This window comes from Pantoea sp. B623 (assembly GCF_024814475.1).
GTDB lineage: Bacteria > Pseudomonadota > Gammaproteobacteria > Enterobacterales > Enterobacteriaceae > Pantoea > Pantoea ananatis.
Map to the genome: position 1 here is coordinate 801,362 of NZ_JANUXM010000004.1, position 56,881 is coordinate 858,242.

55 protein-coding genes, 5 tRNA genes and 4 pseudogenes (2 of these 64 cut by a window edge) are annotated in these 56,881 nt (G+C 44.3%); 19 read left to right on the forward strand and 45 right to left on the reverse strand.

Annotated features, from left to right (window positions below):
• From NXS97_RS05635 to NXS97_RS05695, 13 genes are all read right to left on the reverse strand, one after another.
• Positions 1–1,343 carry the 5' portion of an AMP-binding protein gene (locus tag NXS97_RS05635; RefSeq protein ID WP_181901409.1) on the reverse strand. 226 nt of this gene lie to the left of the window's left edge, so the window shows 1,343 of its 1,569 coding nt (coding positions 1–1,343); it begins with the start codon at positions 1,341–1,343; its stop codon lies beyond the left edge, outside the window.
• The gene (locus NXS97_RS05640; protein ID WP_116219612.1) at positions 1,336–1,599 is read right to left on the reverse strand and encodes a hypothetical protein; all 264 of its coding nucleotides are present in this window, start codon (positions 1,597–1,599) and stop codon (positions 1,336–1,338) included. The genes NXS97_RS05635 and NXS97_RS05640 overlap by 8 nt, the downstream gene beginning before the upstream one ends.
• A 99-nt stretch (positions 1,600–1,698) precedes the next feature.
• Positions 1,699–3,324 (reverse strand): phenylalanine aminomutase (D-beta-phenylalanine forming), encoded by a 1,626-nt coding sequence (locus NXS97_RS05645; RefSeq protein WP_116219611.1) that lies wholly within the window; start codon positions 3,322–3,324, stop codon positions 1,699–1,701.
• A 277-nt stretch (positions 3,325–3,601) separates the two neighbouring features.
• Complete coding sequence (locus NXS97_RS05650; RefSeq protein WP_116219610.1) at positions 3,602–3,997, reverse strand: hypothetical protein; 396 nt, start codon at positions 3,995–3,997, stop codon at positions 3,602–3,604.
• Positions 3,982–4,824 (reverse strand): transglutaminase domain-containing protein, encoded by an 843-nt coding sequence (locus NXS97_RS05655; RefSeq protein WP_158151120.1) that lies wholly within the window; start codon positions 4,822–4,824, stop codon positions 3,982–3,984. Before NXS97_RS05655 ends, NXS97_RS05650 begins: the two co-directional genes overlap by 16 nt.
• Position 4,825: 1 nt before the next feature.
• A complete protein-coding gene (locus NXS97_RS05660; RefSeq protein WP_116219608.1) occupies positions 4,826–5,158 on the reverse strand; it encodes a hypothetical protein in 333 nt (110 codons plus the stop codon).
• 129 nt (positions 5,159–5,287) lie between these two features.
• The gene (locus tag NXS97_RS05665) at positions 5,288–7,492 is read right to left on the reverse strand and encodes a beta-ketoacyl-[acyl-carrier-protein] synthase family protein (RefSeq protein WP_158151118.1); all 2,205 of its coding nucleotides are present in this window, start codon (positions 7,490–7,492) and stop codon (positions 5,288–5,290) included.
• 18 nt (positions 7,493–7,510) lie between these two features.
• Complete coding sequence (locus NXS97_RS05670; protein WP_181901408.1) at positions 7,511–8,260, reverse strand: SDR family oxidoreductase; 750 nt, start codon at positions 8,258–8,260, stop codon at positions 7,511–7,513.
• Entirely contained in the window at positions 8,253–8,921 is a 669-nt protein-coding gene (locus NXS97_RS05675; RefSeq protein WP_116219605.1) for a hypothetical protein, read from the reverse strand. The genes NXS97_RS05670 and NXS97_RS05675 overlap by 8 nt, the downstream gene beginning before the upstream one ends.
• Before the next feature lie 106 nt (positions 8,922–9,027).
• Entirely contained in the window at positions 9,028–9,312 is a 285-nt protein-coding gene (locus tag NXS97_RS05680) for an acyl carrier protein (protein ID WP_116219604.1), read from the reverse strand.
• 1,221 nt (positions 9,313–10,533) lie between these two features.
• The gene (locus NXS97_RS05685) at positions 10,534–10,752 is read right to left on the reverse strand and encodes a hypothetical protein (protein WP_116219603.1); all 219 of its coding nucleotides are present in this window, start codon (positions 10,750–10,752) and stop codon (positions 10,534–10,536) included.
• A gap of 51 nt (positions 10,753–10,803) precedes the next feature.
• Complete coding sequence (locus NXS97_RS05690) at positions 10,804–10,941, reverse strand: hypothetical protein (protein WP_158151111.1); 138 nt, start codon at positions 10,939–10,941, stop codon at positions 10,804–10,806.
• A gap of 58 nt (positions 10,942–10,999) precedes the next feature.
• Positions 11,000–11,905, reverse strand: a complete 906-nt coding sequence (locus NXS97_RS05695) for a LysR family transcriptional regulator (RefSeq protein ID WP_116219602.1) — start codon at positions 11,903–11,905, stop codon at positions 11,000–11,002.
• A 159-nt stretch (positions 11,906–12,064) separates the two neighbouring features.
• Between NXS97_RS05695 and NXS97_RS05700 the strand changes: the two are divergent.
• Positions 12,065–12,792, forward strand: a pseudogene (locus tag NXS97_RS05700) (transposase); the annotation flags it as partial.
• Positions 12,793–13,341: 549 nt separating this feature from the next.
• Here NXS97_RS05700 and NXS97_RS05705 read toward each other — a convergent pair.
• Both NXS97_RS05705 and NXS97_RS05710 read right to left on the reverse strand, forming a co-directional pair.
• On the reverse strand, positions 13,342–13,605 hold the full coding sequence (locus NXS97_RS05705; RefSeq protein WP_116219601.1) for a hypothetical protein: 264 nt from the start codon (positions 13,603–13,605) through the stop codon (positions 13,342–13,344).
• Between the two features lie 86 nt (positions 13,606–13,691).
• Complete coding sequence (locus NXS97_RS05710; protein ID WP_259231782.1) at positions 13,692–14,507, reverse strand: serine protease; 816 nt, start codon at positions 14,505–14,507, stop codon at positions 13,692–13,694.
• An 88-nt stretch (positions 14,508–14,595) separates the two neighbouring features.
• Here NXS97_RS05710 and NXS97_RS05715 point away from each other — a divergent pair, with 88 nt between their 5' ends.
• On the forward strand, positions 14,596–14,910 hold the full coding sequence (locus tag NXS97_RS05715; protein ID WP_116219599.1) for a hypothetical protein: 315 nt from the start codon (positions 14,596–14,598) through the stop codon (positions 14,908–14,910).
• Between the two features lies 1 nt (position 14,911).
• Here the strand turns inward: NXS97_RS05715 and NXS97_RS05720 are convergent, their stop codons facing one another.
• A complete protein-coding gene (locus tag NXS97_RS05720; protein WP_116219598.1) occupies positions 14,912–15,700 on the reverse strand; it encodes a DUF4225 domain-containing protein in 789 nt (262 codons plus the stop codon).
• An 82-nt stretch (positions 15,701–15,782) separates the two neighbouring features.
• Between NXS97_RS05720 and NXS97_RS05725 the strand changes: the two genes are divergently transcribed.
• The 5 genes from NXS97_RS05725 to NXS97_RS05745 are packed head-to-tail and all read left to right on the forward strand — an operon-like array spanning position 15,783 to position 22,379.
• Complete coding sequence (locus NXS97_RS05725) at positions 15,783–16,265, forward strand: type VI secretion system tube protein Hcp (protein ID WP_116219597.1); 483 nt, start codon at positions 15,783–15,785, stop codon at positions 16,263–16,265.
• Positions 16,266–16,323: 58 nt separating this feature from the next.
• Positions 16,324–17,385 (forward strand): ComEC/Rec2 family competence protein, encoded by a 1,062-nt coding sequence (locus tag NXS97_RS05730; protein WP_116219596.1) that lies wholly within the window; start codon positions 16,324–16,326, stop codon positions 17,383–17,385.
• Positions 17,386–18,750, forward strand: coding sequence for an ABC-three component system protein (locus NXS97_RS05735; RefSeq protein WP_116219595.1), 1,365 nt, complete (start codon positions 17,386–17,388; stop codon positions 18,748–18,750).
• Entirely contained in the window at positions 18,728–19,276 is a 549-nt protein-coding gene (locus NXS97_RS05740; protein ID WP_181901407.1) for an ABC-three component system middle component 1, read from the forward strand. Before NXS97_RS05735 ends, NXS97_RS05740 begins: the two co-directional genes overlap by 23 nt.
• On the forward strand, positions 19,257–22,379 hold the full coding sequence (locus NXS97_RS05745; protein WP_259231784.1) for an AAA family ATPase: 3,123 nt from the start codon (positions 19,257–19,259) through the stop codon (positions 22,377–22,379). Before NXS97_RS05740 ends, NXS97_RS05745 begins: the two co-directional genes overlap by 20 nt.
• A gap of 272 nt (positions 22,380–22,651) precedes the next feature.
• Here NXS97_RS05745 and NXS97_RS05750 read toward each other — a convergent pair whose 3' ends face one another.
• The 5 genes from NXS97_RS05750 to NXS97_RS05770 form a co-directional block, all read right to left on the reverse strand.
• A complete protein-coding gene (locus NXS97_RS05750) occupies positions 22,652–23,053 on the reverse strand; it encodes a hypothetical protein (protein WP_116219593.1) in 402 nt (133 codons plus the stop codon).
• A gap of 95 nt (positions 23,054–23,148) precedes the next feature.
• Positions 23,149–23,568 carry a hypothetical protein gene (locus NXS97_RS05755; protein ID WP_116219592.1) on the reverse strand — a complete coding sequence of 140 codons (420 nt, stop codon included), beginning with the start codon at positions 23,566–23,568 and terminating at the stop codon, positions 23,149–23,151.
• A 12-nt stretch (positions 23,569–23,580) separates the two neighbouring features.
• Positions 23,581–25,410: an integrase gene (locus tag NXS97_RS05760; protein ID WP_116219591.1), complete on the reverse strand. Its 1,830-nt coding sequence runs from the start codon at positions 25,408–25,410 to the stop codon at positions 23,581–23,583.
• A complete protein-coding gene (locus NXS97_RS05765) occupies positions 25,403–26,923 on the reverse strand; it encodes a site-specific integrase (RefSeq protein WP_116219590.1) in 1,521 nt (506 codons plus the stop codon). Before NXS97_RS05765 ends, NXS97_RS05760 begins: the two co-directional genes overlap by 8 nt.
• Positions 26,916–28,133 (reverse strand): site-specific integrase, encoded by a 1,218-nt coding sequence (locus NXS97_RS05770; protein WP_259231786.1) that lies wholly within the window; start codon positions 28,131–28,133, stop codon positions 26,916–26,918. The genes NXS97_RS05765 and NXS97_RS05770 overlap by 8 nt, the downstream gene beginning before the upstream one ends.
• Before the next feature lie 405 nt (positions 28,134–28,538).
• On the opposite strand from NXS97_RS05770, the gene NXS97_RS05775 reads away from it, so the two are divergent.
• Positions 28,539–28,946 carry a hypothetical protein gene (locus NXS97_RS05775; protein ID WP_116219588.1) on the forward strand — a complete coding sequence of 136 codons (408 nt, stop codon included), beginning with the start codon at positions 28,539–28,541 and terminating at the stop codon, positions 28,944–28,946.
• Between the two features lie 93 nt (positions 28,947–29,039).
• Here NXS97_RS05775 and NXS97_RS05780 read toward each other — a convergent pair whose 3' ends face one another.
• The 3 genes from NXS97_RS05780 to NXS97_RS05790 form a co-directional block, all read right to left on the reverse strand.
• The gene (locus tag NXS97_RS05780) at positions 29,040–29,363 is read right to left on the reverse strand and encodes a hypothetical protein (RefSeq protein WP_116219587.1); all 324 of its coding nucleotides are present in this window, start codon (positions 29,361–29,363) and stop codon (positions 29,040–29,042) included.
• 12 nt (positions 29,364–29,375) lie between these two features.
• Positions 29,376–29,582: an AlpA family transcriptional regulator gene (locus NXS97_RS05785; protein WP_061062976.1), complete on the reverse strand. Its 207-nt coding sequence runs from the start codon at positions 29,580–29,582 to the stop codon at positions 29,376–29,378.
• Between the two features lie 99 nt (positions 29,583–29,681).
• Positions 29,682–30,536, reverse strand: coding sequence for a DUF6387 family protein (locus NXS97_RS05790; protein WP_116219586.1), 855 nt, complete (start codon positions 30,534–30,536; stop codon positions 29,682–29,684).
• 78 nt (positions 30,537–30,614) lie between these two features.
• Between NXS97_RS05790 and NXS97_RS05795 the strand changes: the two genes are divergently transcribed.
• Positions 30,615–31,739 (forward strand): DUF4062 domain-containing protein, encoded by a 1,125-nt coding sequence (locus tag NXS97_RS05795; protein ID WP_105078770.1) that lies wholly within the window; start codon positions 30,615–30,617, stop codon positions 31,737–31,739.
• 211 nt (positions 31,740–31,950) lie between these two features.
• Here NXS97_RS05795 and umuC read toward each other — a convergent pair.
• Both umuC and NXS97_RS05805 read right to left on the reverse strand, forming a co-directional pair.
• Positions 31,951–33,212: pseudogene (umuC, locus tag NXS97_RS05800) on the reverse strand (translesion error-prone DNA polymerase V subunit UmuC).
• The gene (locus NXS97_RS05805) at positions 33,212–33,451 is read right to left on the reverse strand and encodes a DNA polymerase V (RefSeq protein WP_116219585.1); all 240 of its coding nucleotides are present in this window, start codon (positions 33,449–33,451) and stop codon (positions 33,212–33,214) included. Before NXS97_RS05805 ends, umuC begins: the two are co-directional and overlap by 1 nt.
• Positions 33,452–33,728: 277 nt before the next feature.
• On the opposite strand from NXS97_RS05805, the gene NXS97_RS05810 reads away from it, so the two are divergent.
• Entirely contained in the window at positions 33,729–34,655 is a 927-nt protein-coding gene (locus NXS97_RS05810) for a methyltransferase domain-containing protein (protein ID WP_210481222.1), read from the forward strand.
• 421 nt (positions 34,656–35,076) lie between these two features.
• On the opposite strand, the gene NXS97_RS05815 is transcribed toward NXS97_RS05810, so the two are convergent.
• From NXS97_RS05815 to NXS97_RS05825, 3 genes and pseudogenes are all read right to left on the reverse strand, one after another.
• Positions 35,077–35,880: a hypothetical protein gene (locus tag NXS97_RS05815; RefSeq protein WP_116219583.1), complete on the reverse strand. Its 804-nt coding sequence runs from the start codon at positions 35,878–35,880 to the stop codon at positions 35,077–35,079.
• Between the two features lie 2 nt (positions 35,881–35,882).
• The gene (locus NXS97_RS05820) at positions 35,883–36,464 is read right to left on the reverse strand and encodes a YmfQ family protein (RefSeq protein ID WP_116219582.1); all 582 of its coding nucleotides are present in this window, start codon (positions 36,462–36,464) and stop codon (positions 35,883–35,885) included.
• A pseudogene (locus tag NXS97_RS05825) lies at positions 36,455–36,814 on the reverse strand (baseplate J/gp47 family protein); the annotation flags it as partial. The gene NXS97_RS05820 and the pseudogene NXS97_RS05825, both read right to left, overlap by 10 nt.
• Here NXS97_RS05825 and NXS97_RS05830 point away from each other — a divergent pair.
• Positions 36,808–37,836, forward strand: a pseudogene (locus NXS97_RS05830) (tyrosine-type recombinase/integrase); the annotation flags it as partial. The pseudogenes NXS97_RS05825 and NXS97_RS05830 overlap by 7 nt on opposite strands.
• Positions 37,837–37,906: 70 nt before the next feature.
• Here the strand turns inward: NXS97_RS05830 and NXS97_RS05835 are convergent.
• From NXS97_RS05835 to uvrY, 6 genes are all read right to left on the reverse strand, one after another.
• Positions 37,907–37,993: transfer RNA gene (locus tag NXS97_RS05835), tRNA-Leu, on the reverse strand.
• 10 nt (positions 37,994–38,003) lie between these two features.
• Positions 38,004–38,077: transfer RNA gene (locus NXS97_RS05840), tRNA-Cys, on the reverse strand.
• 40 nt (positions 38,078–38,117) lie between these two features.
• Positions 38,118–38,193: transfer RNA gene (locus tag NXS97_RS05845), tRNA-Gly, on the reverse strand.
• A 191-nt stretch (positions 38,194–38,384) separates the two neighbouring features.
• Positions 38,385–38,933: a CDP-diacylglycerol--glycerol-3-phosphate 3-phosphatidyltransferase gene (gene pgsA, locus NXS97_RS05850; protein ID WP_006118776.1), complete on the reverse strand. Its 549-nt coding sequence runs from the start codon at positions 38,931–38,933 to the stop codon at positions 38,385–38,387.
• A 68-nt stretch (positions 38,934–39,001) separates the two neighbouring features.
• Positions 39,002–40,834 (reverse strand): excinuclease ABC subunit UvrC, encoded by a 1,833-nt coding sequence (uvrC, locus tag NXS97_RS05855; RefSeq protein WP_013025304.1) that lies wholly within the window; start codon positions 40,832–40,834, stop codon positions 39,002–39,004.
• Positions 40,827–41,486 carry a UvrY/SirA/GacA family response regulator transcription factor gene (gene uvrY / locus NXS97_RS05860; RefSeq protein ID WP_013025303.1) on the reverse strand — a complete coding sequence of 220 codons (660 nt, stop codon included), beginning with the start codon at positions 41,484–41,486 and terminating at the stop codon, positions 40,827–40,829. Before uvrY ends, uvrC begins: the two co-directional genes overlap by 8 nt.
• 428 nt (positions 41,487–41,914) lie before the next feature.
• On the opposite strand from uvrY, the gene NXS97_RS05865 reads away from it, so the two are divergent.
• A complete protein-coding gene (locus tag NXS97_RS05865) occupies positions 41,915–42,139 on the forward strand; it encodes a DUF2594 family protein (RefSeq protein ID WP_013025302.1) in 225 nt (74 codons plus the stop codon).
• A 33-nt stretch (positions 42,140–42,172) separates the two neighbouring features.
• Here NXS97_RS05865 and NXS97_RS05870 read toward each other — a convergent pair whose 3' ends face one another.
• The 3 genes from NXS97_RS05870 to NXS97_RS05880 form a co-directional block, all read right to left on the reverse strand.
• The gene (locus tag NXS97_RS05870) at positions 42,173–42,784 is read right to left on the reverse strand and encodes an acyl-homoserine-lactone synthase (RefSeq protein ID WP_014606161.1); all 612 of its coding nucleotides are present in this window, start codon (positions 42,782–42,784) and stop codon (positions 42,173–42,175) included.
• 122 nt (positions 42,785–42,906) lie between these two features.
• A complete protein-coding gene (gene sdiA / locus NXS97_RS05875) occupies positions 42,907–43,629 on the reverse strand; it encodes a transcriptional regulator SdiA (protein WP_116219580.1) in 723 nt (240 codons plus the stop codon).
• 922 nt (positions 43,630–44,551) lie between these two features.
• Complete coding sequence (locus NXS97_RS05880; RefSeq protein WP_022623615.1) at positions 44,552–45,247, reverse strand: extensin family protein; 696 nt, start codon at positions 45,245–45,247, stop codon at positions 44,552–44,554.
• A 284-nt stretch (positions 45,248–45,531) separates the two neighbouring features.
• Between NXS97_RS05880 and cycA the strand changes: the two genes are divergently transcribed.
• Positions 45,532–46,923 carry a D-serine/D-alanine/glycine transporter gene (gene cycA / locus NXS97_RS05885; RefSeq protein ID WP_013025298.1) on the forward strand — a complete coding sequence of 464 codons (1,392 nt, stop codon included), beginning with the start codon at positions 45,532–45,534 and terminating at the stop codon, positions 46,921–46,923.
• 40 nt (positions 46,924–46,963) lie between these two features.
• Here cycA and NXS97_RS05890 read toward each other — a convergent pair whose 3' ends face one another.
• The 3 genes from NXS97_RS05890 to NXS97_RS05900 all read right to left on the reverse strand — a co-directional run bounded on the left by NXS97_RS05890 (position 46,964) and on the right by NXS97_RS05900 (position 49,705).
• On the reverse strand, positions 46,964–47,938 hold the full coding sequence (locus NXS97_RS05890) for a metal-dependent hydrolase (RefSeq protein ID WP_022623616.1): 975 nt from the start codon (positions 47,936–47,938) through the stop codon (positions 46,964–46,966).
• A gap of 47 nt (positions 47,939–47,985) precedes the next feature.
• Positions 47,986–48,621, reverse strand: a complete 636-nt coding sequence (gene rutR, locus NXS97_RS05895) for an HTH-type transcriptional regulator RutR (protein ID WP_042677723.1) — start codon at positions 48,619–48,621, stop codon at positions 47,986–47,988.
• A gap of 169 nt (positions 48,622–48,790) precedes the next feature.
• Positions 48,791–49,705: a DMT family transporter gene (locus NXS97_RS05900; protein WP_116219579.1), complete on the reverse strand. Its 915-nt coding sequence runs from the start codon at positions 49,703–49,705 to the stop codon at positions 48,791–48,793.
• A gap of 533 nt (positions 49,706–50,238) precedes the next feature.
• Here NXS97_RS05900 and wrbA point away from each other — a divergent pair.
• From wrbA to NXS97_RS05915, 3 genes are read left to right on the forward strand one after another with little or no spacing between them, the layout of a single operon-like run.
• The gene (gene wrbA, locus NXS97_RS05905) at positions 50,239–50,838 is read left to right on the forward strand and encodes an NAD(P)H:quinone oxidoreductase (RefSeq protein WP_013025294.1); all 600 of its coding nucleotides are present in this window, start codon (positions 50,239–50,241) and stop codon (positions 50,836–50,838) included.
• 20 nt (positions 50,839–50,858) lie between these two features.
• On the forward strand, positions 50,859–51,089 hold the full coding sequence (locus NXS97_RS05910; protein WP_013025293.1) for a YccJ family protein: 231 nt from the start codon (positions 50,859–50,861) through the stop codon (positions 51,087–51,089).
• 55 nt (positions 51,090–51,144) lie between these two features.
• Complete coding sequence (locus tag NXS97_RS05915) at positions 51,145–52,527, forward strand: NAD-dependent succinate-semialdehyde dehydrogenase (protein ID WP_041930733.1); 1,383 nt, start codon at positions 51,145–51,147, stop codon at positions 52,525–52,527.
• Positions 52,528–52,587: 60 nt separating this feature from the next.
• Here the strand turns inward: NXS97_RS05915 and agp are convergent, their stop codons facing one another.
• The 3 genes from agp to NXS97_RS05930 all read right to left on the reverse strand — a co-directional run bounded on the left by agp (position 52,588) and on the right by NXS97_RS05930 (position 54,736).
• Positions 52,588–54,225, reverse strand: coding sequence for a bifunctional glucose-1-phosphatase/inositol phosphatase (gene agp / locus NXS97_RS05920; RefSeq protein WP_019106206.1), 1,638 nt, complete (start codon positions 54,223–54,225; stop codon positions 52,588–52,590).
• A gap of 263 nt (positions 54,226–54,488) precedes the next feature.
• Positions 54,489–54,576, reverse strand: a tRNA-Ser gene (locus NXS97_RS05925).
• Positions 54,577–54,648: 72 nt separating this feature from the next.
• A tRNA-Ser gene (locus NXS97_RS05930) sits at positions 54,649–54,736 on the reverse strand.
• Between the two features lie 221 nt (positions 54,737–54,957).
• On the opposite strand from NXS97_RS05930, the gene yccA reads away from it, so the two are divergent.
• Together yccA and tusE are read left to right on the forward strand one after the other, a co-directional pair.
• Positions 54,958–55,614: an FtsH protease modulator YccA gene (yccA, locus tag NXS97_RS05935; protein ID WP_014606165.1), complete on the forward strand. Its 657-nt coding sequence runs from the start codon at positions 54,958–54,960 to the stop codon at positions 55,612–55,614.
• Positions 55,615–55,717: 103 nt separating this feature from the next.
• Positions 55,718–56,044, forward strand: a complete 327-nt coding sequence (gene tusE / locus NXS97_RS05940) for a sulfurtransferase TusE (RefSeq protein ID WP_013025289.1) — start codon at positions 55,718–55,720, stop codon at positions 56,042–56,044.
• Here tusE and yccX read toward each other — a convergent pair whose 3' ends face one another.
• Positions 56,045–56,323, reverse strand: a complete 279-nt coding sequence (gene yccX / locus NXS97_RS05945) for an acylphosphatase (RefSeq protein WP_013025288.1) — start codon at positions 56,321–56,323, stop codon at positions 56,045–56,047.
• An 82-nt stretch (positions 56,324–56,405) separates the two neighbouring features.
• Here yccX and rlmI point away from each other — a divergent pair, with 82 nt between their 5' ends.
• A protein-coding gene (rlmI, locus tag NXS97_RS05950) for a 23S rRNA (cytosine(1962)-C(5))-methyltransferase RlmI (protein ID WP_013025287.1) crosses the window boundary here: on the forward strand, positions 56,406–56,881 show its start. It continues 715 nt past the right edge of the window; the window shows 476 of its 1,191 coding nt (coding positions 1–476); its start codon is at positions 56,406–56,408; its stop codon lies beyond the right edge, outside the window.

Sequence of the window (56,881 nt, forward strand, 5' to 3'; positions counted from 1 at the left end):
GAAAGAACCAAATAATCTTTATTGTTATTCGTGTACTTATGTAGAAACAGTTCTCCAACATTCAATACTTTCTTAATGTTTTCTGCAACATCCTGCAGATGGACTCTGAACCCATTGAGTTTTACCTCATCATCCGATCGTCCAAGAAAGTAAAAAACGCCCTTATCATCAACTTTGACAACATCATTGGTAGAATAGTATTGCTCACCGTCAACAAGTACGAATGGGTTATCAACCTCTAGCGGATTAATATAACCTTTCATGACTTGCTTGCCAGATATCAATAGTTTTCCTTCACCGGCATTTGATAAACCGTAGCGGGTTTTGAGCAAGTATCTGGTGCCATCAAATGGCTTGCCGATACTGATATCGCCAGCTAACGAATCCAAGGTGATCTCTGAAGAAAAGCAGCACATGGTACCTTCTGTAGGGCCGTAGGCGTTAATAACTTTAAGATCCGGGATGTGTTGCAGCAATGTTTTTATGGACTGCCCGTGAGGTTTTTCTGCACCAAACAGGATGAGATTCAGAGAATGAAGCTTATCAAACCCTGTCGCCTCTTGAAGCTGTGGCAACAATATTTCCAGCACTGAAGGAACACAGCTCAACCGGGTAATCTGATATTTTTCAATGATGCCAGAAAAAATTGCCGGTATGAAAGGCGCCTTGTACAAGTATACCGAGTGCCCATACAAAGCCGGCACTATGCTGTCAAGTATCGTCATGTCGAAATACAGTGGACCAATTGACAAATAGTTTTCTGATTGTTCACTGACGTACCGGGGATACAGTGCCGCTAAGAAAAAATTCAGGTTTTCATGTGTAATTTGCACCCCTTTAGGCTTCCCAGTTGAGCCGGAAGTAAAGATGATGTAAGCAACGGTATCGCTATCAATTTCCGTCACATTCTCTTCACCGTGGAAATCAACGTCGGTTAATTCGCTGACAGATCCATTAGAAACCACACACCCATGAGGAATTAACAATTTTTGTCTAAAAGCGCTCTCCTGACCTATATAGTTGTCCTCCGCTACCACCATATCTGGTTGAAGATCCGAGATAATCATCGCCAACCGACTGTCTGGAAGGTTTTTATCTAACGGGCAAAAAGTGACGCCTTTCAATAAACACGCAAAGAAAAAGGCATATTCTGAAAATGACTTATCCAAAAATGAGGCAACTCTTTTGCCCTGAATTATTTTAGCCGATTCAAAATAATTTATTATCGTTACCACCTCCAGATACAGTTCTGAAAACGTTATTTCCCTTTCATAGTTATAATAGACAACATCATTATTATCCTGAAATCGCCTTATCATCGACAATAGATTACTTTTAGTCATCCTGGGCCTTTTTATTGATTGCAGAGTACACCCATGAGACGACTCCATTCAGCGTGTCCAAAACCTTTTCATCGCCAATATTACTGCCAAATGACAGGCCGTAAAATTTATTTATTTTGTAAACAAACTGAAGGATATCTACCGAATCAAGAATTTCTCTCAGTTTAACTTCTGCATCTATCTCTACGCTATCATCGTAATGATTTAGTAATTTAATTTCATTTTTAAGCGTTGTTTCAATTTCAGATTTTTGCATATACCACTATCCATTATTATTCATTTTATGAACCCTCACCAATATCGGCGACGCGACTTAGCCCTCCGGGATAAGTCGCACTGGTCCCCGCACCCATCATTAAATATCGCGATTTCTGGTTAACACGTTTTGTGCAATGGACTCGATATAATCGGAGATGGTTTCGTCTTTTTCTAAATAAGGTACAAGCGTGCGAGTTTTGTCATAAAGAGCACGCGTTCGTTTCGACAGGCCAGCCGTTCCCCGAATGTCGACGGCCTGACAGGCACATAGTAATTCGAATGAGAAAACATATTTCAGATTCTTTAGCTGTTCTTTAACACGGCGAGCGGCAACAAGCCCGAAGGAGACAATATCCTGAAAATCTCCGGTGGTGCTAAGCGACTGAATTGAAATTGGCATACAGGAAGCTCTGGATTCAGCGGTAATCGATGCTGTCATGAATTGTCCTCCCATAAGTCCCAAACGTAACCCCGCATTTTCAGCACAAAGAAATGGAGGTAAACCATTGCTGTTGGACTTATCCATAAACCGGTCAATTCGACGGTTGGCGAGGTTCATCATCGTCACCAGCGCAATATTCAGGTGATCCATAGCCATGGAGACATATTGACCATGGAAGTGTCCATTATGGAATACCTCTTCAGTGGTCTGGTCAATTAATGGATTGTCATTGGAAGAATTCAACTCGTTAGTCAACGTTTGTTTAATATTCTTCAGAGTATCCGCAACGGGCCCAAGAATCTGAGGTGTACAGCGGATTGAATACGCGTCCTCAATCTGATGGCTACTCGCTTTGACTAATCCATCCATTTCCTCAGCAATCAGCTTTTCGACTTCATGTTCGTTCACGGCCAGCGAAGAGTCGGCCAGTGTTTCCCATATGGTAGTCGCCACTTCCAGCTGCCCTTGATGCGGCTTCATGCGGTGTACGGCCGGCTCAAACGGTTTAGTTTTACCGTGCAGCCCTTCAATTGACAACGAGGTTACTGTAAGGTAAGTGTCGAATAACTGTCTTACTTCGTCATAGAGCAAAACCCCTAAGCCCACCATGGCTGACGTGCCATTGATCAGAGCCAGTCCTTCTTTAAAGCTGAGTTCCATTGGTGAGATCCCCGCTTTTTCAAGCGCCATTGCCCCACTCATCTGCTCGCCTTGGTAGCGTGCTTTCCATTGACCAGTGCAAACCAGCGCAATGGCTGCCAGTGGGCCCAAATCGCCACTGGTTCCAAGCGAACCTTTTTCAGGGATGCAGGGAACGATTCCCTGGTTATAAATTTCGATTAGTTTTTTGAAGTTAACGATCGAAATGGCCGAGTTGCCACGTGACAATGAGACGATTCGCGCCAGCATGGTCGCCCGAACCGTTGTATCGTCGAAATATCTTCCCACATTGGTTGCAACAGCATTAATTAAGTTGTTCTGTAGCTCACTGGCTTTCGCAATAGGAACGATATAGTTAACGAATCCCCCCATGCTCGTATTCACACCGTAAATGACTCTTTCATCCGACACCATGCTCTCCAGGATGTCGCGCGACCTTGTCACTCTATTAACAACTTCATCATCGAGAGTGACAGGTTGGTGATCTCTCGCCGCGCGTGCAATCTCTTCCAGAGAAATATCTTTACCCGATGAGATGTGGAAATGCATTTTTTCAATCTGAGATAATGTTTCATTACGAGAAACAACGGATTGACGACCGTTTTCGTTTACAAAACTCATTATAACCACCGATTAATTTTAATTCGCATTAGCCGCCTGAACGGTTAAATATAAATTTGTCTTTTACAAACTTTCATATGAGTGACGACCGATTAAAACTGACAGACTCGTTACATCAAATGAATGTTCAACTTAGCCTTAACGCATTTATCTATTAAGAAAAATGCAGATAAACCATATATGGTAAAGTATTACCGACTTTGAAACTTGTATTTCATTTAATAGCTATCCATTGAGGATATGCAGACTAATGATATATCTGCTCACAGACTCAGTTTCAATCTGAGTTCGCAAGTAAAATGTGACATGAAAGGAGCGAATGATTGGTACTGGTGAATGCTTCGCAGTGGTACAGGTATTTTGAATCAAGACGACTGAGCAACTTTGTTACTAAGATATAGCTGGATCTGATATCACTGGCATACTGAATATTCAGGTTATCTAAACCAACTAAATAGCCACTATAATCAGGATCCAGTTTATTTTTTATGTGGATACCCGCTGCCTGAGCTAATGATTCGACAATAAGTGGCCATGAATTTTGACAATAGTGCTTATAGGTCTTCTCTGCATTAAAATCCGCCCGAGCCGTCATTTCATACTCAGACATACCCTCAACGGTAGAAATAAAAGAAAAAGGTTGAGCATGAGCCCCTTTCACAAACTCTGGCATGGCTTATAATCTCTTTGGTAAGGATGGAAGTTAATGAATCCTGAGAAGTCAGGATTAATACTTTTCATCTCTTTTCTACTTTCATCAATATTTTCAACGATTTCATCTACTCGTTGGGGGTCTTTCACATACTGCTTGAAATCAAAGTAGTCCCAGTAAAATAGCTCCACCTTATGTAAAGCCAGCACGTCCTGTAGCGTCCTCCATACGAATCGCTCAAGGCCAAGGATCTTTCTGTACGAATGATGATGAATGGCCTCAAGATTTAAATCACCGCGCCGATATTTTTTCCATAGATCAGTAAAGAGGTTGGATTTGATTCTCGGAATATTATCAAACTCGAAATCGATAAAGGATTGAGTCTGGTTTTTTTCAATAATCTCGAGCGTAATCGTTGGATCCAGAATTTGCCATTTTTGATTTGAAGAGCACCAGTACTCAAGGACGATGTGTTCCGCATAGGAGTTGGGTTCAAAATATTCACACAGGCAGAATCGATATCGCGCCGGAATCGACAACTCACGCAGGATACCAAGACATAACAGTGAAATCGTTTGGCAATTGCCAATGATTTTCTTTTCAAAAAGATTCTCTGTTGTTAAATCCAGCCCACGTCTCGTCGCTTCCTGCAAAACTTCTTTGACAGTGCGCAGTTCGAAGTCTTTATGCCGGGACAGAGGGATCTTGTAAGCATTAACACCGCTTTGATGCTCGATAAGATTACGACAACTTCTGGCAATACTTAGCAGTGAGCTGTCATTCATATCGAGATGAGGCGCCGCATCGCCTAATGCCGTAATATCTGATTGAGTTGAATAATCGATCATATCATTGCGCTTTAATGTAACTGACTTTAAGTATTTTACCTGCATCGTTTTTGACAGTGCAAACAACCTTATCCACACGGTCGTTGACTTTCACAATAACTTTTTCGTTTGGCAGGACCGTCTTGTAAAATCGTGCATTATCAATTGCGGAAATATCATCCACGCCTGTTTTTAGCAGATGGTCATAGATAGTATCTAATAATAGTACGCCCGGAACTATAGGATTATTAGGAAAATGCCCCTCAAAAAAAACACAGTCGCTGTGAAATAACATTGAGAATATTCCATTTGAGGCTGTGTCAATAACAGCCCCATGCGTATTTTTGTGGCTCATAATACACTTCCTCTCAAGGACATTTGATATTTGCTAAGAAACAGAATGTTAATGAAAAGGCGACGGAACGCTTCACTTTTCTCAATGGAACGAAATATACGCACTGCCTCCCCTTTTCTTTATTAAACGCTATTTCGTCTGATTGTCATGGCTTGAGATTATGCATGCACCCACATTAGAGGACAAATCAATCGCTATTACCATTACGTGACACTTGGCGCCTGTCGAAATCATCTCAGTTGCGTCAACAATATGCGTCATAAAGCCGGATGAGAGTCTATTATCTTTATTACTTTCCACAGCAAGATGAGGGTGGTATTGGCTCAATACCTGTTTGACCCCATCGACAATGCTACTGTCCATCAACGCATTTGATACGAGGCAATGATCTATTTCATTAAAACTTATACAGGCTTCTTCAAGGGACTCGAGGATAAGCCGCTCCAGCAGGCGATGGAACCGTTTATCATTCCTAAGCACTAGCCCGTTCCATGATGAATGAAGCATGCTGCGAATCCATGCTGCGGGCGCGTAATCACTGCTGGAAAGTTGCTGCCTGCCAGAAAGGAGAAGGGCCGCACTTCCTTTAGACATTACATAGTCTGCTCCGGCAAAAACGTGATCGACAAGATCTTCCTGAACCGGTGTCACATCGTCACTTGAACAGGCAATCATAAAGTCCTGCGTACCCTTTCTAAGAAGATCCACAGTATATTCGAACGCCGCTGTCGGGCTACACACTACTGTTGAATGACCAATTAACTTGTGTGCAATAGAGACCTGACCACAGGTTGCGCTCACAATATGTCCCGGAAAGTGACGCGCACTTGCATACCTGGGATCACCATCATAAATCGACGTAAGGTAACTTTCCAGACAGCGTTGTGGGCGCAGTGAGTTGCCAGTAATGACCCCTGCACGGGCATTACTGTTTAAGACCTGCTCAAAACCCTTCACCACATCACCTACTGACTCGATACAGTATTTAATTTCTGGTGAGTCGCGTTTAAACCTCTTATTTTGCAGATGAAGTTGACACTCTTCTCTCACAACTCCAGTTTTGGCACCAATAATCGTTTTTACCATCCCGTCATTCGCACTTGCTTTCACAATAGGTATGGCTGACCGGGTATATTTGACCGGCCGTTCATTCGCTCGTTTAGTCACAATAACGGAACTGTTACTGCCACCAAATCCAAAACTGTTTGCCAGGACGGTACGGACTTTTTCGGCCGGGTAATCCCTGTAGTTGAGGTTTATGGGACTGCACCCTGCCCGCAGTTCTCTCAGGTTGTTATTTTCTGGCGTGATGCCCCTATCCAGCAGGGACAAAACACTGATCAACTCTATGATGCCAGAAGCGCCTAACGTGTGGCCGTAAAATGGCTTCATGACACTGACTGGCACATCAAGACCAAATAGTTTCTCGTAAGCTTTTGACTCAGGAATATCATTTGCGCCGGTACCGGTAGCATGTGCTGAAATCAAATCGACGTCATTTCTGCTCAGGCCTGCATCCATTAATGCAGCATCGATGGCCTGTGCAGCACCCGCTCCATTCGGCTCTGGAGATGTTTCGTGATACGCATCGCTGGAAGCCCCGTAACCAGTGACTAACCACTTATTATTAACGCTATCTTTGCTTTTGGTGAGTATAAGTATGCCCGCGCCTTCACCTAAATTAATTCCTTTAGGTTCAGAAAATGGCGCACATCGGCCTTCATTCAACGCACTCAGGCTGTTGAAACCAGCTACGACGGGAAGATCGATACAGTCAGAACCACCACAGATCACCAAATCCGCTTTATCGGTATGAAGGAGATCTGTCGCTATCCCTATTGCCGTTAGGCTCGACGAGCAGGCGGAAGAGATAACAATTTTCTTCCCTTGTATATTGTAACGAGCAGCAATCGCGTTGCCACAATGCGATAACATTGAAGACATCAGTTCGCTATACGATACGCAGTCCTGCTCATTGTTTAGCACTTTATTGAACATTTTTGAGTAGCTATCAGTGCCGGAATTATAGCTGCCTAAAACGACAGAGACGCGACGCATATCGTATTCAGCCAGGGTGATTCCTGAGTTTTTGATAGCGGCTTCCGTGGCTCTCAGCGCAAAAATGGAGGCATTATTCACCCAGCCTTGCTTTCCGAAAGATTCCGTGCTTTTTTTATCAAAGACGGACACCGTAGCATTCTTAATTCCCAATTCATTGTATTCAGAGTTGTTAATTAACCGATGATGATCAGAGCAAAAACGAGTTAACTCGTCTAAATCATTAACAGGTGGGGTATAGATCCCCATACCTGAAACTACAATTGAATATTTCATTATCTCGCCTTATTAACTCTAACAAAACTTCCCACCATCTATATGGAGTACCTGACCAGTCATGTAATGACAGATATCGCTGCACAATAATTGAACGATTGAACTCACGTCTTTTACAGAGCCTGTTCGCTTTAATGCTGATACCTGTAGAACATGGGAATAGGTGTTTTCAGGAAGATTCTGAGTCATATCAGTCTCGATGTAGCCTGGTGCAACGGCATTCACAAATATATTGTAACTGCCGAGCGTTCTTGCACATAAGCGAGTAAATCCATTCACTCCTGCTTTTGTCACGCTATAGGCGACCTGGCCTGCATTCCCACATAAAGAGGTGTTAGATGATATGTTAACAATTCGTCCGGGTTCATCATTACTGGTCGACTTTTTCAAAGAAGGTACCGCCGCCAGCGTCATGTTCATCACGCCTTGAAGGTTGGTCGATAACACAGCTTTGTTCTCTGCTTCGTCGCAATTGACGAATTGTTTACTCAGCGTTACTCCGGCATTATTAACCAGAATATTAATCGTCCCGTACTCACGTTCAACTGCTTCGACGACTGACTGACACATGTGAAAGTCCTGGACATCTAACTTATGAACGGAACAAGTTACATTGCTGTCTTCCAGCATCTGCCTGACCTGTTCTGCGCTTTGGGCATCGCGTGTATACGTTAATGCTATGTGGGTATTTTCTGAGGCGAGATCTCTGCAAATCTCTCGTCCGATACCTCTTCCTCCTCCAGTAATGAGGACGACCTTCTTAGACATAGTCAACCACTCCATTTCCTAACCGTATAGTCGCCCCATTAATTGGGAAGTTATTTTCAATCATCGATAAAATGAATTTAGAAACATCTGAATAGCAATTTGACTTATATTTCAACGCATAGTTTTTTAAAAGATCCTTACCCTGCCTGTTGAGACTTAGCTCCTTTAATTCAGGCTGAATAACTAGCGAGTTGAAAACCATATTGTACCGCGAATATTCTTTTGCCAGGGATTTAGACATTGATATTACGGATTGATTGTATGTGGGTGAGCTATCATTAGTATCCAGATAACCAAACGAATCATCTTTTAATAAAAAGAAAAACCTGGAGCTATCTAATTTCATGTTAGTCAATACTATCTGCTTCAAAACTCGCATTAAATAGTTTATATTATCAACTAATTTTCCTGAGAAGAATTCATTACTGTTATGGCTGGCATCACCATTAAAAATGGACCTTAGCCATTCCTCTTCATTAAACCTTAAATCAACAATGATGTTTTCATATACGAGGCTATGTGTTTCCAGTTTCTTTATCAGGTCTTCCTTCACATCATCACTATCATTCAATGAAAACAAATCGAGGCCGTTTTCAGTGAGATTATCTTTTAAGCAATCAACGATTGCTGATTGATAATTATTTAAAATCAGTGTTTTCATGTTATCGGGCACTATCTGCGGTTTAAACAATCAGCCCACATGGCGCTTAGGGCGTGGAATAGTATTCATTTTCAACTAACTTGAATAATTTTCTGTAGAATTACTCTCATCGAGCAGCACATTTATCAAAAACTAATTCAGCCAGAGTCAACGGAGATTGACAGTGTTTTTCCATCAATTCATGGGTGATTTCCCCAAGATCAATACTGTATTCTTTTTGGATGCCAACAAAAATGTCCAGAACATCGACAGAATCTAAAGCCAAACCTTCTTCAGTCAATAGAGGGGTGTCATCTTTAATGTCTGACAATTCATGTCCCCACTCACTTAGTTCGAGATCTTCAAAGATAATCTTTTCTTTAATATGGTTGATTACTTCATTTATATTCATATTTATCCTCAGTCTTTTAGGTAAATAGAACGTTTACCTATTCTTTAAGCAATTAGTAAATCCATCAATTCAATGTGCGTCTACTATGAAGTGTAATATTTCTGTCACCTCACAGAGTAATTGGTATGATTGAACGAAGATTTTTCAGGGGTGGTAACTTTATATTTTTGCGACGTAGCTTATTTTTCTACAGATACTCGAAAAATTCACGACCAACATGAGAAAGTTAAAGAATTACACACTGGAGGATGCAAAGCGAACGGCTTCTTTACGGCGGACGAACTGGGTCCAGTTTCCTTCGGTCAATGACCTGTTATTCTCTTTACGACGATCCTTTTTGAGTTTCCTCAACAGACTTCGGTTAGCAACATCACGCAAATCCGTACCGGAATGGTTCAATGGAGGAGAAGACAATTTACTGAACAATATCTTCTTTTCCGCAACGACCTTACTCTCAGGAATGTTCCAATTGTAACAGCAAGAGCGATCGGCGCATTGGACTAACGCAGCATATAAATACTTATTGTCAACGGAGCCAAAATATTTAATTCGAAGAATGCGTGAAGACGGGGAAATCTCACTACCGGGCTCAATGGGGATATCTGGTGTAATTGATGTCAGATAGACGATTCGTAGGACCATGCTAACGCACTCCCTGCTAGAAATTCATGTATATGCAGCATACATAGGGGCACCTGGCAGTGCCCATGCCGCTTCTTTGGTTTTAGGTCTCGAAACGGTCGCGACCGGGATATACCGTTTTTTCCCGTCCCTTTCGGTAACGGTCTGCGCCTTCGGTGATAGCGCCGTATTTAGTTAGGGCATGTTTAACTTCCCCCCTGCGCCCCTCTCGGCGCTTTGGGACTACAACTCGCGTTAAAAGCGTATCAACGCAGGTTGCCAGTTGCAATTCGGTTTTCTACATTTTGCAGATCTAACTACATGTACAGCATCGCTATTTAACACTAATTACTCAGCTAAATTTATATACACATTATATATACGGATATTTTAGCAAAATTTAAAAACACATTTCAAAATTGATATTAAATATATAAGAAATCACAGTACACTTATCCGGCCTCGTTTGCGCCTGACCAGGCCAAGGATTTTTACAGCCTGTAATCCTTTAACACAGAAAAGGGTCTACCGCTACTCTGTTCGCTAGCAACGGGAGGCAAACGCCTCCCGTTTCCGCGCTCTACTCATCATCGCTAATGATCATCTGGCTGATTTTAACGCCAATAGCTCTGTCGCTGTGCTGGCCTGAATGCACTGCATCACATCAGTTGAAAGATTCAAATTTTCGCTGATGAGCAGTACCTGCTGCTCTTTAGCATTAAAAATAACTGCTATTTTATTTAAATCCCATTTAGGATGGGGATTAACAGATTTATCAGATCGACCTGGATATTTATTCTCTTCCCGCCAGCTTTGCATCTTCCGTCCCTGCACTAATATGTCCCTTTCGGCAAGCAGTACTGCGTATTGTTAACTTAACTGTTTGCCTTTTGAAGAACACAGGTCACCAGTACTGGCTGAAGATGCAATTCCGGCATAAATATATTGTACCCCTGCAATGTTCAGGCCAGTCACATTACCACCGATAATCAGGATGTCTTGTTCCATAACCTGATACACCTGTGACCGATATTTTATGCGGCGTATATCAAAACATTTAGCCAAGCTAAACAATTGATTTTTTTTTATCAGGGTATAACTCTTGGTTAATCACTCTGAGCTGATTACGTAACTGTATGCAAAGGTAATCGACAAATTTATGCGTGACAGGGCTGAGAGAGACATCAGCGCGGCGCAGCAGGTAGAGGTCAATTTTCATTGGCGGTGAAATCGGATGGATCATCTCCGGGGTCAGATTATGGCGGGCGGTGAAAATGTCGGTGATACTGCATCCTACTCCACGTTTGACAAACTCTGTCGCCATGTAGCAGGTTTCCACATTCAACCGTGTCGTGGAAAAATCACGGCGAGTGGCGATGAAGGTAGAAAGTGTGTCGGGACCCGGAGAAATCCAGCGCTGCTGATCGATGTTTTCAATCTCGACTGCACCCTGCCGATAATCTTTGTCAACATAAACTAGTGGTACTTCGGCTATCAGCGTGGCCATGATTTCACCCTGCTGAACAGGCTGTAGAGTTAGGGCAAGATCGATTTCACGCAGGTCCAGTTTTTTGACCAGTGTCTCAGTATGTTCGGTAGTTAATGTCATTACCAGATTGCTGTTCTGTTGGTAGAAATCAGAGGCGAGTTCCGGTACCAGGCTTAAACCCAAGCAGGGTAAACAGCCCAAGGTGAATTTCGCACGAGGATCGCGGGCCAGGTTATCAGCCAATAAACGCAGGTTATCTAAATCCTGATAGATACTCTGGGCTTTTTCGAAAAGTGCGAGCGCTTCGCTGCTGGGTAATAGCTTGCCGCGCACCCGCTGAAAAAGCTTGAAGCCGAGCACCTGTTCCGCACTTTTCAGCGACTTGCTGGCAGCCGGCTGAGAGATGTTCAATGCTTCTGCCGCACGTGAAAGCGATCCGCATGTCATCACGGCGTAAAAGATTTCCAGATGGCGAAATTTCATAGACTATTAACTCAGGGTTATGGACCACGAAAAAAAACCATTTTATAACAAAAATATTACCTTTATGTAGCCCCCTGAAATGTAAGCATCCCGGTAAAACGAACCATTCACTTTTAGAGATCTTCCGACATACTGATTATGTCCTCTGAGGAGATCGCCATGCGTAAAGCCCGATTCACCGACCACCAGATCATTGCCGTTCTGAAGTCCTTCGAAGCCGGACGTACCGTCAAGGATGTCTGCCGTGAAGCCGGGATCTCTGAGGCTTCGTACTACAACTGGAAAGCGAAGTTTGGCGGGATGGAAGCCTCTGATATCAAAAAGATGAAAGACCTTGAGGATGAAAACCGTCGCCTCAAACAGATGTTTGCGGACCTGAGTCTCGAGTGCCGTGCACTGAAAGACGTTATTGAAAAAAAGCTTTAAAACCAGCGATAAAGCGGGAGCTCGTCAGCTATCTGACGGCCCAATTCGCCATGAGCATCCGCCAGTCCTGCAGGACATTATCGCTGAGCAGGACGGTCTATGTTTACCAGCCCGATACCCGGCGCGATGAACCAGTGATCCAGGTGCTGACTGAGCTGGCAGAGCGCTACCCACGATATGGTTTTAAGAAGTTGTTCCAGTTGCTGCGCAGGCAGGGTAACACCTGGAATCATAAACGTGTTCACCGGATTTACTACCTGCTGAAACTGAATTTTCGCCGTAAGGGAAAACAGCGCCTGCCGGTGCTTAATCCGGCTCCGCTGGCGACTCCGGAAGCGCTTAACCAGAGCTGGTCAATCAATTTTATGCACGATGTCCTGGTGTGCGGCAGACGCTTCCGGACCTTCAACGTAGTGGATGATTTTAACCGCGAAGCACTGGCGATCGAAATTGACCTGAATAACCTGAAACCGGAAGAGTACCGGCTGATGGCCGAAAAACAGGAAACTTCAAAAAGTGCGTGGAACTAAAACGGGTGTGCTTACATTAGCACCAGGGAACCATACAAAAAAAATAAAAAACCAGAAGCCTTTCACAGGCCTGTCCGGTTTGTATAGAGATTAGGTAATGAGTTACAATCAGACTATTGTAAGACAAATGAATGACGCTCATTATGAACAAAATGTAACTCGAAGAAATGCCTGTAAAAGAAGGGCTTACACCAAAGCAAGTCTCTGTGATACGTCAGCATGCTGAGAAAGACGGTTATCCTTATCCTTGGCTCCTTTCACAGTTAAAGAAAAGATTCATAGTTGCAATGATATTAATAGCAATCCTTCTCACTGGACTCATTTATATCATTCGCAGTGGTACAAAAGAAAACCTTGTTTCGTATTCAATCACGCTTATAGCAGGCTTCACAATTCTTTATTCCTTTGAAGCTTGCATACAAAGCATTTAAATTTTTGAGAAAGCACTCTCATGTTTTATAAAGTCGATAATAAACATTTTCATTTTTTCAATCGAAGAATCGCACCGCCTATTGCAATACATTCACCACTAGAGACATCTATATAATATTTTATTGGATTAGGCATACTTTCCATCATCCACGGAAGTTCTTCAGAAAACTTCAAGTCAGAGGTTGAAATAAGCCAAACAGATTTACCATTTAGCGACGTTCTCTCGGTCTCATGAAAGCGTTCATCCCAACCAGAATCATTTTTAATTGCATATTCTTTTGCAATTCTAATGGCTTCTTTTTCTGTTATCATATCTGAACTACCCTTCAATGCTATGTTATAAGATATCCCGTTTTATACTAGGGGATATCTTGATACACAACAAATATTCAAATTATCTAAACAATCGCATTTTCTAAATATGAATTAATTTCATCAGCAAAGTCGATAAATGTTGATCCAACTAAAAAATCACCTCTTTTAGGTCTATGTTCTTTAAATATACCTACAGCTTTAAGAGCTATATCTCCACTCTTTTTATTAATAATCATCTGTGCAATTACACTTCCGCTCATACCTGCAAGAGAAGTAATTGTTTTATTTGTACTTGCATCTTCAAAAATAACATTCCTTTCTTTACCATCAGCAACAAAATGGAAGTAAATATCTTCGCTTTCTCTTTCATACAAAAAATTATGAAAATTTATATTTAGGGGATACAAGCCTTTCTCTGGACGCATTTTATGCAGTTTGTTAGCTTTTGATGGATATCCAATGATAATAAATGAGGATGTTTTCTCATATCTTTCATTATCGCATTGATTGTCGAAAACCATGCTATGAGGTATCTCTTTCATTATTTTTTCAGGTATAGGAATAATGGCGTAATCTTGTTTGTCATTGAAATAAACCTCTAAATGCTCAAATTTAAACTTCTTCCCATCAATTGAAATGAAAGAAAAATCACTCTTTTGCATATCTTTTACTACGTGGGAGGCAGTAACAATGCATGGCATATTACCTCTTAACAGGCAGAGGAAACCACTGCCAATCAGAAAAGCCTCTTGTTTACGATGTGGTTGAGTAATAAAAAATGAAACAAGTGCGCTTAGCCATTTAGAAGATAATTCAGTGGATTTATTTTCCTCAACCCACATTGGGGACCAGTGAATAATAGAAGGATAAGGATAAATTAATTTCGAGTCTTCTAACATTTTCATCTCCTTTGTATAGATTTTTTTGCTGGTATTAACTAGGTAAAATGAGTTATGATCGATATAAACACACAGTCTTGGTGGATTTATGAACATCTTTGAACTTGAAAAAAAGCTTGCTGAAAAAGGTTTTAATGCAAAAGATATTTCAGCTCTAAGAATGCAAGCCGAAAAAAGTGGGACTACGTATCCAGCTTTGCTTAAAGAACTTAGTATTCGTTTTATAGTCGCCTCAATACTTGTTATCATCCTCGCTATTGTTTGGGTATATACGCTTGCATACAAAGATAACCTCGCAATCATCTCTTACTCAATAACAATGCTAATCATAGCCCCGATTTTCTACATTTTTACCCCAATGAAATTAGGCTACAAAGCATTTCGATATTCGAGAAACAAATGATTTATTTTTTATTATCGTATATTGATTTTAAAGCCGAATAGTCATTATATATTTCCACTCCTAATTCAAAGCGGCTCATATCTTTGATACCCCTAACGAAGTCGGAGTTCACGTAGTAGAAAAGTCGAAATGTTTCAGGTTTTCTTATCAGCCTAAACATGCCATAGGCAGAGAGAGCAAGATCCATACTACTGTAAGCAATTTCACCTGTTTTTTGATCAAAGCCTAAGAACTTGGCTGCTCCAATGTAACCATCTTTTAAGAATCCCTGGGCGTCTTTTTTTCCTGTAATAACATTCATTACCCCCTCCTGTACGCCATTCACTCCATGTAGTGTGAGCATCGCACCAAATCCAACACCTATTATATTCCCGGTTGCAGCTGAAGCGGCCATGACTCCAAACCCTGCCACTACCTGTAACCCACTCAGCACGACCCCTACACCATTGATTACATATCCCCAGGAATCACCTTGCTGAACGAACTTCACTGAAGCATGCAATGCTGCCTGGCCAGTCCGAAGAAGCTGATCTTGTCTCATGAGATTACGATGTTCTTCTTTCAGATTTTGTATACATTGCTGGCATTCTTCATCTGGGGCACCTGAACGGATAGTATCCATTTGTGCATTAACAAAAATCTTCACTTCATCCTGAAACTGAATCCTGTTGTAACCATCAGACAGGTGAATCAAAGAGACGTGATTTGTCGTACTAAGTAGCTGGTTTGCCTCAGCATGAGCCATAGTCAGAAAGTAATCCTTGAATCGGTCCGGTTTCCAGTAGTCCATGGCTGTGCCTTTATGTCATTATACGTATCGTTAAGTTTATTTAATCAGATTCCCCATCACAGGGAAAGCAAAAGGACCAGCTATGAGTACAGATCTCTTCTTAAAAATTGATGGCATTACAGGTGAATCACAGGACAGTAACCATAAGGGCTGGATTGCTATTGAATCTTTCACATGGGGCGCGAACCAGCCAGGGAACATGTCAGTTGGAGGCGGAGGTGGTGCTGGAAAAGTTGAGTACCGCGATCTCTCGGTTCAGGCCCTTATAGATAAAGCAACTCCAGCTATCATGCGCTATGTCTCTAACGGCAAGCATGTAGCGAAGGTTGAGCTTTCGGTGTGTAAGGCCGGTGGAAGTCAAATCGAGTACTGCCGCATTACTCTTGAAGACGTTCTCATCACAAATTTGATTTTTAATGGCACTACAAGTCGTGACCTGATTGGTATCTCATATCAATTCCAGGCATCCAAAGTTAAAACACAGTATTGGGAACAATCAGCAAGCGGCGGCAAAGGTGCTGAAACACAGTCAGGCTGGGACATTAAAAGAAACTCAGAAGCTTAAACGTCAAACTAATGATCGTGTTTGGTTTATTAAAAAAATAACATCCAAAGGAAACAATATGAACACCACGATTCAAATTCTTCACGCTTCATATGGAGATTGCCTTTTTCTTAGCCATATTGATGGTGAAAATATTTTTAATCTTTTAATAGACGGTGGACCGACAGGTACATTCGGTCAACTATATGGTTATGCTAAGCCTCTACGCTCATTAATTGAGCAATTAAAGGAGAAAGGGCAAATTATCGACCTTGCTGTAATTACTCATGTCGATGAGGATCATATTGGCGGATTCTTGGAAGCTATGTCACATGATGAATATTTGCCTAAAATTGTTAAAGAGTTCTGGTTTAATTCGTATACATTAATATCTTCATTAGGTAAAGAAACTGATGCTGCCTCGATTAATAATCAAGTATCAGGTATATCAGATAACGAAACTAAAACAAGTATAACCCAAGGCATAACTTTAGAGGAAAAATTAAGCAAACTTAATTGGTTTGATAAAGCAATACATAACCAACTCCAGCCATTAACGAGATCAGGACTAGAATTTACCATTTTGTCACCATCTCTAAAGACATTGCAACGACTTGGCAAAAAATGGGAAAAAGAATCCTCTGATAGTGATAAAAAGACAGCAACAAAGGAAACTGACCATCAGTTTCCTTTTACCCATTTTTTTGACAAAGATGATTTTCTATCTGATCGTTCTGTACCTAATGGTAGTTCAATAGCATTTCTACTAACAATTGGAGAGAAAAATATTCTGCTCTTAGCAGATTCATATTCTGGTGTAGTTGAGAATAAATTAAGAGAGTTAGGCTATAATCATAACAACAAACTAAAGTGCAGCATTGTTAAAATTTCCCACCATGGCAGTAAAGGAAACACAAGTGCAACATTACTTTCAATAATTTCATCTGAAAAATATATTATTTCTACTGATGGATCTATATTTGGCCACCCTGATAAAAAAACAATAGCCAGAATTCTAAAGGCTAATAGTGAAAACAATATCTATTTCAATTATGAATCTGTGATAAAAAAAATATTACTGCCTGAAGATAATTTATATGCTAACAGATTACGAGTCTGTGATGAAAAGATGGTGTTATAAATGACCATACATGAATTTATTAGAATGCACGCAGTTAAAGTTAATAATGGCAGTGGTGTATTAGTACACTGCCTGTCGGACGAATTTTCATATGTGCTTACAGCCAAGCACGTAGTCAAACCTATAAATAAAACTTCAGGTTCAGAAAAAAATGTTGATGCAAATGAGGATGAAGGTAAAGTTGATTTTGATAATTTAATTGAACATACAAAAGTTATAACATGGGAAGGAAACATTATAACCGTTATTGATATTTACCCCGGTAATAATGACTGTATTTTATTAAAAATCCCTCTAGTTCATAACTTACCCTTAGTAAGGTTTAAAAACAATCAATTTGATCATAAGAGTAATGTTATTTTTGGAGGATTTCCAGAATATCGCGATGGTGAAAAGGATCCTGAAAGAAGATTTAAAACATATGAAGGAAAAGCAAAACAAGTTGATAAGGACTTTTACTTAACAATTGAAGGATTTCCTCCAAAAACACAAATAGAAGGTTCATCTGGCAGCGGTGTCTATCTCATAGTTAGTGGAAAACCCTATCTTATTGGAGTTGAGATAGAAATGGCCGGACCACAGCCTGACGAACCAGGCGTAGTTTTATGCTACGATATGACACGTTTTGATGAGATTGTTGAAAAAAACAATCTCCCTGCAATACTTCCTTCTTTTTTATCATGCTTTAGCAAAATAAAGGCTAATACGTTCGACTATAAAATTAGTGATGAAGACTTGCTCCGATCCTTGCGTAATCAACTTCACCAAAGAGCTCAACATTTAGTTAACAACGGCATACCCAAACCTTTCGAACTATTGAAGCTGTATGATAAATGCTTGATTGTTAATGGACAAGACGATGATGCCATTTATGATTTAGATCTCTGGTCTGCATATTCGGAATTTTTGATCCTACACTCTTTGCTAAACGATGAAAATTCAGTAAGTATGGACTACTTAAAGAAAATAGAAAGGAGCAGTAGGTTCGTTTATTCTAGAAGCCCAGATGGTTGGCTTAAAGATATTAACAACATAATTTCTTCAGCTAGAAAGTTACTTGATCATGGTGGTATGTTAGTTGTTTCAAGTAAAGATAATTCAAGTATACCAATAGCAGATAAAGGTTATATAAAACACTTGGTAGAAAATATTACGCTCCCTGAGATTGATTATGATGACGTTAATGCTATCGATATTAGTGAGGGCATTGAAAGCGGCGAGGTACCTTTTAGTTTTGTGCTTCTGGGTAGCCTTCATAACGAATGTGTTACAAGAAAGCCACATTTATTTTTAGGAAAAAGCAAAAATCAGCATTTAAAAATTTTAACGGAAAATTATGCAGATGAATTTAAAAAGTGCAAATAGTGAGCACATCCTTAAAATCCAGAATGAGTTTCCTGCATTTAAGTTTGATCTATTCACTGCAGGAGAATCAGAATTTGTGAGTTGTATAGCATGCTGGATTGAGGACTCTGAAAGTCTTAGCGAAAATTGGAATGCTATTCAAAACATAATAGCTCTACTATATAAAACGGAGAAAAAGTTTGCCAGGTGGAATGTATATATTGCTTTCTTCTGCAAAGAAAAAATAAACCGCCCCCTCCGGTTAACTATTGAAAATGATAAGTTCACAGCTCGAAAATTTGTTTTTGACTCTTGTACTGAAGAACAATTTTCCAAGGAAAAAAGTTTTGCAATCAAGCGGCTTAACTATGAGATTTTTGAAGTAGATTTAGAAGTAGCGAAAAATTATGGTTCTATAATTCAATACAAATCCACACCTATTGTATCTAATATAAAGAATTACTCTAAAGAGACGATTGAAGGTAAGTTAGAGATAGTAAAAAAATTGCTACTGGAGAATGATACCAATGAAAATAAAGAAAGTTGAAATTCAAGCCTTTAGAGCGTATCAACAGAAATCAAATGGTACTTTTGATTTCATGGTTCTTGGAAAAGATGGAAATAATATTCCTGCAAATTTCATATCTCTTTATGCACCTAATGGATTTGGAAAAAGCTCGTTTTATGATGCTGTAGAATGGGCAATGACTAATGGATCAGAGCGATTTAGTGATGGTATTTATGAAACTGCAGCTAGAGGTTCAAAAAATGATGATGAAGCGCTACGAATATTGAGAAATATTGAAGCTCCTAATGATCTTGAAACCTCTGTTTTAGTTGTCACTACTACTCAAAACTTCGAACGTAAACCTGGAAAAATTAGAAAAGACGGGATCGATGTCGACTTCAAGAAAAAAAAATTGGCCGAAGGATTTGAAGAGTATAGAAGAATATTTCTTTCACAAGAGGCAATTGATTTTTTTATTCGAGGGATTGATCCAGAAGATCGTTATCAAACATTTATTGAAGTCTATGGCGAAGAAACAGAATTACTACGTCGAGATGTTCAAGCTTTATATTTAGACCTTGGAGAAAAAATCGAAAAAAGCGAAAAGTTAAAAAATAGCTTACGCCTTGAAATTGAAATACCTGTAGATAATTTTTTAATAAATAAATTTCTTGAAACTGCCAATGATTTAAGAAAAATTGGAATTCCAATTGAAAAATTACCTAATAAAATTCGTGATACAAAGTTTGATGAGTTAACAGAAGAGTTGACAACTACGGCTGCACAAATTCAGCATACACTTGAGATGATATCGAAAAGAGAGCAAGCATTAAATGAACTAACTGCCGGAATTGAAAATAATCATCGTTCATCCAATGAACTATCTACACAGATTAAAGAAGAAAATTTTTTAATACAAGCTATTGAAGACATTGATAAGAGAACAGCTTTAATTAGATCTCAGCAAGAATATAAATTAGAGATTGATAACACTGAAAATGAAATTCAAAAAAGCAAAGTTGCGAAATTACATTTAGAAAAATATCGCTTACTTAACCAGAGCAGATTGGCTCTTTTGAGAGAAATAGATTTTGAGAATTTGCAAATTAGAAATTATCAATTAAGCATTAATGAAATCGACACATGTAAGACTGAATTGAAGAAACTCCAAGACGATCTACAACATCGTAAAGCCAGTTATGAATTGTTGAAGTACGGGGCTAAAAATGTTTTTGAAACTATTGATAAACTTTTAGATGAGCAGAATCAACTTAAAGAAAAATTAGAAATTAATAACGAAATCTTATTCTCCCAATCAACAAAGTTAGCAGAAAAAGAAACCCTCCTTTCTACCATTAATAAAAGCAAGAAAAACATTCATGACTTAAGCATCAATGATATAACATTATTTGGATTAAGCACTGATGTTTATTTCGAAATAAAGTCTAAAACGGATGAGATTCACTTTATTGAGAATACAATCTCAAGCATCGACCTTGATATTAATTCACTACAATCACATTCAAATTCTTTTGATAGACTTGTCGCATTAGCAGGCGAAATCCTGAAGACTCATCCCGGCAGTAATTGCCCTCTATGCCAAAAGGAACACTATTCTCTTAAAGAACTTGAAGAATCAATTTATAGCAATAATAAAATAACTGATATACTCAAAGAGAAATTAGAGCAAAGAAGTTTAGAAGCCCTTAAATTATCAGATTCGAAAAAAAAATTAGAAATCAAAGCATCTGTTCTTGCAAAACAAAAAATTGATTTTTTGAAGAAATTAGAGCTTGATATAAATGCATTAATCAATAGCATTTTACACATAGAAAAAGAGAATAATTCAATTGAGAGAAGATTAGAATTATCGCATAAAGAATTAGTATCTAACAAATCTGTGATATTAAATTTATCGCCTGAAAAATTATCAATAAAAGTGGATGGAGAAATAGAAACTCTTACTAAAGAAATTGATAAAAATCAAAATAAGATTTTTTCATCAAACAAAGAATATGAAAGACTTATAACTGCAAATTTAGTTAGTAACACAAAAATAACTGAGTTGAAAAAAAGTTTAATTGATATAGAATCTCGCACTGAATATTTCTTAGTCCTTAATCATATAAAGGAACATAATCTTAATCACGAAAGACTAGATGAAGAATTTAGTAAAATTGAGTCAGTTTATATAAATAAAATAAAAAAAATCCGTGGTTTATTTTTAGCGACTCAAAACTCCATTGTTTCAATTGAGAAGAAATTTAATGAAGAGAATATTACCTTAGATATTAATGTTCTGAAGAGTAAATTAGCTTCTTGTCTTGACAGAAAAACTGAATTAAATAAAAGAATTGATTCTTATAATTCTAGATTTAAGTCTCTTGTAGGGGTTTCGATTTTAGACAATGTTGATCATGTCAGTAAGCTGAACATTGCAATTCAAAATACTTTAAATGAAAAAGAAAAAAATAATAATTACTCAGAAACACTAGCACAGTTCACAGCTCTTTTTGATGCAGTGAAACCACTCATTAATCGAGAGATACTCATAGTACAACTAAATTCTTTGATTGAGGAACAAAAAAAGCATGAAAAACTGAGAGCAAAAGTTGGCGTTGAACTGCAAGCGATAAACGAAGTGTTAGAGCGTCAACTTGATAGCGTATTTCAAACAGATCTTATAAATGAAATTTACAGAAAAATAGATCCTCATCCTGGATTTAGTCAGGTGAAATTCACTTGTGGGTTCGGTCTTAGAAGTAAACCGACCCTTAACGTTATGCTAAAAAATAACGATTCTGAAAAACAGATATCTCCTCTACTTTATTTTAGCGCAGCGCAGTTGAATATTTTAAGTTTGAGCATTTTTCTTGCAAGAGCACTGAGTGCTAAATCACCGAGCGGCATGCCGCTCGACTTAATATTGATTGATGACCCTATTCACTCTATGGATTCCATCAATATTCTATCCACAATTGATCTACTTAGAGGTATTGCTCTTAATCATAATAAGCAAATTATCATTTCAACTCATGATGAGAACTTTTATGAGTTACTTAAGAAAAAGATTCCTTCCGAACTATGTCAGTCTAAGTTTCTGAAATTGAGAAGTTTAGGACATGTTGAAGTAGATATTTAGATCATTGGTGACTAAGGCTTCGAATGAGATGTTTTTATAAATCTTCGAAGCCTAACTATTATTTTTCAAAAGAATTTTATGTAAATAGAAGGGAATTTGAAAATTTCTATTAGAAAGCTATGCCAATCTATTAATGCAGAGAAAAATATAATTTCAACAAATATTCAAATAGATTTAGCACCATTAGAAAACTCCATCTTTTAATGTAAAGGTCTTTTGCTTTATTCAACCTTCCGTATAGTACCCTATTTAATTTTATATCCATGATTTCTTTATTTTATCTTCATCTCGTTTAATTTTTTTAGAAGAATGTTTTTTTCATACTTGGCACGCTCCTCACGATATATTCCCTCAGCCTCTTCTTCATTATCAATCGCATAATGAATCATAAAGCGAAAGAAAAAAGTGATCTCATGTTCATAGCCAAGGTGCTGAATGATTCGTGATGAGCTTGATTTTAGAGCGTTAGATAGCATAGATAAGATCGTAAAACGATCAGCGAGATCTGTTTTAGATAGTTGAAGGTAGTACTTAATGTAGTAGCCGACACAGAATAGCCAGATATAGCGAATTATCTTGTCATGTGCAAAATCTGATTTTTTTAATCTCTCAATGAACATTTGTAAAAGCAAAAGTAGCTTTTCTTCCCTAGAAAGAGCGTCTGTATTTTTCATAGATTGCGTCCTTGCAAAAATGATCAACCACTCCCTGGTTGTATATACAAGATAACATATAATTTAAATTGCGCAATATCTGCGCAACTAAATATTTAATCAGCATTCGTTTCCCTGTCTATCTTGGGCAACCCATTATTAAGTTGTTCAAAACTGATTCCGTGATTTATAGCATTAAACTGCCATACAACAAACCTCTCTTCCAGAATCCTGAGCTCTTCTGCCAGTACTTTATTTCTGAATTCGAGATTACTGATACGCTGTGAGGCCATTTTTAAATTAGCTGGCCGTTTTTCTTCATCGTTTCCAGACTTAATATTTTTCTTCTTAATATTGAAAGCCATGACAATATCTTTGTGAAGCCCCAGTGACTGACGGGTTGGTCGCTTACCAATCAGAGGTTCAAGCCTGTCACAAAGATATTCCCATGAAAGCTTACCTGACTTCTCACTGTCCCAACCTGCTATTGTGTTTTTAATTATGCTGATGTCTTTATTATCCAGATGTTTAGCCATATGACTCTCCTTTTAATTATGATTTATCCTTTCATTTCCAATCAGTTCATTTCTGCTCGCGCCTGTGAGATTTTTCATATGTGTAAAATCATCACCCTCCAGTCTTACCAGCGCCCCGTCCTCAAGATTTTTGCTTTTGAGTAACGCTATCAAATTCAGAAGTCTTGCTTGGGTTTTTTCGTGATAGGCCACCCACTTGTCAGCCCCGTATTCCTCTTCCATATCAACCTTTGCCTTTTCAACAAGCTGCTCTGTGTATGCCGCAGTAGCTTCCAGCCTGCCTAACGAGTCTTTGTCCCCTTTCACACACGTATGATCGCTGCAATTGATACAGTCCCTGAACTTCGTACACGGTGAGATTACGTAGTCATGAGTGCAGTAGCCGAACTCTGTCACGTGAATGGCTGCGTGGCCTGTATCTTTGACATCAATACGCCATGAAGGGTTTGCTATAGCTCGTGGGGTGGTGTTTTCTGGTTTAATGCCAATATTCTGCACATTATGCTGAACTGACTCCCGAACCTTCTCTTCCTGGCTGACGTGGTTATAGGTTCTGTTCTGTGTTTCCCTCACTCGTCCTGACCACTTGGCTAGTTCAAAATCTCCAAGCCCACCCCGTTGTGCAATCGTATTAAGTAAGTGTCTTGCCTGATGACTTTTGAGTGAAAGGTTATTCCCCTTTGACCCTTTGTAGCCGTGCCTGTCAAAAATCGTAGAAATGCAGTGCGTCTTGCGATACTCAGTGCTCCCCAGATTGGCGCTGACAAGTGTGGCAGTTGGTCTGAAAAGACTTCTTTGTGTTTTTATACTTGTGCTGAGTTGATAACGGAACAGCAGGCAGAGTGCGTTGCTGTATCGGATGTTCTTTTCTTTATCGTACCAGGGGAAGTCTGGGTAAAGCTCTCGGCCCTTACCGGAAATCTCAATCTCTCTGGCATATGTCCGGGCGTTTTCTGAAAGAGTCCTCAGCCTCCTGATAGCTATCTCAGCAACCGGGACCATGACTTCAGGTATCCATTTCACATTTCCACCAAACCCCTTCACGGAATAGAATCTCAGCCCGTATCTCAGCTTTCCTTCCCTGTCCGCCTCACGGATTTCACAATCCGCCGGGAGCGTCAGGATTTCGGTAACTCTGGAAGGTGCGCACATAAGCAACGCAAAGACAGAGCTTATAAACACGTCCATTTCTGAAAGCTGATCGTCTGGAAGTGCGAAGATTTCAGCGATAGCATTCAATGACTCTTCGTCAGGTAACTTTGCCTCACGGGCCTCTTGTGCAGTTTTAGTGAGCCTGTGGCTTGCTTCCGGCGCTTTAAGCGGGCTCTTCCAGAGAAGTGACTGCGTGATCAGGAATTCTTTTTCTCTGAGAAATGAAACTAGTCTTTCCAGTACTCTGCCGCAGGCGTGCGCTACTGCTTTGGTGTATGTGCTTTTTAAGGTAACAACGCACTGGTCCAGAACTGTGAGGTTAACGTACTGAATATGACTCCGCCCATTGACCTGCAATAGGGCAGCCTCAAGTGTTCTGAAAACGATATTCAGACGCTGATTGATTTTCTTGCCTCCATTCATGTAGTAGTAAAGGACATAGCTTTTAGCGAACTCAATAAAATTCTTGTCTAATGGCTCATTTACAATAACAGAGCTTTTTTTGACGCCTTTGACAGAGGTTTTAGTGAAAAGGAAAACTTTTGACCAGTTAACCTCCTCCCAGCTCACAAGGTCGTTTTTATTGAGAGTGAACCGACAGTAGCTTACAAAATCATCTATTTTCTGCGCGCAATATTTTTCCCTGCGCGTTTCGAGCACTCTTAACTTATCATTTTTAATATCATTCATTTAACACCTCCGGGTTTGATTTGATTTCTTTGCACTTATTTATCACCTCTGATATTGCAATAATTGTTCTGTCCAGTATCTGTGTAGTCACAGGATCAGACACTATGCACTGAATCCTGTTACGCTCATCGAGTAAATATTCGAGTAATTTTTCATGCGGCCCTTCAACAAAAGGTCTGAAATGCATGCAGGTGTAACAGGGGATGGGCACACATGCTGTGCAGGATTTGCAACTGGCGCATTGCCCTGACTTTTCACCAGTATTGATTCTGATGTTGCCGCCGGGATATTTATCCTCACTTTTGTTAATTAGCACTCCCTGAAACATCTTTGCGTAGTAGCCAAGCTCAGCGGAAACGGCATCTTCGATTTTATTTAAACTATCTGGACCTGACTGAACATAAACGCCTGTATACATTAAAGTGGAATGATCAAGTAATTCGCCTATGACGACTTCTCCGTAACCCTCTCTTGCGAGCCGTGTACCTAACGTATAGCGAAACCGCCGGGCATTTATATTTATTACTTCACCCGTCCTTTCCGAGATTACATTCTCTGTTGTAGCTATTCTTTTGAGCGTTTGAGTACACTTTATCGCATAGGCATGAAGTCTGTCTGAGGAAAGAATCTCATGTAGATTCTCACAATCAACAATCGCTTCAAGCCTTTCCTGACAGACAAACAATGGTAATTCTGATATCTCTCTTTCAGAGAGCTTTCTGCCAAGCTGCTTGCTAAAATCCTCAGAAACAATACGAGCCTGTTCTTTAAATATGTTGAATAATTCATTTGTAATTCTGAATCGCCTGAATGATGCTCTGTATTTTTCACCTTGCTTTATTCTGGGGATATTTATATAGCATTCGTTTATTGCTCTTTCCTTTATGATATCTTTCGTTTTTATCTGTGTGATTTGTAAACTTCTTCTTCCCGTATGAATGGTAATTAAGGCCATTGCCAGATCAGAATAAGATATCGTATCCTTCTGGTATGCACGTGAGACAGCATCGTAAAAGTTATCAAACTCCATATCTGTCAGGGGGCCCTGATAAGGATCTCGTCTTTTAACTACCACCCCCTTTTTATTGTCTTTTATCGTCCAGTTATCAACGAGGTCTACACAATTTTTGGTAATCCCCTCAAAACCTAGTTCATACCATTTTTTGATTAGGATTCTGAGACAAATGAGATCCTGATTCGAGAACTTATCACTTAATTTTGTTGTTAGCATTACAGCTTCGTCAATTGAATCAAAGCTCATAAACGAAATGAACTTCATGAAAACCCTGTTAATTTGCTTAACAGAACCGGGGCTGATTTCTTCTGCGAAATATTTCAGTGTATTCACATAACCGAACCTGAGATTATCTGACAACCTTTTAGTTACCTCACCCACATTCAATTTTATATTTCTACTTAACTCCCAGAATTCATCATCCAATCCGAATGTGTAACTTTCATTTTTTGCATGAAAGATATCTCGATGCGCATTCTTAAACCTTAATTTATTCATAGGAGACCCCGCTGCGCTTTTTAAAGATATTATCCTGAAGTTGCAAGGCTGCTTTTACTGATTCATTAACAATAAATCGTCTGTTGTAGATTTGTGCTGTTCCAGAACCCGGCTCCCACCCCATATGGTTGGAACGCATTTTCTCTTGCATCTCTTCACTCACATACTCAGTGCTATCATCCATTAGTTTCGAAAACAGATAGTTCCAGGTGTGCCTGAACTTATGTCCGGTTAACTGGCTTAAACCTGAGTCAATGCTTCTCAGTCTGTAAATGATCTTATGGTAAGAAGGAACGGACAGAGGATCGCCACGTGTCTCACCTTCTTTGTGAGTAATAAATAGGTATCCGTGCTTTTTCTTTCTGATATTGGCTTTTCTTTCGCCTGTAATATATGAATGGAGAAGTCTGGTAAGTTCGTCAGACATGGGTAAATTTCTTTCAAGCGTTTTTACGAGTGGCTGATTGACTCTTGTGTCCTCAATACTGTCAGCCCTTCGTCTTATGAAAAGCATTTGCGCTGCAAAATCAATATCTTCTACTCTCAGGTTCAATAACTCTCCACACCTTATCCCTAGCGAATGTAATATCGTGACTATAAGCTGATTTCTCTGGCGAACTTTTTTGTCGAATGGATTAAATTCACATTGAGGATTAATAACAGAATGAAGCATATCCAGGTCTTCTTCTTCAATTGTTTTATAGACATTGCCTTCTGAATTCCTGTATTTTATTTTCGGCCTTCTGGCTTTTATTTTTTTCACAAAGCAGGAGATTTTCCTATAGCAATCATCTATATTCTTGATAGTTAGCTGACACAACCATTCGAGATATTTCGCTATTGTCGTAAGCCGTATGTACTTTGTCGCACTGCATACTCCAAGATGATGATCTTTGATATTAATCACTTTCGCAGTTCTCATCCTCTTTCCGACAAAATCCCGCAGAAGATCAATTTCGTTGTTATCCAGGAATCTTGCTGTTTGAATTCGCTCTTCAATGTCTATATTGCGTATAAAAAGAAACCGATAAAAAAGTGCGATACAACCTGCCTGAGTCTCAATTGTTTTTATCGATTCACTACTGTTTCTCAGTTGTGTAGTAATAAATAAACATGGATAAAATACCGGGATACCTGTTTTCTTGTTTTTTATAATGCAGTAGCGCTCACCATTTTTCATTTTAAACGTTTTAATACCAAATCTTTCCATAAACCCTCCTTTTTTTCAGTTAAATTCTTTGCAAAATAGGTATAGGTTAAATATTCAAAAACAATGACATACAATTTTTTTGCAAAAATATTTTATTAATATACCGCTTAACAACTGTCAATAAAGGAAGAGGCTAAATATTCTTTCCAAATGTTAATAAGGTATATATAAGGTTATTTCTATTTACCTGATAACTTAAAAACACTCTGCGCAGTTTGATACTACTAACTTCGCTTTATTTCCGTAAAGAATTTTGCAAAATTTAAGCTATTCTATCTCTTAATTCTTTCCATTTTTATCGACAACTTTCACGGCATTAATTTTTAATAACACAACTATTTAACTAGTCAATACTTGCTTTTACTTTATCATTTGTTATATATAAATAAAAACCAGGGAGAACCTATGATTGATATTAAAAATAACTTAGAAATTATGTGGATATATTTTCCTGAGAATGAAAACGAGATCCTGCAAGAATTAAGTGAATCATCTGCCTTCGAGTTCTATGATCGCTATCTGCTAGAGTTATCAGCAAGTGAGTTCCTTGATTTCTTCCAATATTTATCAGACTACAAAATCGATAATCATCTTGATGATAAACATTCAATATCTCAACTCATTAGCTATGGATTTGGTCAGAAATTCACTCTCGACGGAGAACCGCAATTCGAAAACTTTATGTCTATTCAATCACGTGTTGCCGATCTTAGAAGCGAACATTTAACTCAAAGAATTAAAAATGAACAGGAAGTGTTGGATTCGAAGATTGAACCACTATCAGAAACCATAAAAAAGCCAGACAGATTGTAACTCATATATATGAAGGGCCATGCATATGATACATGGCTCCATTCCTGTTACTGCCAAATTAACCCTATACAAATAAGATTTTTTTAAAAAATCTTAGAACTTAAAATTCTTAAATTCATGTTCAGATTTAAATAAAAGGATCATTTTTGCCAAATTTTCAACATCTGTTTTCTGTTTAAATAAATTCATCCATATTGAAAAGACCGCGTACTGTATTTTAAACTCAAGTTCAAAAATAGCAGATACTGCCCCCTTTATATTCCCTGAGAGATATTCTCCCAACCAGAAAGCAATGCTTTTAGAAAATTCATCATTACACATGGCTACAACTTCGTCATGTTCGAATTTTTCATCAAATGCTTGTTTATTTATGTCCGCGAAATATTTATTAGTGCTGATAAAATCGTTCAGTTTCATAATAAAGCCCTCTTAAAAGGTTTCGCTTCGTGATTTAGAAATTAACATTTCAATCCATTCATCAATTTCACCCTCAATAAATGCCACCGCACGAGAGCCAATCTTGATAGGTTGAGGAAACTGCTTTTGATTGATCAACTCGTAGATCCAAGAACGGCTAAAACCAGTCCTCTCAATCACAGCAGGTAAACGCATTAGTTTCGTATTTTGTGTTTTCATGTTGCTCTCCTCGGTGCAGTTTCGACGAGAGCAAATGTAAGGGAGATATGGAGAGGAGGGTTAGTGCGACTCAAGACAACAGAACCGCTGAAGGATAGGTCAGTTAGAATCCGAGAGTTTCATAACCTCCGAAACCCTCATGTTTTTCAGGTGTAGGTTTCGATTTATGAAGAAGTTGAACTGCCTAATAAAATCTATGGTCGCAGCTTTCATCGCAAGGGGTCTGTCTGCGTCTTTGATATGGTAGTGCAGACGAATAACTGCCTCATCATCTTCGTCTGTGTACAAAAGTCTCGACAGCCTGTCGTCTGAAAGGCGTAGGTCATTCATTTTTGCCCACAGAAGCACGTCGAGCATTGCTATGAGCCGATAAGAGATAACCTTCTTAATTGTGCCGTAGCCGAAGCGCACAGCTCTTGACTCGTCAGCTTCAATCCCCTTCACGCGTCTCCATTGCGGAAGAGCTGATTTGATAGACTCTGCAATTTCATCGTCTGTACCACTGGCAAGGTCGATTTCTAAAAGGACGGTGCTTTCACATATCGCTGACATAACCGTAGATACATATGCTTCATGGTGGGGAAGGTTTACGCAGTACTCGTCACTACCTTGCTCCCAGGAGAACAGATTGACCCGGAGACAAGTTACACTAAGTTGAGCAAGTCTGGTTATATCAGTAATGAAGACGTGAGGAACGCTTTGAAGAGTTTGATCATCTTGCATGTAGTTAAGCTGTTCGGGCTCGAAGAGGAAAGGCTTCCCATTGAAGATCTGTCTCATGTATCCACCAAGACCGACCTTTTCCTCTTCAGTCGGCCATGGCTTAAAAAGAAGGGCTCTTGCCCATAACTCGTGGTATAGCGCATTGAGCGTTGTATCTTCAAAACTTTTATAGTTTTCTATGTTCAGCCAAGCTTTAACTGCTCTTGTATCTTCAGCAGACCAATTTTTCATAATTTTCCTATTTGGTAATAAAGGTCGACTCACGATTAATGCCTATACTTATTAATAACCTGTCTGCTGAGAATTCATATGAATATTTTCATAAGTTCGTTGATATCGGGTTTTGAAGATAAAAGAAAAGCTGTCAAGGATGCCGTTTGTGTTCTTGGGCATAAACCACTTATGGCAGAGGATTTTGGGGCTAGAGCAAATTCGCCACAAATCACTTGTCTTAACGGTGTTCGTGAATCTGACGCTGTAATTTTGATTTTAGGCTCTCGATATGGAGCGATACAACAGTCAGGCCTATCAGCAACCCACGAGGAAGTCATCGAAGCTCGTAACACCAAGCCCTTGATTATCTTCATCGAAAGTAAAATCAGCGAAGCGGAACCTGAACAGGATAAACTGATAAAGGAAGTAAGTACTTGGGAAAAAGGCCTTTTTAGAGGGGAATTTTCTTCAGCTGAAGATCTAAAAGCTAAAGCTCTTAAAGCAATTCATGACCTTGTACTTGCCCGTGCAGTAGCACCTCTTGATCCTGTGGGCCTTAAAACTAGAGCAGTTGAGAATCTGCCGCGCAGTAACCAAACTTTTTCACAAAGCGCAATCAATCTGGATATCTCAATTGCTGCCGGCCCTGATTCAACCATTATCCGTCCTGCTCAAATGGACTCTAAAGAGCTTGAGGATAAGTTATCAAAAGAAGCTCTTTTCGGCAGGCATGCTATCTTCGACAAGCAATTTGGCACAAATGTATCGCTTGAAAATGGAGCGCTGTGTATATGTCAGACGCTAAACCGGGATCTTAAGAATCTTGTAAAGCTACATTCTAATGGCGATCTACTGATCTCATTACCTTTGGCTTCACCTTCAGGAGGCCTTCCCGCCATCATCGAAGAACAGGTAACTGAGCAGCTCTCAAAAGCTTTAGATTATGCTTTATGGATCTACTCTGACATCGATCCTACACAACGATTAACTCATCTCGTGCCTGCACTAAGCATATCAGGTGGCTCCTCAGCCTCATGGAAAACTCAGGCTGAGTACCTGGCTAGTCCCAATACTATGTATTCATCATTCTCAATGGGACAAGATAAAGCTCCGGTCTTCTTGAACCCAGCTCATGTTGGAAGACAGGCATTTACCTTAGATAAGCTTTTATATATCGAAGATTTCATAGCCCTCTTACGTCGACAATGGAAAAGTAAGTAATTTTCATAAGCACATGTTTTAGGCATATGCATAGGCATCTTTAACATATATATCAGTTTTAAATACTCTTAAATTCATAATCTTAGTTTAACTTTTCAAATCCTCTCGTGCCGACCAAATTACTCTTAAAAAGCAGCCTGTTATGGCTGCTTTTTGATTGCCTGCGATTTGTGATGGTAAAACAATGGTAAAAAGATGGTAAAACTCGCCCTCATTTCACAACTGGCAGGTCTGCAAAACGGGTCGTGTAAGCAGGTGAAAGGATCTCGCGCTTCATGGCCCAAGACTTTTCAATACCCTGACCTGCAAAAAATAAACTAGCTTTGCCACTCTGGTTAAGCCCATCCACAACACGCATCAGAGCTTCGCTGTTAGGCTGTGGCCGGTACTCATCAAACAGGTTAAGCTGAGACACTCCCTGGCTGAAAAAATCGCCCAGCATTACTCCTGCTTTCATATAGCGGTGACCGTTGAGCCATATCTGATCCAGTGCGTCCATCGCCACCCGGATAATGTCGCGGGTGTCGTTAGAAGGCGTGAGCAATTTCCCGTTGGCCTGATTGCCGTAAAACACCTCACCCTCTGCATGCGGGCTGGTACGGACAAATACAGCGATCTGTTTGCAACACTGACTTACCTTCCTTAGCTTCTCCGCTGCCCGTTCTGCAAAGGCACAGACGGCCTGACGCATGTCCATGTATTCGGTGATACGTGATCCAAACGAACGTGAGCACACTATCTGCTGTTTTGTTGGTGCGAACTCTTCAAGCTCTAAGCAGGGCTCGCCACGCAGCGCTCTGACAGTTCGCTCAAGCACAACGTTAAAATGTTTACGGATGATATACGTACTTTGTTCGGCCAGGTCTTTAGCCGTGGTGATACCCATGGCATTAAGCTTTTTGCTGATGCGCCGCCCAACGGCCCAGACATCCTCCACAGGAACAAGGGCAAGCAACTTTTTCTGCCGGTAAATGTTGGACAAATCCAGAACGCCGCCTGTCTTACTCCACTTTTTAGCGGCATGGTTAGCCAGCTTCGCAAGCGTCTTTGTCTGCGCTATACCAACGCCAACAGTGAGGTGGGTTTCTTGTTTGATTCTGGTCGTACCTTTCGCCCGAGATCATCAAGTGACGTAAGACGCTGCATGCCATCCAGGCACATGAAAGCTTCATCAATTGAATATATTTCGACTGCCGGGGCCATTTCCTCCAGGGTCGTCATGACGCGATTACTCATATCGGCATAAAGCGCGTAATTTGAACTGAAGACCTGAACGTTATGCCGCCTGAAATCATTCTTAAGTTTGAAGCATGGCGCCCCCATAGGTATCTGCAACGCCTTGGCTTCTGCAGACCGGGCAATTACGCAACCGTCGTTGTTGCTGAGAACAACGACAGGTTTTCCGCGCAGGTCAGGTCTGAACACTGTCTCACAACTGGCATAAAACGAATTAACGTCAACCAGGGCGAACATCAGAAGCCACCATTGGGGTTGAATACCTGAAACAGACGGTCCTCACCCTCAGATGTTGAGATATCCCTAAAGGTTGTTGTGTGCGTTTCTATCCACTTGTTGGCGGCGCGAAGCGTGTAGTGCCAGTTAAGGCGTTCAAGCTCACGTACAAAGTCGAGTGTGTTGAGTGTGTAGCGCCCTTCACCGTCGCGCTTAATGGCCTGACGAAAGGCAATCATGATTTCATAGTCGCGGGGCATTGTTTTACCCTCCAACTTGAACTGTATATAATTACAGTATTATCAATCGGTGAAACCGATCAAGTGCGCAGAAAGGGATATTTGTAAAGGTGTTGGCGGATAAAGGTATTTTTTAAAACCTATATAGTAAATAAAGTTATTAATAGCTTTATAATAGTCAACTTAAAATGATTTATTCATCGTTTTTTGTTTCTACTTTTCACATGCTGAGTGATATCTTTATTAAGTTTCTTTTATGAGTCTAACTGATGCCTTTGGGCTGGGATGGGGTTTGAAAATGAGAGTGATGGAAAAGTGGATTTTTGATAACTTACAAACCGAAAAGCTAGGATTGGAGATATCGCCTCTATTCAGGCCCGCAACTGATAAAAAAGTACATAATGTACATTACACCGACTACACAACGACCCAAGATAATATTTCTAAGCATGCTCATTATGATCATCCAGAGATAGTAGAAATAGATTTTGTTTGGACCCCTGGCCGACAGCTTAAAGAGTGCGCCCCCACAAATAATAATTATGAATGGGCAATAGCGTCTCATGTTTTAGAGCATGTTCCTGATCCGGTTGGTTGGATGCTTGAGGTTTTTGCGGTGTTAAACGTGGGCGGCATACTGTCCCTGGCTTTACCTGATAGAAACAAATGTTTTGATAGGAATAGGAACCTTACTGAGGTGTCAGAATGGATTCATGCCTGGCTAGATGAGGATAAAAGGCCAAACTCACGACAGCTTTATGACTTCCTGTCAAATGTTACAACAGAAGATGGCTCAGGTACGGTATTGGATAAGAATCATTATTCTAAAGAAGAGGCGCTTAACTTCACCCTCAACTCTCATTCTACTGGTCAATATTTTGATGCTCACTGCTCTGTATTTACCGGGCATAGCTTTACTGAAATGATAAATGAATTAAATTACTTAGGCATAATGAATGTAAAGGTATCTGAATTTAAGGAAGGTTTCGATGAGTTTTATGTGCAACTCACAAAGGTTGGAGAGCCCAAGATAAATAGACCTGATGCATACTTAAATAATGCAATGGACATTTATAACCTTGAAAAAGATTTACAGGCAAATATTGAAAACCTTGAGCATCATAAAAAAGCATATCGAGAGGCGATTGTCGCCCAGAACTTATTGAAGTCTGAAATATCCAGGCTAAAAAACAGAAGCCTGATAAAAAGAATTTTAAACAGGTAATAGCCGGGCGCATAAAGCGCCCGTATCTATTTATGGAGGCGGGAAAACTGAGTAAAACCACTTCATATACGCTACATATCTTGGGTCGATGTCATCAAACTCAGCGTATCCCGGCCAATCGTCTGGGTTTTGAGGGCATCAAAAGACTGTAAATACTTTATCATCCTCAATTTGGACATATTTCATATAGTGAACCCTGAGCAATAGATCACAAAAGAACCAGTACCAGATGTGGCATTGGATGTTGATACATAAATATATCCAGGTATTGTGATTGGCATACCAGTGTAACCTGAGGACACCACCGCCGGAGCTGGTATGTAAGCGCCAAACTGCCTAATTCCTTGAGACGTATTTGAAGAGTTTAAGGTTACAGAGAGAGTACCTGCAGATGTGCTCCCGAGTGCAATTAATCCCTCGATTAACTTCGAGTTAAGTGGGGCAATTGAACTAATTGAAATTTGGGTTGGCGTAAGGTTAGAGAGGTTGATAGGATTGTGCTTGCTCCAAAATAAACACTTCTTCCTACTACAGTAATTATTTTAAACTGACTGCTCGCCGTTGGCACGATTGTCAACAGCGCAGAAGCCGAATATCCGGCTGGCATGTTATTTCCGCCATAAATTTCCCCAATCTGAGCAGATGCAGTGACTGCCAGCAGCGCCGATGTGTTTGTGGTTGGGTTGTAAATCGCATAAATACCCACAAATCCATTCGCAGGAACTGTGCCGGTATCCATGCCGCCCGCGCCAGTTGCCGCCAGGTTGATGGTCTTGCTGAAGGTACCGAGGCGGTACTGACTCCCCCCGAGCGTTGTAGAAACAATAATCTCGTCAGCCGTAACTGTCGCTGTTGCAGAAGCTGAAGTGACGCTCATTGCCAGATTTCGGGTACTTCCAGTGATACCCGCTAAAACGCTTCTTACACCGAGATTTTCAACGGCTTTCGCCTGGGAAGCCGCGCCTAAAGACTTGATCTCACTGAATGCATTTGATGGCTGTAGGAAAAGAAGTTTCAAAGCAGCGAGCAACTGATTCTTCTTCGATTTATCGACAGCGAGCCCAGCCGCCTCGATCGGTGCGCAAAGTTCTTCCTGCACAGCATCAAAGAAATCTGCGTCCAAAGCTGTGGGAAGCTCACCTGTCTGAGGGTTTCCGATGGTAAAACCGTTTTTACCTGCGCCAAATTTATCAACCTGAGCGGTTGGGGTGTCAATACGATGCATATTTACTCCGGGTATTTAAAAATAACGTAGGTATGAGAAGGTGCCAGTTTTTCCAGCACGCATTCCGCTGTTGTCTCTCCCCAGCTTCTGAGGCTTTCAGAGCAGTTACTTATCGCAGTCATGGAAGTAATTTGCGTGGCGGCAGGCATATTCACCTGCCAGTAATAACGCCACCCGTCGGTGTAAAGCGAATCATTGCAGTTTAAAATGCAGCTGAACTGACTCTTGTTGTAGCGGGTAATCGTGGACCCGGAGTACCCGAGCGCATTGAGCTGTGCCTGGTAAAATGCCAGATTAATTCCACCAGCAAGATTGATCTTCGCATCAAGCCGCTGGCGGCGCTGCTGAAGAGTCTGTATGCCTGCCGGTGCGCAACTGTCGGGCAACCCGCTTATCTGTTCGTAGCGGTCAATCAGTTCGGTAACCGATCTCGGGTCCGCCTCTAGCATCAGTGCATCGGCACGACCGTGCGCGGCGTGAAGTGACGGGGCCAGCCCGGCCAGTAATAAATCGTCGTTATCCCAGGCCGGACCGCGCGGCAGCAGTGCAGCGAGCATCTGCCTGTACTGGGCGGTTAAGTCCATGAAATATTCCCCACAATACCCACTTCGCCTTTGCCAATCGTAATATCAGCAGCAGGACTAACGAGCGTGTGGCTGTATTCCCCTGCCGCAATACTGATTGCCTCACTGATACGGGATGGCTTGAGTACTCCTTCTGGGCCACCGTCACGAAGCATCATCGATCTGAGCTCTGCTTCAACGGCATGACGTATCGCTGCTGTGTCCGGATTAAGACGTATTTGAAAATTAACCGCGTGAGCTTTGGGTGCAAAAACATAAATATCAGCACCGGCAACCGGTGCCAGCGGCTCAATGTAAGCTTTTACAGCATCAACTGTAGCGGAGTCCGGTATCGGGTTAATCAGATCGCTGGTTACCGCTCCGCGTTTATTGGGGCCATTCTGCTTACGAATTCAAGCCTAAAAACGGCGGCACAGTCCGGCTTTGCGACATAGACAGTACGAAGGCTCAGGTCTGGATAGCATACGAAGCACTAATTAACGAACGTAAGCGTGAAGATGCATTCGAAGGCCTTGCAGAATCCTTTTTTAATTCTCCAGATTTTTTCGAATTAGCCAAAGAAACGCAGAAAGACTACCGAAAATACTCGGTTAAAGTTTTGGCCGTCTTTGGGAAGATGCCCCCTGACTCCATAAAACCGGAACACATCCGAAAATACATGGACAAGCGCGGCTTGAAAAGCCGTGTTCAGGCTAACCGGGAGAAGGCGTTTATTTCACGTGTTTATCGTTGGGGATATGAGCGTGGGTTGGTGAAGGGAAATCCTACTAAAGGGGTCAAACAGTACAAAGAGAAGTCACGCGACCGTTATGTTACGCACGAGGAGTATGCAGCCTTGTATAGCCTCGCTTCGCCCGTTGAGAAGATAGCCATGGAGCTGGCCTATTTGTGTCTGGCGCGGCAGGCTGACGTTCTCTCAATGAAGAAAACTCAGCTTGTTGAGCAAGGAATATTGATCAAGCAAAGCAAAACTTCAGTAGCTCAGATAAAGGGCTGGAGCGAAAGGCTCCGTTCTGTCATTGCCCTTGCTGAGTCATTACCACTGAATAAAGGAATGAGTAGTATTTTTATCATCCACCAGCCTTCCGGTGCCGGTTATACAAGAGATGGTTTTAATGCCAGATGGAGAAAGCTGAAGCAGGAAGCAAAGGATAAATTCCCTGACATTGATTTCAACTTTACGTTTCATGATTTAAAGGCAAAAGGGGTTTCAGATTTGAATGTTGATATTTACGAGAAGCGGGCGATTTCGGGTCACAAGAATGTCGAACAGACGGCACGATATGACATGAAAATCGCTGTGGTTCCGGTGGTTGGGGCTGAGCTGGAAGCACTTCATATTCTGAAGCCATATTCTGAAAAGCAGAAATAAAAACAAAAAACCGCCCAGAGAGGCGGCTTAAACGACATTGCTACTGCTTGATTTTATTGGTATTTCAATATGGTGCCCGGGGCGGGACTTGAACCCGCACGACCTTGCGATCGAGGGATTTTAAATCCCTTGTGTCTACCGATTTCACCACCCGGGCGAGGTATAACTGGAGGCGCGTCCCGGAGTCGAACCGAGGTACACGGATTTGCAATCCGCTGCATAGCCACTCTGCCAACGCGCCTTAAACTTGTCTGCTGCCAGGTTATCCTGGCCTGCTAATTTGGAGCGGGAAACGAGACTCGAACTCGCGACCCCGACCTTGGCAAGGTCGTGCTCTACCAACTGAGCTATTCCCGCATCATCTTACCGTTCAGTTCACTGCCTGCTGAAGGGCTCGATATTTAATGCACTTCATCGAACTTACTGATTTTTCTTAGCTTCTGCAGCTGTGCTGCCGTTCGATGCGATGCATTCTACTGAGATGACGCGATGAGTCAATAAAATTATCCCCACAATGCGTCCGTTTGCTGCTTTTTAAATCGTATCGATCACGGTTCGAGCAGATCCCCGCGCGCCGCGCTCAGATACTGAAACATCGACCAGAAAGTCAGCACTGCCGCAATGTATAACGCAACGACACCCACGCCGACAACCATGCTGTCCGGACGCCACAACAAGGCAAAAAGTGAGAACATCTGTGCCGTTGTTTTTACCTTACCAATCCAGGAAACGGCAACGCTGCTGCGTTTGCCGATTTCAGCCATCCATTCGCGCAGCGCGGAGATAATAATTTCTCGTGCAATCATCGTTGCGGCTGGCAGCGTGATCCACCAGGCATGAAAGTACTCCGCAACCAATACCAGGGCAATTGCCACCATGACTTTATCGGCAACAGGATCGAGGAAAGCGCCAAAGCGGGTTGTCTGCTTCCAGCGACGCGCCAGAAAGCCGTCGAACCAGTCGGTTACGGCTGCCACAACAAAGATCAACGCGGTAACAAATGGCGCCCAGTGGAACGGCAGATAGAAAGCCAGCACAAAGAACGGAATAAGAACGACGCGAAACAGGGTAAGACAGGTCGGAATGTTAAATTGCATATGCTGGTAACTGTCTGGATTGGGTGGTGTTTAACGTATGTTCCTACATTGCCCACCCTGTTTCAATGCTAGTGTTTCAACGAGTAGTAGATTTTTTCCGCCAAAGCATGGGATATGCCAGGGACATTCGCGATCTCTTCCACCGATGCATTCATCAGCGGTTGCAGGCCCCCCATGTACTTAAGCAACTGCTGGCGTCGTTTTGGCCCCACACCTTCAATGCTTTCCAGAGCACTGGTATTTTTCACTTTGGCCCGCTTTTTACGGTGCCCTGAAATAGCATGATTGTGAGCATCATCACGAATATGCTGAATCACGTGCAGCGCTGGTGCATCAGGCGACAGGGAAATCCCCTCGCCCTCCGCCTCGAAAAACAGCGTTTCAAGACCGGCTTTGCGATCGGTGCCTTTTGCCACGCCCAGTAAAATGGGACGTGATTTATCCCAGCTCACGTCCAGTTCGGCAAAAACCTGCTTTGCCTGAGCCAGTTGGCCTTTACCGCCGTCGATCAAAATGACATCGGGGATCTTCTCTTCCTCAATCGCTTTTCCATAACGGCGACGCAGCACCTGATTCATCGCTGCATAATCATCACCAGGCGTGATGCCGGCAATGTTATAGCGGCGATAATCGGCACGGAGGGGACCGTTTTGATCGAACACGACACAGGATGCGATGGTCTGCTCTCCCATGGTATGGCTGATATCAAAACACTCCATCCGGGTGATTTTATCCAACTCCAGAAACTCGGCTAGCGCAGTGAGACGCTGATGAATGGTCGAGTGCTGAGACAGACGGGTTTTTAATGCCGAACCGGCATTGGTTCGTGCCAGTTTGAGATAGCGCGCGCGATCACCACGAGGTTTACTTTGAATATTCACCCGACGCCCGGCTAATTCGGTCAGCGACTCAGACAGCAGTTCGCGCTCAGGTAAGGTGAAATCCAGCAAAATTTCACCGGGCAGCGTCCGCATTTCGCTACCCTGCAAATAAAACTGCCCCACAAAGGTTTGCACGACTTCCGCCAGATCGGTATCGGCGGGCACCTTTGGAAAATAGCTTCGGCTTCCCAACACTTTACCCTGACGAATAAACAGCACGTGTAAACAGGCCATACCGGCATCGTAGGCCACGCCAATCACATCCAGGTCGTCGCCCTGATTAGACACAAACTGTTTTTCGGTGACGCGCCTGACGGCCTGGATCTGGTCGCGCAGGCGTGCCGCTTCTTCAAACCGCAGGGCATGGCTTGCATCTTCCATACGGCGGACCAGTAAATTCAGCACCTGATCATCCTTACCCGCCAGAAAAAGCCGCACGTAATCCGTTTGCTGTGCGTACTCTTCCTCACTCACCAGCCCGGCAACACAGGGACCCAGGCAGCGGCCAATCTGGTATTGCAGGCAGGGGCGCGTACGGTTGCGATACACGCTGTTCTCGCATTGACGGATGGGAAACACTTTTTGCAGCAGCGCCAGCGTTTCTCGTACCGCGTAGCCATTGGGGAACGGGCCGAAATATTCGCCTTTCGCGTGTTTCGCGCCCCGATGCATCGCCAGGCGAGGATGAACATCGCTGCTGAGAAAAATGTAGGGGTAGGATTTATCGTCGCGCAACAGAACGTTGTAGCGCGGTTGATAAAGCTTGATGTAATTGTGCTCAAGCAACAACGCTTCGGTTTCAGTATGGGTTACGGTGACATCGATGTGATGGATGTTACTCACCAGCGCTTCGGTTTTTCGGCTGCCAACGTTCGTACGAAAATAGCTCGTAAGCCGCTTTTTCAGATCTTTGGCTTTGCCGACATAGATAACCGTTCCGGAAGCGTCATACATCCGGTATACGCCGGGTTCACTGGTGACCGTACTCAGAAAGATTTTGGGATTAAAGAGGTCACTCACTACTTATTAACGGCTCCGCATTATACAGGCCATGTCTGATGGCCAGATGCGTTAACTCTACATCGCCACTGATATTCAGTTTGCTGAACATCCGGTAACGGTAGCTGTTAACGGTTTTAGGACTGAGATTAAGCTGCTCGGAAATTTCCGTCACCTTTTGCCCCTTGGTGATCATCAGCATAATCTGCAATTCCCTTTCCGACAAACAGCTGAAGGGAGATTCGGCTTTTTGTGGCTCAATCTGGCTAAGCGCCATTTGTTGAGCGATGTCCGATGCAATGTAGCGCTGCCCGGCGTTGACCGAGCGAATCGCGTTTACCACTTCCTGTGGCGCTGCGCCCTTACTGAGATAACCTGCGGCACCAGCCTGCATGACTTTTGCCGGCAGGGGATTTTCAGTATGGATAGTCAGCATGATGATTTTGATATCAGGGTTGTAGCGCACGATTTTTCGCGTCGCCTCCAGCCCGCCGATGCCCGGCATGTTCATATCCATTAAAATGACATCAACCTGATTAGCACGGCACCACTTAACGGCATCTTCACCACAACAGGCTTCGCCAGCGATCACCAGACCTTTAATATCTTCGAGAATACGGCGGATACCGGCACGTACCAGTTCATGGTCATCGACAAGAAGGACAGTGATCAACGCGAAGCACTCCGCAGCTAATAAGAGGTAGCATTTAACGATTGCAAGCGGCAATCATACCCGTTTTTGCATTAAAAGCACATATACAAAGTCGTGGAAGGAGAGCTTTCAATGATTTATATCAATGCAAATCCTGGGTTATTGGAAAGCGCATCCCAAAAAACAGCTACTGCAATGGGATTTTTAAAAAAATAGTCTTTTCATGAAGTTAAAAAAAACATAACGTCTCAATTAATCATCTTCCTGACATTGCTGTCTGTTTTTTTGACCTGACCATTCCTGCACGTGATTAATAAATTTAACTGAACAAAGTCAGGCGGGAACGCCTGCTGTCGTGATGCACTCAGCAAGCGTAATCCCCTGTGATATACTCTCGGATTGCTGTGCGTACCGAATAAGAGACGACGTTAACCACCAAGGAGAAATTCATGAGCGATGAAGATTTCGCGACCTCGCAGGAAACGCAAAAATTATCTGATGAAGTGGCTTGCCTGAAGATGATGATCACACTGATTCTGAAAGGAATGGGCCAGGCCGATGCGGGCAAAGTGATCATTAACATGGAACGCTACGTCAAAACCCTGGGCGACATGCCGCAGGCGGAAGTGTTCAGCAACACGATCAAGCAAATCAAAGCGGCTTATCGTCAGTAACGCGAAGATGCCCCCGTCACCGGGGGCATAAACTCAACCGTGCGGGTGCCAGTTAACCGAGACGCCCAACGAAGGCAGAACCTCCTCCGGGCTGAAGCGACGTGCACCACGGTATTTTTCTGCCAGTGCTGGCTGGCTGACAGGAATACGGATGGCAAACAGGTTATCTTCCGACTGAATCAGTCCGGGCGTTAAGGGCTGATAGACGACCTGATGCTGCTCGAACATCTTTTCCAGCATCGGCGTGGCCGAGCTGATAATAAATTCAATACCGTTAATTTCGGCCAGTTGAACAGCATGCCAGAGAATCGTAAGTGGCAACTCAGGATCGACCTCCAGCCGCGCTGAGAAACGCGACATTTCCCAGACTTTTTCGTGGTTGAACGGTAAAACGATACCTTCCGTTTGCTCGGGTTCAGTCCAGGGCATTAATCGCGCACAGCCACTGATACCATTGCGTACACTCCATGCGATCAACCAGGTTACATCAGAGCGATCAAAACGATCGTACTCTTGCCCAGGCGTGCTCAGACGCGGCGGAATCGACCAACCTTCACCCCGTGCAAACACGCTATAACGGTAACTGCCAAGCTCGGCAAGCAAGGAAGATGGCATATCCTTTAACTGCGTTTGAACTATTTTCATCATGCGCCTCTGACATCCCCATGTTTGCAATGATTTCTTCGCGCCTGCCCAGGAGCGCACTAGCGCAGGGTAGACAAGTGACCTCAACGAGGGAACTACTAAAGTTGGCAGTTGCTTTTCATTTAAATCAGTCCAATTGCTGCGGCGTAGCATGCAATTTGAGTTTTATTAGAAACATTAAAACGTTTTTTCATATTTTTTTGGTAAAAATTTACGGTGTGCTCAGAAATCGACAAAATAAGTGAAATTTCTTGTGACGTTTTGCCTTCAGCAGTCCATCTCAAAATTTCGAGCTCACGCTGACTAAAATCATTTCCCTGGAGCATCAGTGCTTCATCATTCAGGCGTTCGAGTAAGGACAGGCTTTGCTCAGCCAAAAAATGCAGCTTTACCTCGAGCTCAACTCGCCGGCTGCCAGTAATAAAGGGACGCTTTGATCCTATAGATAATATACCAACGGCGCGATTTGATGCCATTGCAGAACACGAAAATCCGCTCAGGAGCCCAAAATTACACGCATCCTGCCACATTTCTTTTGCCGAGCTAAACAGCTCAGGCGTCCACTCAACCCCTTTTCCTGAGCGCAGGCAAAGCTGCAACACGGGATCGATCGCATAATAATTCTGCTCTTTATAACGTTTAATCCATAATTTAGGATAAGTGTCATGTAAATAAACACGTGGTCGGGTAAAAGGAACGCGGTGCTGGATAAAAAAAGCGAAATAATCGAAACCCAGTGACTGGATATAATCCTGCAGGAGCCCCTTTAATTGTTGGGTCGTCGCCAGTGCCTGAAAATGATTTTCAGTCTCAGTCCGCCAGGAAAAATAATCTTCACTTGTCATATTGCCTCAACTTCCACTACGTGCTTGATATCTTTGCATCAGAAATGAATTTACCCTGTGTCAGCACATCAAAAAAAGCTTTATTTTCATTTGGTTTTCAGGACCCGTTACGGGCAAAATGCCAAAACCAGGGATAAAAGAATGCTGCTGGCAATTCAGGCAACGCGTGATGGGCAGAATAATAGGATTTTTCTTATATTTTTTCAATCTTTAAACGCAGCCAGCATTGAAAAATAATACTAAAGAAGTTGCGGTCCGCAACTTATTATTTTCCTGGATGACCCATTTGATACCCGCAACGGGTCAATGTACACCTTTTATGCATCATCATTGCTGATTAAACGTTCAAGGCAAAGCCTAAAAAAGAACATGCTGCAGTATCGCTGACATCAAATGTGGCGTTATTCAAACCTCCGGGTAACATGATCTCTGCCGAAAACGCGTCCCTTACCGCGCCTGGCGCCCTACTCTTTTGGCTCTGCTCAAGCGTGATGCACGACCTTAAGTGAAACGCGTGACGCAAAGAGAATGTCTTTTCCCTGATAAGAAAGAAGCTGTTCATATTGTTGCCCCAGGATAAAATATCAGACATGAATTAACTTAACATATTGTCTGAGCGGGGTAAAAATACAGCCTGTAAAAAACAATCAATAGCGTACTTAATAAGAAAAAAATATCACAATAAAATATCGGGATGTTAATAAAATTAAAACACAGCAACGACCTCAGAATTCATTATCCCACATGCATTAAATAACATCTATTCGCTGCAAGGCACAACGCCACACATAAAAAAGGTTGCATACCCGGATATAACGTTAATAAAAAAAGCGAAGCCTGAAAAACCGAAATAGTCGCATATTTTTTATGCTGAATAATAAGAAATAAAAACCCCGTAATTACCCTCAGCGCTGTCCTGTTACTATCTGCAATAACCTGCCCCACGCATGCCAAAATGAAAATGTGTTGCATGCGCAGTATTATAATCCGGCCCAAGCGCATTACCAAAAAAGTGACAACCTGTTCGCCACAATCCGTGAAGTAATAGCGCTTTCTCTTCAGGTTGCTGCCAGTGTTGACTGACCACCAGCCGCTGACCATTGGCCAGACGATAGGCCGTTATATCCCAGGCGTCAGCAGTGGCATGTTCGCTTAGTCGCCCCTGAGTTCGGTGATAGATATTACGACAGGCATAACTGCCAACATGCTCAATGCCCACCAGCCGGGTGCCCGACTGCTGAAGAATCTGCTGACTGCTGTGAACCACATACAGGGTGGCCGCAACGGCCATGGGACAGCTGGCCAGAAAGCTGCTGCTGAGTGATACTGCGCCCATTTTTTGCACTCTCAGCGGCTCAGCCAGCGGACACTGGCCGGCGATGGCTGGTTGCTGGCTGAAACTCACCTGTCCCGCCTGCTCTGCCCGACGCATGACGTCAAGACAGGCGGCAGGATCATTTTGCAGACGCTTGATTTTCAGCCGCGTCATCCAGCCTGGCGGATCGGTCACCGACAGAGGCGTGAACGGATTAAACTGCGGGGGTAAGTGCTGTTTCAGCCAGGGCAAACTCATCCACCCCAGCCCGGTCACGATAATAAGCAGGACAAGCGTGCGCATAATGCCTCTGATGTGAAACAACCAATAATGAGGAAGTGTAGAAGCGCCGTGCGTTGTCTGCCCCGGAGATAACACAAGGTGATGAAATATTACCTAATCTGACGTAAAAACCGCCTGCTGGAAGCAAAAATGCTCTTTTGATGAGTATGTTGTCTGATATTGTTAAAAAATGATTACCGTTTTTATCCTTACTTCCTCTATCTTATGCCAAATTGCTTCAGACACTCAGTCATCCTCAACAGCCATCAGAGCTGACACAACATCAAGACAGGAAAGACAATTTCATGGTTGATCACTCTCACCACACGCAGAGCCCGCAAGGCTCAGACACATTGCGGCGCAATCTGCATAACCGGCATATCCAGCTCATCGCTATCGGCGGCGCTATCGGAACGGGTCTGTTTATGGGCTCGGGAAAAACCATTAGTCTGGCCGGCCCGTCCATCATTTTCGTCTATATGATCATCGGCTTTATGCTGTTTTTCGTCATGCGCGCAATGGGCGAATTGCTGCTGTCGAATCTGGAATACAAATCCTTTAGCGATTTTGCGGCCGACTTACTTGGGCCGTGGGCGGGCTACTTCACCGGTTGGACATACTGGTTCTGTTGGGTGGTCACCGGTATCGCCGACGTGGTGGCTATCAGCGCCTACTTCCAGCTCTGGTTTCCGGGGTTCTCCATCTGGATGAGTGCGCTGTTGTGCGTCTTTGTCTTTTTGGCGTTGAATATCGCCACGGTGAAGATGTTCGGTGAGATGGAATTCTGGTTCGCCATCATCAAAATTGTGGCGATTGTCGCCTTAATTGTGACCGGAATCGTGTTGGTTTCACTCCACTATCCTTCTCCCGGTGGCGGTACCGCAGCCCTGAGTAATATCTGGGATCACGGCGGTATGTTTCCCAAAGGACTGAGCGGATTTTTTGCCGGGTTTCAGATCGCTGTGTTTGCCTTTGTCGGCATTGAGCTGGTCGGTACGGCCGCCGCCGAAACACAGGATCCGCACAAGGTCTTACCGCGCGCCATTAACGCGATTCCCTTGCGCGTCATTATGTTTTATGTCCTGGCCCTGATGGTAATCATGTCTGTCACGCCCTGGACAGAAGTGATGGCCGATCGCAGTCCGTTCGTTGAGATGTTTGTTTTAATTGGTCTTCCGGCGGCGGCAAGTATCGTGAACTTCGTGGTATTAACATCTGCCGCCTCATCGGCTAACAGCGGCATTTTCTCGACCAGTCGCATGCTGTATGGCTTATCACAGCAGGGCGTTGCCAGCCGGGCTTTTGGGCGGTTATCTGCGCGCGCCGTTCCCACGACCGGCCTGTTCTTCTCCTGCTTCTGTTTGCTGTGCGGCGTAGCGCTGATTTACCTGATTCCGGATGTGATGACCGTCTTTACTCTGGTCACCACGGTTTCGGCCATTCTGTTTATGTTCGTCTGGACCATCATCCTGTGCAGCTATCTGGCCTATCGCAAAAAATTTCCGGAACGCCATGCGGCATCTAACTTTAAAATGCCGTTGGGTAAATTCATGTGTTGGGTTTGTATGGCCTTCTTCGTGTTTATCCTCGTCCTGCTCACGCTACAGGAGGATACACGTCAGGCATTAATGGTGACGCCATTATGGTTTATCCTGCTGGCCATCGGCTGGCAGCTGCGTAAACGCACGCGCCGTTAACCCCCAGCATGAAGAAAGCCCGACAAAAGTCGGGCTTTTTTTATAACTGCTCAGCAATATGGCTGAACGTGCGCTTCAACGTGCGCCCGGCGGACGGGAGGCGCTGCGGCCAGGCATCCGGACGCTGTGCCGTTCCCAAACCAAAGGTGAAGGTGTAGCGGTCATCGTCGCCCATACGCAAATCGGCGATGGTGACCTGTCCATCGCGCTCACTCATGGCATAAAAGCCGTGGCTGAACCAGGCAATGCGCTCTGCAAACCAGTTCCCCTTGAATGACGCAAATAATTCAGGATGACGGGGCCGCCAGGTCACCGTAACGGGACGCCGCGGCGACAGCAAAGACCAGTAAGCTTCCCCATAACGATCGGGCGTGATAATGACGCTACGCCAGACAAGGGTATTTAGCGCCGTGGGCGTGACCAGCACCTTGTTTGTTGCAATGCCCTGCTGTTCAAGTGACTGTTTGATCTGCCCGTCCGCGACCTGCTGAATCAGCACGCTCCAGACGAGATAGGCCGAGCTCAATGCCAGTCCCGCGCGGTTCCAGCGCAATCCCCGATCGCTGCGACGCCACAACGCCACCGCTAAGCCAACGAGCAGCGGTAAGGTATAAAGCGGATCGACAATATATATGCTGCCGATCGCGTAAGGATGATCGGTAAGCGGTAATCCCAGTTGCGTGCCATATACCGTCATCAGATCGAGAAGAGGATGGGTGATCAGCGCCAGCCAGATGGCGGGCCACCAGGCCGTCCATGCTGGCCCGGCACGACAAAGCCGTGCAACCAGCCAGGCCACTAAGGGGGAAAGCAGCGTCAGATAAAGCAGCGCATGGCTTTCGGTTCGGTGCAGCGTCATATTGCGGATAGCATCACCGTGATCGAGAAAGACATCAAGATCCGGCAACGTTCCACAGGCCGCGCCGATAATGGCGGCCTGCCAGGCCGGAACACGGCGGCCCATCACCGCCAGGGTTACTGACGCGCCCAGTACGCATTGTGAAACAGAATCCATCAGCCCGCTCCAGTGTTTATTCCTGTATTCAGTATGGCCTTGTTCTTTTAACGCACCCGAATACCTTCAATAATAATGCGCTGAACGTTCTCTACCGTTTCTTCAAAAAACAGCGGATTAGTGAGCCTGTTTCCCGTAATGGCTTCAACCTGACTGGCAAAATCGGCGTAGTGCTGCGTGGTTGCCCAGAGCATAAAAATCAGGTGTTGGGGCTTAATACCCGCCAGCCGTCCTTCGGCTATCCAGCGCTGTATAATCGCTGTTTTATCATCCATAAGTTGTTTTAAATCCCCCGCCAGTTCACCTTTCAACAGGGGCGCCCCCTGGAGCATTTCCAGGCAAAACAGCCTTGATGCCTGCGGATGGTCCCGGGAGACTTCAAGTTTTAGGCGGATATAGTGCCGAATGGCTCTCAAAGGATCCTGATCGTGGCTCAGTGCACGCAGGGGCGCCAGCCAGACATCCAGGATCTCTTTCAACACGGCAATATAGAGCGCTTCTTTGGAAGGATAGTAGTACAGCAAATTCGTTTTAGAGACACCGGCGCGGTCAGCGACTTTTTCCAGCCGCGTACCGTGGATGCCAAACTGGGAAAAAAAGCTTAGCGCGGCCTCCAGAATAGCCGCCCGTTTGGCAGCGACGGCCACTGAGCGGCGCGTGGGCACTGATTGTTCCTTTTTCATAGGGTTCCCCTCGCCTGACACTGTGTATCACAGCAAGCTCATGAATTTGCCACGTGATAACAGTGAAGGTTTAAACGCTGCGGTAATGTCAGTAACACGCACAACGACAACATCTCTCTCAGAACAGGCGCAATAACCGACTCGCGCCTTCGCGTCATCCTTTTGACCTTCATTCGTCCCGCGAAGAGGCTGAGGGTATCGCTTTGCGGCGCTTCAGACGCAGTTCACTGATAATCACGCCGCAGACGATAAAAGCGCCACCGAGTATCGCGGCTGCCGGCAAACGTTCGCCGGCGATGCGCCCGACCACGCCCGCCCATACCGGCTCTCCGGCGTAAATAACCGTTGCCCGCGTGGGCGACACGCTGCGTTGTGCCCAGTTCATCGTCACCTGGATAAGCGCACTGGCGGCACCCAGACCTAATGCGCTGAGCAATAACGGCGTCGACAGGGCAGGCAACGTTTCCCCGTTGGGAAGCATAAAGCAGAAGGCACAGAGTGAAGCGACGGTAAGCTGTATAAAGGTCACACGACGAACATCAACATGACCGGCAAATCGGCTGATAAGAATAATTTCGCCCGCAATCGCCAGGGTACTGATCAGCGTGGCAATCTCACCCTGATTGAGCACCACCCTTCCGTCCTGCGGCCCCGCAACCAGTATTAAGCCGCAAAACGCCAGTAAGATACCCAGCCATGCCATTAACGGAGGTGGACGCCGTAGGAACAGCCATTGTAAAAGCGGCACAACCGGAACATATAAGGCGGTCAGAAAGGCCGACTGGCTGCTGGAGATGGTCTGCATTCCCCATGTCTGCAGACCGTAACCCGCGGCAATGGTCAGGCCGATAAGCGTTCCCGCCTTTATTTCAGTCCAGCTGATTGCGGCAATGTAACGGCGAAAAAAGAGCGCCAGCAGGATGGCCGCAGTGGCAAACCGCAACCCAACAAAGAAAAACGGGCCTGAGTGCTGCATCGCCCGATGTACCACTAAAAACGTCCCGCCCCAGATCATCGTAATGAAAATAAGTACCCATTCCTGACGCGTTATACGCACGGTCAGTCTGCGCGTCGTAGTCGACATAGTTCACCTGCCTGATTGATTCAGGCGCTATTGTGATCGGCGATGCCGGGTAATGCAATGTCACTCGCCGACGCGCTGACCCTGAAGACGAATAAAACGCGCTGCCGCCATCGGTAATGGGCCACTTTACCTTTCCGCACGAGATGAATCCGGTCAGGCGCGGCATCATGTCTTACCGCTTCTGTTGCACGCCGTAGCATCTTTCATTGCGCCGCCTTTATAAACGGACAGGCTTTGATGAGTCATATTCCAGGAAGGATGCGCGACGACATGTTGCAACCCCCCGAATTAAATAACTTTCAGGCTTTCAGGGCTTTCAGGGCTTTCAGGGCTTTCAGGGCTTTCAGGGCTTTCAGGCAGAAATTTACATTTAGAAACAGAGCAAACGCTAAGAATCGCCCTGGAATTAGAATATTAACCCCAACAAAACCCCATTTTCAGCGTTTTTTAAGCCGTTAGGCCGAGTGCGTGCCAGCAGTTGTTCAAAGCTCTTCTATACTTTTGGGTGTGTTGAATAACCCCCGGAGAGACCAATGGCCAAGATTCTGGTGCTGTACTATTCAATGTATGGACATGTTGAAACCATGGCTAACGCCGTGGCAGAGGGCGCCCGCAAGGTACCGGGTGCGCAGGTAGACGTGATGCGCATTCCTGAGACTATGGACGCTGACCGCTTTGCAGACGTTGGCGGTAAAACGCAACAGTCCGCGCCTGAAGCCACGCCTGAGATATTGCCGCAATACGACGCCATTATTGTCGGCACACCTACCCGTTTCGGTAATATGTCCGGTCAGATGCGTACGTTTTGGGACCGCACAGGCGGCCTGTGGGCATCCGGCGCGCTGTACGGCAAAATCGCCAGCGTCTTTGCCTCAACGGGTACAGGCGGCGGCCAGGAGCAAACCATTACCTCCGTCTGGACCACCCTCGCCCATCACGGCATGGTTATCGTTCCGATCGGCTACGGCACGAAAGAGATGTTTGACATTTCTCAGGTGCGGGGCGGCACGCCTTATGGCGCAACCACGCTGGCAGGAGGAGATGGCTCACGTCAGCCTACGGAAGAAGAATTGATCATCGCCCGTTTTCAGGGTGAACACGTTGCCGGACTGGCAGCAAAACTTAAGGATTAAACGCCCGGAAGGAGATCGTTATGTCGAATAGTCAGGCAAAAGCCCACCATGTTGGCGAATGGGCAAGCTTACGTCACACCTCACCTGAAATTGCCGAGGCCATTTTCGAAGTCGCCAATTATGACGAACGCCTTGCTGAAGAAATCTGGCGGCAACAGGGCAGTGACGACGTATTAATCCGTGCATTTGAAAAAACCAACCAGGATGTCCTTACCTGGGACGACAAAACGGTAGAACGAAAGAACGTTTAGCAGCATGGCGGGCTATCCCGCCATGCTTTTTTTATCGCTGACCAAGGAGCACTCTATGTCTTCCTATCAAAGCATCAACCCTGCAAACAACCAGTTAATGAAAAGCTGGCCTTCCCACGACAGCGCGGCGGTAAGTCATGCGCTGGAAACGGCCGACCGCCTCTATCATTCAGACTGGAGTAAAGGCGACATCCAGCCACGCCTCCAGGTGCTGAAAAAACTGGCTGATCTGATTGATGACCGTGCGGAAGAACTGGCTGCCATTGCCAGTAAAGAAATGGGCAAGCTAATAGGCCAAAGCCGCGGTGAAGTGCAGATCTGTTCCCAGATTGCGCGGTACTATGCCGAGCATGCGGAGCGCATTCTTAAGCCACAACCTTATGACAGTGAACTGGGCGAAGCCTGGGTTGAATATCATCCTATCGGTGTGCTGGTGGCGGTTGAGCCCTGGAACTTCCCGTATTATCAGCTAATGCGCGTGCTGGCACCCAACCTGGCGCTGGGAAACCCTGTACTGGCCAAGCATGCCAACATTGTCCCGCATTGTGCTGACGTATTCGAGAAGTTGGTCAGGGAAGCCGGCGCACCCGAAGGGGCCTGGACTAACCTGTTCATTTCTACCGATCAGGTGGCGGAACTGATTGCCGACGATCGCGTTCAGGGCGTGGCACTGACCGGATCCGAACGTGCCGGAAGTGCTGTCGCAGAACAGGCTGGTAAACATCTGAAAAAATCGACGCTGGAACTGGGCGGCAACGATGTCTTCGTGGTAACTGAGGACGCCGACCTGGATGAAGCCGTACGCCAGGGCGTGCAGGCGCGTCTGAGCAACTGCGGTCAGGTTTGTACGGCCGCTAAGCGCTTTATCCTGAATGAGAAAATTGCGGATACCTTTATCGATAAGTTCAGCGCGGCAATGAATGCCGCAACGTTGGGCGATCCGCTGGATGAAAAAACCACGCTCGGTCCCCTTTCCTCCGCCGACGCACGCGATCGTCTGGTAAAACAGGTTGATGAGGCAGTGGCGAAAGGTGCCCGTCTGATCACCGGCGGTAAAGCCGTGGCAGGCGTGGGCTGCTTCTATCAGCCCACGGTCCTGACCCACATCACGCGCGACAATCCTGCTTACTTTGAGGAGTTCTTTGGCCCCGTCGCGCAAATGTACGTGGTGGCTAACGACGAAGAAGCGGTGGCGCTGGCCAATGATTCGCACTATGGGCTAGGCGGTTCGGTGTGGACACAGGACATTGCGCGTGGCCGCAAGCTGGCATCGGCGATCGAAACCGGCATGGTCTTTATTAACTCGCAAAGCGATACCTCGGCTGAGCTGCCGTTTGGCGGCGTTAAACGTTCGGGCTATGGACGTGAACTGTCCGATCTCGGCATTAAAGAGTTTGCTAACCAGAAGCTGGTGGTCGTTGCAGGCCAGGCCGGTTGATTCCGGCAATAAAAAAACCCCGTCTCGACGGGGTTTTTTCTTTTCAGGTACTGTGCAGGATCAGTTGGCGGTAGCGGGTTGCTTCGCCTCACCGGTTTCAGCTTTGGTCTGCGCATTACTGCCAGGCGCATTGCTGCTGCCAGCCGGGGCCGCACTGCTGTCGGCCTTAGCCTTCTCATCAGCCGCTTTTTGCGCGGCAGCCTTATCTGCTTTGGCCTTTTCGTCTGCGGCTTTCTGCGCAGCCGCCTTGTCAGCATTAGCCTTTTCTTCAGCCGCTTTATCCGCTTTAGCCTTCTCATCAGCCGCTTTTTGCGCGGCGGCTTTGTCGGCGGCCGCCTTATCAGCATCCGCCTTTTGCGCCGCATCGCCCGCCGTGGCCGCTTTCGCATCCTCAGGTTTCGCCGCAGTCGCAGGCTGTGCCGGCTGGGCTTCCGCAGCAGGTTGCAGCGCCGTACCCTGTAGTGCGCTGTTCAGCACTTGGGCAAACTGATCCCAGCTGCAGTATCCGTTAGCGTCTGTCGGGCAACCCGCCAGTTGAAGCGTAACGCGCTTAGGCGGCTTCTTAAGGCTCAGAACCTCTGCATCGCGCAGTTGATCGGCGGTCTGATAAACGTATTCGATTTTAAGCAGATCTTTATTGTTTTTCGCATCGTGCCAGCGTTCAAACACCACCTGACCGCCGATTGGCGTTTTTTCGTAGGTCTCAGGTAAGTCATAAGGCTTAACCTGTAACGCACTCAGCAGTGACGCAATGTTGGAGTCATGCCCGACCATCAGCGTAACTTTAGGTGAGTCTGACTTTTCCTGATCGATCAGCTGGCTGCGAATGTAGTCCACCAGTGGCGCGGCAACATCGCGTGCAACCTCAGGCGTGGTAAACAGCGTGTCCTGATAGCCATTTTTAATGGCGGATAGTGCCTGCCACTGTTCAGGGGTTTTGATTTGTCCCCAGGCGACCTGATCCAGCGGGAAGCCTTCATAATATTGCAGCGTAAAGGCATCCATTAGCGAATTGCCCACTTTTAGTGGCCCGTTCACGCCGGGTTCTTTGCCGTTTTCAACGATAAAGGTGTTCTGGCCATTGCTCAGATCGCACTGCTTTTTGTTATTACAGGCAGGAGAGGATTTGTAGTCAACAATCTTCTCGAGCCGCTGAAAAGCGGGTTTCAGTGACAGCTTTTCGTTGGCAGCGGTCATTCCGGCCAGCGCTTTCTTGATGAATTCTTCGTTCCCGTCTGTAATAACCGGATTAAATACCGGATCCATGCTGCCCATTTCATCCTGGTGAGTCACAGCAATGTCACAGCCCGGGAAGGCACCATTTACGAAGAACTGAGCCGTTGCCACGGTACGCTGCAGGCTGTTGGCGTAGACAAAGACGCTGTTGCTGTCCGGACAAACGCCATTTTTTACCAGCCCCTGCTGAGCAAGCCACTGACGGGTATAGTTACCCATGTACACTTCCAGCACGCCGCCTTTAGTGGTCAGCTGTCCACCCGGCACATCCCACTCCGGCCAGGTTTTTTTGGTGGATTGCGCCAGCACGCTGCCGTTATCCGCAAGCGGTGCACGCAGGTTATGGCGGCTGAACATTAACACCTGCTGTAACTGCATATCGTTGTCAGCGGCCTGTGCCAGCGTTCCAATCGGTAATGCAGCAAGTACCGACAATGCGCAAAGACTCAGTTTCTTGATCATTGTGCCTATTCCATTCATTCAGTAAAAAAACACTCTGGCTATCAACCGATTAGCTCGCATCAGAGCGACGTGGCGAATAGTGTAACTCAGCTTGCCCCTGAAAAGCGCCAGGCAACAGCAAAAACAATTAATGGACTATAGCAGAGATGCCAGATGCCGTTCAAAACCGCGCAGTCCGCTGAAAAGCAGGAAGAATTTTAAACGGGCGTGAGAAGAGAAAACAAAACGAAACAGGCCAGCACACTGTGCTGGCCTGTAAAATGTGGCGGAGGAAGAGAGATTCGAACTCTCGGATGGTTTCCCATCGGCGGTTTTCAAGACCGCTGCCTTAAGCCGCTCGGCCATCCCTCCGGGTTGTAACACTACTGCAAAGGCAAGATGATATTATCCTGTCTTGCCTCTTCATGCCTGGTGGCAATGAAGTGGCGGAGGAGGAGAGATTCGAACTCTCGGATGGTTTCCCATCGGCGGTTTTCAAGACCGCTGCCTTAAGCCGCTCGGCCACCCCTCCGCAATGACGCGCACTATAAACATCCCCTCTGGAGATGTAAAGCCTGCGATAATCCGTTCGCGTGAAAAACAGCCAAATTCGCGTTATTCGTTGGCTAAATCGCCATTCTGCTCAAAGAATTAACACCTTAACGCGTAAAGAAGGGTAAAACGGCTTTTCCCTCTTTATAGGGCTGCGTATTCTCAGAGCATATTTGGTGTTCTGCCTTACAGGAGCGCAACATGGACAGAATAGTTTCTTCATCATCGCGACAGTCATTACTCAGCACGCACAAAGTGCTGCGTAACACCTATTTTCTGCTGGGCCTGACGCTCGCCTTCTCAGCGGTGACCGCCACGGCAAGTACACTTCTGGCATTACCGGCACCCGGTTTAATTTTGATGCTGGTGGGCTTCTACGGTCTGATGTTTCTGACCTATCGCCTGGCTGACAGCCCAATGGGGATTTTAGCCGCCTTCGCCTTTACGGGCTTTTTGGGTTACTGCCTGGGGCCAATCTTAAGTTCTTTCCTGACGGCAGGAATGGGCGATGTGATCGCGTTGGCGTTAGGCGGTACAGCGCTGGTGTTCTTCTGCTGCTCCGCCTATGTGCTGACAACAGGTCGTGACATGTCATTCCTGGGCGGCATGATGATGGCGGGCTTCGTGGTGTTACTGGTGGCCGTTGTGGCTAACCTGTTCCTGCAGTTGCCTGCTCTTCACCTGGCGATTAGCGCCCTGTTTATCCTGTTCTCTGCTGGCGCCATTCTATGGGAAACCAGCAACATTATTCATGGCGGCGAAACTAACTATATTCGTGCCACGGTAAGCCTGTATGTTTCCCTGTATAACATCTTTGTTAGCCTGTTAAGCATCCTGGGTTTTTCCCGCAGCAATTAATCGACGCCGCTGGCGCGATACGAACCCCGCTCAGGCGGGGTTTTTGCTTTTTCTGCGGTGCCATTTTGCTAAACTGCAGCCCGAATGATAATGAGGACGCGTTATGAACTATAAGGGTGACGAAATAGCTGTGGATGCCGAAGGCTATTTGAAAAACCACCAGGACTGGAGCGAGGAGCTGGCACAGCAGATTGCTGACAACGAGGCCATCGTAATGACGGAAGCCCACTGGGAAGTCGTGCGCTTTGTCCGTGACTTTTACCTGGAATTCAATACTTCTCCCGCCGTACGTATGCTGGTGAAGGCGATGGCGAAAAAGTATGGCGAAGAGAAGGGTAACAGCCGCTACCTGTTTCGGCTGTTTCCTGAAGGGCCCGCCAAACAGGCGACAAAAATTGCTGGCCTGCCCAAGCCTGCCAAATGCCTTTGATTAACCGGTGGTGAAACTGCGGGGAAAGTCGCCGGGCTGATGCGGCTCCAGCAGCACCTTTTCCACATGGGCCGTGCGCGGCCCACCGGCTTTTAACCATGCGATTAACGCCTCGACCTGCTCTGCCTCACCGCAGGCGAGCACCTCAACCCGGCCATCATCAAGATTACGCGCATAACCCTGCACACCGAGCGCGTTGGCTTTCGCCTGTGTGCTGTAGCGAAAACCTACGCCCTGCACGGTGCCCTGCACCCAGGCTTTGTAACACATGCTCGCCATGGTTCTCTCCCGCTGTTCGTTGCAATTTGCCGTTATCCACTGGACAATAGCGCCTCATTTTTTCAGGTAAGCATAGCAAACTATGACAGTTCGATTGATTCTCGCCAAGGGACGTGAAAAGTCCCTGCTCCGTCGTCATCCCTGGGTTTTCTCTGGGGCCGTCGCCCGCCTTGAAGGGAAAGCCCAACAAGGGGAAACCATTGATGTTTGTGACAGCAACGGTAAATGGCTGGCGCGTGCCGCTTATTCACCTCAGTCACAAATTCGCGCTCGCGTCTGGAGCTGGCAGCAGGACGAATCTGTCGATATCGCTTTTTTTGTCCGCCGTTTTCAGCAGGCACAAATCTGGCGCGACTGGCTGGCTGCACGCGACGGCCTGGACAGCTATCGTCTGATTGCCGGGGAGTCCGACGGCCTGCCAGGCGTGACTATCGATCGCTTTGGTCAGTTTCTGGTGCTGCAACTGCTGTCTGCCGGCGCGGAGTATCAGCGGCCCGCCATTATCTCCGCCTTGCAGCAGTGTTTTCCGGATTGCGCTATCTACGATCGCTCAGATGT

Coding starts and splice junctions, on each gene's coding strand:
- NXS97_RS05765 (WP_116219590.1), bottom strand. CDS start 26,923: ATGAATAAATTAAGGTTTAAGAATGCGCATCGAGATATCTTTCATGCA.
- NXS97_RS05870 (WP_014606161.1), bottom strand. CDS start 42,784: ATGAAAATAGTTCAAACGCAGTTAAAGGATATGCCATCTTCCTTGCTT.
- NXS97_RS05820 (WP_116219582.1), bottom strand. CDS start 36,464: ATGGACTTAACCGCCCAGTACAGGCAGATGCTCGCTGCACTGCTGCCG.
- NXS97_RS05685 (WP_116219603.1), bottom strand. CDS start 10,752: ATGCAAAGCTGGCGGGAAGAGAATAAATATCCAGGTCGATCTGATAAA.
- NXS97_RS05715 (WP_116219599.1), top strand. CDS start 14,596: ATGAACATCTTTGAACTTGAAAAAAAGCTTGCTGAAAAAGGTTTTAAT.
- yccA (WP_014606165.1), top strand. CDS start 54,958: ATGGACAGAATAGTTTCTTCATCATCGCGACAGTCATTACTCAGCACG.
- NXS97_RS05680 (WP_116219604.1), bottom strand. CDS start 9,312: ATGAATATAAATGAAGTAATCAACCATATTAAAGAAAAGATTATCTTT.
- NXS97_RS05690 (WP_158151111.1), bottom strand. CDS start 10,941: ATGGAACAAGACATCCTGATTATCGGTGGTAATGTGACTGGCCTGAAC.
- pgsA (WP_006118776.1), bottom strand. CDS start 38,933: ATGCAATTTAACATTCCGACCTGTCTTACCCTGTTTCGCGTCGTTCTT.
- NXS97_RS05705 (WP_116219601.1), bottom strand. CDS start 13,605: ATGATAACAGAAAAAGAAGCCATTAGAATTGCAAAAGAATATGCAATT.
- NXS97_RS05730 (WP_116219596.1), top strand. CDS start 16,324: ATGAACACCACGATTCAAATTCTTCACGCTTCATATGGAGATTGCCTT.
- NXS97_RS05660 (WP_116219608.1), bottom strand. CDS start 5,158: ATGAGCCACAAAAATACGCATGGGGCTGTTATTGACACAGCCTCAAAT.
- NXS97_RS05780 (WP_116219587.1), bottom strand. CDS start 29,363: ATGAAACTGAACGATTTTATCAGCACTAATAAATATTTCGCGGACATA.
- yccX (WP_013025288.1), bottom strand. CDS start 56,323: ATGGCGAGCATGTGTTACAAAGCCTGGGTGCAGGGCACCGTGCAGGGC.
- NXS97_RS05645 (WP_116219611.1), bottom strand. CDS start 3,324: ATGAGTTTTGTAAACGAAAACGGTCGTCAATCCGTTGTTTCTCGTAAT.
- NXS97_RS05750 (WP_116219593.1), bottom strand. CDS start 23,053: ATGAAAAATACAGACGCTCTTTCTAGGGAAGAAAAGCTACTTTTGCTT.
- NXS97_RS05695 (WP_116219602.1), bottom strand. CDS start 11,905: ATGAAATTTCGCCATCTGGAAATCTTTTACGCCGTGATGACATGCGGA.
- rutR (WP_042677723.1), bottom strand. CDS start 48,621: ATGAAAAAGGAACAATCAGTGCCCACGCGCCGCTCAGTGGCCGTCGCT.
- NXS97_RS05740 (WP_181901407.1), top strand. CDS start 18,728: ATGAATTTAAAAAGTGCAAATAGTGAGCACATCCTTAAAATCCAGAAT.
- cycA (WP_013025298.1), top strand. CDS start 45,532: ATGGTTGATCACTCTCACCACACGCAGAGCCCGCAAGGCTCAGACACA.
- NXS97_RS05805 (WP_116219585.1), bottom strand. CDS start 33,451: ATGCCCCGCGACTATGAAATCATGATTGCCTTTCGTCAGGCCATTAAG.
- tusE (WP_013025289.1), top strand. CDS start 55,718: ATGAACTATAAGGGTGACGAAATAGCTGTGGATGCCGAAGGCTATTTG.
- NXS97_RS05745 (WP_259231784.1), top strand. CDS start 19,257: ATGAAAATAAAGAAAGTTGAAATTCAAGCCTTTAGAGCGTATCAACAG.
- NXS97_RS05795 (WP_105078770.1), top strand. CDS start 30,615: ATGAATATTTTCATAAGTTCGTTGATATCGGGTTTTGAAGATAAAAGA.
- NXS97_RS05710 (WP_259231782.1), bottom strand. CDS start 14,507: ATGTTAGAAGACTCGAAATTAATTTATCCTTATCCTTCTATTATTCAC.
- NXS97_RS05760 (WP_116219591.1), bottom strand. CDS start 25,410: ATGAATGATATTAAAAATGATAAGTTAAGAGTGCTCGAAACGCGCAGG.
- NXS97_RS05900 (WP_116219579.1), bottom strand. CDS start 49,705: ATGTCGACTACGACGCGCAGACTGACCGTGCGTATAACGCGTCAGGAA.
- wrbA (WP_013025294.1), top strand. CDS start 50,239: ATGGCCAAGATTCTGGTGCTGTACTATTCAATGTATGGACATGTTGAA.
- NXS97_RS05910 (WP_013025293.1), top strand. CDS start 50,859: ATGTCGAATAGTCAGGCAAAAGCCCACCATGTTGGCGAATGGGCAAGC.
- NXS97_RS05775 (WP_116219588.1), top strand. CDS start 28,539: ATGATTGATATTAAAAATAACTTAGAAATTATGTGGATATATTTTCCT.
- NXS97_RS05770 (WP_259231786.1), bottom strand. CDS start 28,133: ATGGAAAGATTTGGTATTAAAACGTTTAAAATGAAAAATGGTGAGCGC.
- NXS97_RS05640 (WP_116219612.1), bottom strand. CDS start 1,599: ATGCAAAAATCTGAAATTGAAACAACGCTTAAAAATGAAATTAAATTA.
- agp (WP_019106206.1), bottom strand. CDS start 54,225: ATGATCAAGAAACTGAGTCTTTGCGCATTGTCGGTACTTGCTGCATTA.
- NXS97_RS05735 (WP_116219595.1), top strand. CDS start 17,386: ATGACCATACATGAATTTATTAGAATGCACGCAGTTAAAGTTAATAAT.
- NXS97_RS05720 (WP_116219598.1), bottom strand. CDS start 15,700: ATGGACTACTGGAAACCGGACCGATTCAAGGATTACTTTCTGACTATG.
- NXS97_RS05810 (WP_210481222.1), top strand. CDS start 33,729: ATGAGAGTGATGGAAAAGTGGATTTTTGATAACTTACAAACCGAAAAG.
- sdiA (WP_116219580.1), bottom strand. CDS start 43,629: ATGACAAGTGAAGATTATTTTTCCTGGCGGACTGAGACTGAAAATCAT.
- NXS97_RS05785 (WP_061062976.1), bottom strand. CDS start 29,582: ATGAAAACACAAAATACGAAACTAATGCGTTTACCTGCTGTGATTGAG.
- NXS97_RS05880 (WP_022623615.1), bottom strand. CDS start 45,247: ATGCGCACGCTTGTCCTGCTTATTATCGTGACCGGGCTGGGGTGGATG.
- NXS97_RS05675 (WP_116219605.1), bottom strand. CDS start 8,921: ATGAAAACACTGATTTTAAATAATTATCAATCAGCAATCGTTGATTGC.
- NXS97_RS05655 (WP_158151120.1), bottom strand. CDS start 4,824: ATGATCGATTATTCAACTCAATCAGATATTACGGCATTAGGCGATGCG.
- NXS97_RS05815 (WP_116219583.1), bottom strand. CDS start 35,880: ATGCATCGTATTGACACCCCAACCGCTCAGGTTGATAAATTTGGCGCA.
- NXS97_RS05790 (WP_116219586.1), bottom strand. CDS start 30,536: ATGAAAAATTGGTCTGCTGAAGATACAAGAGCAGTTAAAGCTTGGCTG.
- NXS97_RS05865 (WP_013025302.1), top strand. CDS start 41,915: ATGAGCGATGAAGATTTCGCGACCTCGCAGGAAACGCAAAAATTATCT.
- NXS97_RS05725 (WP_116219597.1), top strand. CDS start 15,783: ATGAGTACAGATCTCTTCTTAAAAATTGATGGCATTACAGGTGAATCA.
- NXS97_RS05665 (WP_158151118.1), bottom strand. CDS start 7,492: ATGAAATATTCAATTGTAGTTTCAGGTATGGGGATCTATACCCCACCT.
- NXS97_RS05890 (WP_022623616.1), bottom strand. CDS start 47,938: ATGGATTCTGTTTCACAATGCGTACTGGGCGCGTCAGTAACCCTGGCG.
- NXS97_RS05670 (WP_181901408.1), bottom strand. CDS start 8,260: ATGTCTAAGAAGGTCGTCCTCATTACTGGAGGAGGAAGAGGTATCGGA.
- NXS97_RS05650 (WP_116219610.1), bottom strand. CDS start 3,997: ATGCCAGAGTTTGTGAAAGGGGCTCATGCTCAACCTTTTTCTTTTATT.
- NXS97_RS05755 (WP_116219592.1), bottom strand. CDS start 23,568: ATGGCTAAACATCTGGATAATAAAGACATCAGCATAATTAAAAACACA.
- NXS97_RS05915 (WP_041930733.1), top strand. CDS start 51,145: ATGTCTTCCTATCAAAGCATCAACCCTGCAAACAACCAGTTAATGAAA.